Origin of the sequence: Corallococcus sp. CA054B, from assembly GCF_003611625.1 — a bacterium.
GTDB lineage: Bacteria > Myxococcota > Myxococcia > Myxococcales > Myxococcaceae > Corallococcus > Corallococcus coralloides.
The window spans coordinates 1-50,958 of the sequence record NZ_RAVY01000045.1; the positions used below are offsets into that span (position 1 = coordinate 1).

The window sequence follows — 50,958 nt, forward strand, 5'->3', positions numbered from 1 at the left end:
CCCCCACGCCGATCGCCGCCAGCCACAGCCCCTGCCCCACCACCAGCCACAGCACCTGCCGGTCCGTCGCGCCCAGCGCCATGCGGATGCCCAGCTCGCGCGTGCGCTGGCTCACCGTGTACGCCAGCACGCCGTACAGCCCCACGCCCGCCAGCGTCAGCGCGAGCACCGCCATGGCCGTGAGCAGGCCGCCCATCACCCGCGTGCGGCCCAGGCTCTCCTCCACCACGGCCTCCAGGTCGCGCACCTGGACGAGCGGCAGGTCTGGATCCACCGCGCGGAGCTGTTCGCGCAGCGCGGGCAGCAGCGCCTGCGCGTCCCGGGTGGCGCGCACGGCGATGACCATGAACAGGCCCTCGAATTGCCCCATGGGCAGGTACACCTCCGCGCGAGGCTCCTCCGCGAGGCTCGCGTGGTGCACGTCGCCCACCACGCCCACCACCTCCCGGAACGGCTCGCCGTCGAGCGTCAGCCGCGCGCGCTGCCCCAGCGCGGAGCCCTTCGACAGGAAGCGCCGCGCGAAGGTCTCGTTGACCACCATCACCGGCGCCGCGCCCGCGCCGTCCGCGGCGCTCACGTCGCGGCCCTCCTTCAGCGGAATGCGCAGCGTGGCGAAGTAGCCGTCGCTCACCGCGCGGAAGTTCACGGGCTCGCGCGCCTGGGCCTCGTGCTCCGACTCACCGGGCAGCACCACCCCGCTGAAGCCGTTGCGGTTCCACAGCGGCAGCGTGCTGGCCAGTCCCGCCGCCTGCACCGACGGCAACGCCCGCACCCGCGCCAGCAGCTCCGCGCTCACCTGCCGCCTGCGGATGTCATCCCGCCCGTAGGCCTCGCGGGGAAAGGACAGGTCCATCGCGCTGACGCCGCGCGGGTCGAAGCCCGGCGCCACGGTGTGCAGCGCATGGAGCGTGCGCAGCATCAGCCCCGCGCCCACCAGCGGCACGAGCGCCAGCGCGACCTGCGCCACCACCAGCACGGCCCGCGCCCGCATGGGCCCGGTCGCGCCCTTCCCTCCGCGCAGCCCCCCGAGCGCCCCCTTCGCCTCCGCGCGGGAGGCGCGCAGCGCGGGCACCAGGCCGAAGAGGACGCTGGTCGTCAGGGACAGGCCCGCCGCGATGGCGAGCACGTGCGGCTCCAGCCGGAGCTCCTCCGGAGACACGACCTCCGCGGGGACGAACACGCGCAGGAGGTCCATCCCCCACATCGCCAGCAGCAGGCCCACCGCGCCGCCCATCAGGGCCAGCACCGCACTCTCCACCAGGAACTGCCGCACCAGCCGTCCCCGGTCCGCGCCCAGCGCCGCGCGCACCGCCACCTCGCGCTCGCGGGCACTGGCGCGCGCGAGCAGCAGGTTCGCCACGTTGGCGCACGCCACGCACAGCACCAGCGCCATCACTCCGGCCAGCAGCCACAGCTGTTCGCGCGAGGTCTCCACCACCTGCTCATGCAGCGGCACCAGCCGCACCCCGGGCACCGCTTCATTTCCGCCCAGCGTCGCGGCCCAGACGCGCGAGTGCTCCTCCAGCTCCGCGCGGGCGCGCTCCAGCGGGACACCCGGCCGCAACCGGCCCACGCCACGCAGGTAGAGTTCTTCCGAGGCCTGATTCGAGCGCGCGGGAGGCAGGGGCTTCCACAGGTCCACGCCCGGCCAGAAGCGGAACGACGCGGGCAGCACGCCCTGGACGACGTGGGGTGCGCCATCCAGCGTGAGCGTCTGGCCCACCACGTCCGCGCGTCCACCGAAGTGGTTCCGCCAGAAGGCGTGGGACACGAGCACGGCCTGGTCGCGCCCGGGCCCCTGGGACTCCGGTCCGAAGTCCTGCCCACGCTCGGGCCGCACGCCCAGCAGTGCCAGCAGGCCCGGGGTCGCGAGCCCCGCGCGCACCCGCCGCGCCGCGCCCGGGCCGGTCAGCGTCTGGTCCATGGAGGTGACGCCCTCGATGGCCTGGAACGCGCCCGGGCGCTCGCGCCACGCCTGGAGGTACGAGTGCGCCACACCGCCCCGCTCACGCTGCGGCGTGGATTGGTAGAGGCGCAGCAGCTCCTGGGGTTCGGGGTACGGCAGGGGCTTGAGCAGCACCTGGTACACGAGGCTGAAGACCGCGGTGGTGGCCCCGATGGCGAGCGCGAGCGTGGCCACCACGACGGAGGTGAACACGGGCTCGCGGCGCATCCGGCGCAGCGACAGGCGGACGTCTTGGAGGAGCTGGGACATGGTGTCGGTCCGGGGCGGGCTGCAACTCTAGCGCCACGGCAGCGCAGCGGCGCCGAGGCCCCAGGGGACGGACGCGCGGTGTCCGCTCATGGCACGTGGCGTCCCGCAAGCGGACAGCGACCTTCTTTTCGGAAGGCAGGCGCGGGCACGGGCGATATGGATTGCCCATGCGAAATGCACTGATGGCGGCATCGTTCCTGGCCCTCGCGGGCTGTTCCCACTCGACGCCCACGGCTCCGGCGGCCTCCACCCAGGCGCAGGCGGCGGCCGTGTCCGCGCAGGCGCTGGTGGACGCGCCGGACCGCACGGAGGCGGATCGCAAGCTGGACGCGGGCCGGCACCCGGCCGCCCTGCTGGAGTTCGTGGGCGTGAAGCCCGGCATGCACGTGGCGGAGCTGATGACGGGTGGCGGCTACACCACGGAGCTGCTGGCGCGCGCGGTGGGGCCCGAGGGCAAGGTGTACGGCGAGAACCCCCAGGTCGTGCTGGAGAAGTTCGCGGCGAAGCCGTGGCAGGAGCGGCTGGCGCGGCCGGTGAACCAGAACGTGGTGCGCCTGGACCGCGAGCTGGACGCGCCCTTCCCGCCCGAGATGAACGGCACGCTTGACGCGGTGGTGAGCCACATCATCTACCACGACGCGGGATGGCTGGGCGTGGACCGGGCGAAGATGAACGCGGCGGTGTTCCAGGCGCTCAAGCCGGGCGGCGTGTACGTCATCCTCGACTCCAGCGCGAAGCCGGGCACGGGCATCACGGAAGGCCAGACGCTGCACCGCATCGACGAGCAGCTGGTACGCGACGAGGTGCAGGCCGCGGGCTTCCAGTTCCAGGAGGAGCGCAACACCTGGCGCAACCCGGAGGACACGCGCGACTGGAACTCCAGCCCGGGAGCCGCGGGTGAGCGCCGGGGCACGAGCGACCGGTTCGCGCTGAAGTTCGTCAAGCCTTAGGACGGGGACACGCTCATGGCCGTGCGAAAGTTCAAGGCGAAGCTCGAAGTGGCCAACGACGTGGGGGGCCGCTTCGTGCGCTGTCCGTTCGACAGCAAGGAGGCCTACGGCGAGGCACGGCCCCCGGTGGTGGGCACCGTGAACGGGCAGCCCTTCCGGAGCCGGTTGATGGTGTACGGAGGCATCACCTACCTGGGCTTCACCAAGGAGGTGCGCGAGGCCGCGGGCATCGAGGACGGCGCGATGCTGAGCATCACGCTGGAGCGGGACACGGCACCTCGGGAGATCGAGGTGCCGGAGGACCTCCAGCGCGCGCTGGACGCGGAGCCCGCGCTGCGGGACGTGTTCACGAACCTGGCGTTCACGCACCGCAAGGAGTTCGTGAAGGCGCTCACCGAAGCGAAGAAGGAGGAGACCCGAGCGCGTCGCTTGGCCCAGACGCTGGAGAAACTGCGCGCCAAGGCTGTGTCAGACTAGTAGTCATAAAAAACCAAACGGCCCCACGAGAGAACCATGCCAACATTCGGCGAAAAGCCTCGTCCAAGAGCCCTACTTCTTGGATTAACTAACGAGGAAAACCAAACTGCAGCCAAGCTTCTTCCTACTTGTCGCACAATCAACGCACTCGAAGAGGTTGAGCAACACGAGTGGGATCTCCTGATTACACGACACGAATTCTTCGCCAAAAGCCATCTATTCATTATCTCAATTGGATGCACCGACCTCGGTTACGTCCAGCATCCAATCAACGAAACGGCAGCGATTCACACTGGAACATTCGGCGTTACCACCCACTCAAGATCGACAGAGTTCATCATACCTGACCATCTACCCAGAGAGCTTTCGCTCCTGATTCAACGCAATCTCCTGCCTGGGCTTCAGAGCGAAACTCAACACAAAGTGATTGGAACCAGACTTTCATTCAATGGACGTCCTCTCAAGGGCGTCCCCCTTGACGAACTGTTGTTCACTCCGTTCATTTCCTCAACTAAGAATGAGGCGCTGGCCGGAAAGTTCACCAGACAAGGCGTCGAAGCCGAAGTCTGGTGTCTACCGCCTACCAAGCTCGATCTGAGTGCATGGATCTCGGTTGCCCTGAAGGAATGGCACAAATCAAACCCGCGAAGATTTCCAACAACTCCAGGCTGGGAGCATGACGAACAGTGGATGAATTCCCAGGAAAAACTGCTACATGAACAAATCGAAACAATCTCAAGGGAGAGGGAAGTTGCCTTGAGAAATTTCGCTACTGAAGAACAAATCCTGCGCACACAACTCAACGAGGAGCGACAAAAAGCCGATGCTGGCGAGCGTCGTCTACTTACCGCTCAGGACGAAGAGCTTGTAGCTGCAGTGAAAGACGCCTTCGCCGAGTTTGGGTTCGACACCCAAAACATGGATGAAGTCTTCCCTTCGAACGATCGGCGCGAAGACCTGAGAATCTCCCTTCCCGGCACTCCCAAATGGATCGCGATTTGCGAAGTCAAGGGCTACTTCAAGGGCGCCAAAATAAGCGACCTCCTCAAAATAAGTAGATTTCAAAAGCGATTCATCATGGAGACAGGCGCTCCGCCGAATCAATCGCTGTACATAGTTAATCACTACCTCCAAGATCCTCCATCCACTCGGGGCGCCCCACTCAGCAATAATGCCGAGGAGATCAAGGCCTTTGCAGAAGATGACGGTGTCGTTATTTCGACGGCTGACATCTATCAGCTTCTGACTGAGTTCAGATCCAATCAAATAACCAAGGAACAAATTCGCTCAATGATTCAGCAGGCGCGGGGCGTATTTTCCCTCAAATCTAGCATTAACAGCCTCTAACAAATGTCAGGACAGAGGCGCCGCAGGAGCATGACGCAGCAGCCAAGGACGAGGAATCCGAAGTGGACGTCGTCCCTGCGTTCATCGCGGACTCGAAGCCTGCGGAGCTGGTTCTTCCAAGCCAGCGTGCGCTCCACGACCCAGCGATAACGTCCAAGCCGCTCCTTGGACTCGACGCCCGGGCGCGCAATGCGAGCGGCGATGCCACGTAGGCGGAGCCCACGTCGGTTCTTCCTGGAGGCGTAGGCCTTGTCGCCGCGGAGCTTCCCAGGCCGCAGGCGCCGCCGGCCCGAGGGCATCCGCACCGCGGGCACGGAGTCGACGAGCGGGAGGAGTTCGTGCGTAACCGTCCGGCCAATGACGTGTCGGGGGGCTTGAAGACAGGCCCCGGCCGTGCTCGGCGGGAACTGATGCAGCGGCAAGCGGCCTGATTACGACCAACCTGGTGTCTCATCAATCCGGTGCGGTACAGATCCCCGCCACGGCCCATCACCTCTCGCAGCCCGAGGCTCAGGCGTCTTCGTCACCCGAACCAAAAGCCTGACCTCTCACCGCCGTGAGCAGCAGGTCGTACTTGCCGCCCAGGAACGTGCGGAAGCCGTGCTGGTGCAGGTAGCGGCGGTAGAAGGACAGGTCCTTCACCAGCAACGACAGGTCCGGCTCGCGCAGGTTGCGCACGCGCGCGCCGTAGACAACCTCTCCGTCACGGAAACGTGAGTTGGGGAAGCCCAGTACCAGCGAGGCCTTGGGCTCCAGGTGCTCCTGCACCAGCTTGCGCAAGAGCGCCCGGTCATCCACGCCCGGGCTCTGCAACGTGCCCACCGACACCACCACGTCGAAGCGGCCCAGGTCGGCGGGCAGCGCGTTCAGGTCCGCCTGCACGAACGCATGGCGAGGATCCGGAAACGCAGCCCGAGCCTCCGCCAACGCGCTCGCGCTGTGGTCCACGCCGACGAAGCGGATGCCCTCCATCTCCGCGAACGCGACCAGCTCATCGCCCCGGTTGACGCCCAGGTCCAGGAGCCTCGCGCCCGTGGGCAACACCAGTCGCCCCACCGCCTCCAGCCAGGGCAGCAGGAAGCCCGCGTCCTCGAACTTCCGCACGCGCGCGAAGTCGGACGCGGCGCCATAACGCTCCTGCGGCGCCTCCGTCCGCGCCCCACCGCCCGCGTGCCACGAAGCCTCCGACCCCAGCGGCTCGAACGTGAGCCGCACGTGCGTCGCGTCCACTCCGCGAGGCGTGCGCAGACGGCACGACAGCCCTTCCGCCAGGTCGCACCAGCTCCGCAACGGCCGGTGCACGAGCCCCCCCTCCACGCGCTCCCCGGGATAGCGCCCGTGCCCCAGGTCCGGATCCGGCACGTCGATGGAAACGGGCCCGGACGGCAGCAACGTCTCCAGGTGGCGCAGGACGGCGATCAACGGCTCGGCGTGGAAGCGGCGAGGGCTTTCGGCGGGATGCGACGACATGCGCCGCACCCTACCCCGCGCGGCTCAGTGGGACTCCACCCCGATCTTTCTGAACGCGCGCAGTGGAGCGGTCAAGTGACGGAAGGCGACGCGGCGGCCCGCCGCGCCTGGACCTGCTCCCACACGAACGCGATGACCAGGAACCCACCGCCCACCGCGCACACGCCCCGCCAGCCCGCGTGGTCCCACGAGATGGCGGAGAGCGCGGAACCGCAGGCGCCGCCCACGAAGTAGAACATCTTGTAGAGCGTGTTGAGGCGCGTCTGCGCCGTGGGGTGCAGGCGGTATAGCTCCGTCTGGTTGGACACCGTGGCGGCCTGCGCCCCCAGGTCCAGCAGCACCACGCCCGCGATGAGCCCGGCCCACAGCGTGCCGAAGACGGCGAACACCCCGAAGGCCGCCAGCATCGTGACGATGCTGGCCCGGACGATCCGCCGCGCGCCAATGCGCTGCGCGTGCCGGCCCGTGACGTTCGCGGCGAGCGCCCCCACCGTCCCGATGAGCCCGAACATGCCCGCCGTGCCCGGCCCCTGGTGGTACGCGTCGCTGCTCAGGAAGAACGCCAGCGACGCCCAGAACGCGGAGAGCGCGGCGTACATCAGGGCGCCCGTGAGCGCGATGGCCCGCAGTCCCGGCACGTCCCGCAGCAGCGTCCACAGCGACTGCAGGAGGCGCGGGTACGTCAGCCGCGTGGAGGACTCGTAGCGAGGCAGTCCCAGCCGCAGCGTCATCGCCAGCCCCACCATCGTCGCACCGGCCGCGAAGTACACCCCGCGCCAGCCCAGATGCGTGGCCACGAAGCCGCTGAGCGTGCGGGAGATGAGCACGCCCACCAGCGCGGCGCTGAGCACCACGCCCAGGTTCCTCCCTCGCTCCTCGGGCGAGCTGAGCGCCGCGACGAAGGGGATGAGGATCTGCACCAGCACGGACGTCAGGCCAATGGCCACGCAGGCGACCAGGAACAGGGGGAACGTGGGCGCCAGGCCCGCCGCGAAGAGCGCCGCTGCCGCGAGCCCCAGCATGGTCACCAGCAGGCCGCGCTTCTCCAGCACGTCACCCAGCGGCGTCAGGAGCACCAGTCCGGCCACGTAGCCCAGCTGCGACATCATCGGCACGGAGCCCACGGCGGAGGCGGACAGGCCGAAGGTCTGCGCGATGACGCCCAGCAGCGGCTGGCTGTAATAGACGTTGCCCACCGCGAGCACCGTCGCCGTCGTCATCGTCCACAGCAGCCGGCGATCCATGGGAGCGGCCTGGGGCACGGTGGCGGGGAGCACGGCGGAGGAGGTCTCCATGCGGCATGCCTAGCGCTCCCCCACCCATACTTCCAATATATCCTGGGTCTGGAATCCAGACCTGGAGCATATGGACCATGGAGCTGCGCCACCTGAGGTACTTCGTCGCGGTCGCGGAGGAGCTCAGCTTCACCCGCGCCGCGAAGCGGCTGCACATCGCCCAGCCGCCGCTCAGTCAGCAGATCCGCAAGTTCGAAACGGAGCTGGGCGGAGCCCTCTTCGAGCGCGAAGCCCGCGCGGTGCGCCTCACGAAGCTGGGACGCGAGCTGCTGCCGGAAGCGCACCAACTCCTGGAGCGCGCGAAGCGGTTCCAGGAGCACGCGGCACGGCAGGCCCGGGGCGAACAGGACGTGCTGGTGCTGGGCCTCATCTCGTCGTTCGCGACGCCCCGGTTCGCGGCGATGCTCCGGGCCTTCCAGAAGAAGATGCCGGGCATCCACATCGAGCTGAGCAACCACCCGTCCGCGTGGCAGCTGGACGCACTGGAGCGGGGCACGCTGGACGTGGGCATCCTGCGTCCTCGCGAGCGGATGCCTCCGGATGTCGTCTCGCACTTCATCCGGCGGGAACCCTTCCGGCTGGCGGTGCCGTCGCGGCATCCGTTCGCGAAGCGCAAGGCGGTGGCGTGGAAGGACCTGCGCGATGAGCCGCTCGTCCTGGTGGAGCCCGGCGTCGCGCCGCCGGACTACTACGCGGGGTTCTTCGACCGGCTCCGCGACGCGGGGGTCGAACCGGCGGTGCGCCAGTACGCGCAGAACGTCGCGACGAAGATCTGGTTCGTCTCCGCGGGCTTCGGCATCGCGCCCATGCCGCACACGCCCGACACGGAGCACCACTCCGGCGTGGCCTTCATCGACCTGCCGGGGGACGCGCCGGTGACGAACACCGTCATCGCCTGGCGCAAGGCCGGAAGATCCCCGGCCCTGCTCCGGTTCGTCGAGTTCGCGCGCGAGTCCTTTGCCGCGCACTGAAGCCCTACGACGGCTCGCCGCCCACTGCCCGCCGGATGCCCATCAGCTTGTCGGGGTTGCGCGTGATGTAGAGGGCGACGATGCGGCCGTCCTCGATGCCGAGCGCCGTGGTCTGCAGCGTTCCATCCGCCTCCAGCGTGACGAACGCGGGCAGGCCGTCGATGGTGCCCTCGTACACGAGCTGAGACGAGTTCACGCCCGTGCGCCGGACGAACGCCTCGAGCATGCGCACGATCTTCGCCTGGCCATAGATGGGATTGAGCACCGCCTTCGCCTTGCCGCCGCCATCGGAGTACAGGATGACGTCCTGGGCCAGCAGTGCCTGGAGCGCGTGCGTGTCACCGCTCCGGGACGCGGCATGGAACGCCGAGGCCAGCTCGTGGCCCTTCGCCTCCGTCACGGGGAAGCGGGGCCGGGCCTCCTGCACGTGGGCCCGCGCCCGGCTGGCGAGCTGGCGGCACGCCGCGGGATCGCGGTCGATGGCCTTCGCCACCTGCTCGAAGTCCATGCCGAACACGTCGTGCAGGAGGAACGCGGCGCGCTCCAGGGGGGACAGGCGCTCCAGGGCCATCATCAAGGTCAGCGTCAAGTCGTCGCCCTCCACTGTCTCGATGATGGGCTCTGGAAGCCAGGTCCCCACGTACTCCTCGCGCCGCACGCGCGCGGACTTCAGGACGTCCAGGCACAGCCGGGTCACCGTGCGGACGAGCACGGCCTCGGCGTCCCGCACGGCGTCGCGGTCGGTCTGGTGCCAACGGAGATACGCCTCCTGCACCACGTCCTCCGCCTCCGCGACGATGCCCAGCATCCGGTACGCGATGCGGAGCAGCCGGGGGCGGAGCGGGTCGAAGACGTCCGCGGGGTTCGGCTCAGGCGGCTTCACTGCGAGCGGTCACCGGGTGGATGGACCGGAAGCCGATGGCGAACCGGTTCCAGGAGTTGATGACACCAATCAGGAGGGTCAGCTTCACGATCTCCTCTTCGGTGAAGTGCGGCTTGAGCGCAGCGTAGTCCTCATCCGGGGCGTGCGTCTGGGAAACCAGCGTCAGGGCCTCCGTCCAGCCCAGGGCCGCGCGCTCGCGCTCGGTGTACAGCGGCGACTCGCGCCAGCCGTCCAGCAGGTAGATGCGCTCCTCGCTCATCCCCTGGGCACGGGCGTCGCGGGTGTGCATGTGGATGCAGAACGCGCAGCCATTGAGCTGCGAGGAGCGGATCTTCACCAACTCGCGGAGGCTCGGCTCCAGCCCCAGGGCCTCCACCTTCTTGCTGAACTCGAGCATGAGGTTGACGGCGTCCGGGGCGACAGCGAAGGCATTCATCCGGGTCTTCATGTGTAGGTCCTCATTCTTGGGGGCGAAGTGCCCTTCCATCCCCAGGACGACGCAGCGGGTGCCGCGTGTGACATGGCCATTTTAAAGGCCTAAGAAGGGCCCAGGAGGCGCCCCCGGATGAAGACCGTGACCGATGTGGAGACGCTCGAACGCCTGTACGGGGTCCCCGGGATGTCGTCCGTGCTCAAGGAGGTGGACCACCTCCACCCGGCATACCGGCCCTTCATTGAACGCTCGCCGTTCATGGTCCTCGCCACGTCCGGCCCTGGAGGGCTGGATGCCTCGCCGCGAGGAGACCCCGCCGGGTTCGTGGTCATCGAGGACGCGCACACGCTGCTGCTGCCCGACCGCCGCGGCAACAACCGCATGGACTCGCTGCGGAACATCCTGGCGGATCCGCGCGTCGCGCTGCTGTTCTTCGTCCCGGGCGTGAACGAAACCCTGCGCGTCAACGGCCGGGCGAGCATCGTCATCGAGCCGTCCATGCTCGAGCGCTTCACCTTCGAGGGAAAGCAGCCCCGCTCCGTGCTGCGCATCGCAGTGGAGACGGTCTACTTCCAGTGCAGCCGCGCGTTGATCCGCTCCGGGCTCTGGGACCCTGCCCGGCAAGTCGCCCGCGCCGAGTTCCCAAGCCCCGGCTCCATCCTCGAGGCGCTGAGTCCAGAGAACTTCGACGGCGGAGAGTACGACCGCGAGCTGCCAGCCCGGGTGAAGACGACGCTGTACTGAGCCTCAGGAGCCCGCGTCGAACACCGTGGCCTTGCGCACGCGGACGCGGAGCGTCTGACCTGCGCGAACGCCCTCCAGCGCCGGTCCGATGACGCGCAGGAACGCATCTCCCACGGGGAAGCGGTACTCCGCCGCGTGCCCCAGGAACAGGCGAGCGGACAGCACCAGCGGCGTCCCGGTCTCCCCCAGCTCCAGGTCCTCCGGACGCACCACCAGCGTCCCCTGTCCGGGCTTGGCATCCACGGGCAGGTCGAACGCGGTCTCCGTCCCCGCGCAGTGGAAGGCACCCGCGCGCACCTCGCCCCGCAGCACGTTCGCGCCCCCGACGAAGCCCGCGACGAACGGCGTCGCCGGTTCCCGGTACAGCCGCTCCGGCGTGTCCACCTGTTCGATGACGCCCCGGTTCATCACGGCGATGCGATCCGACAGGGCCAGGGCCTCGCCCTGATCATGTGTGACGAACACCAGCGTCGTGCCCAGCCGGGCCCGCAGCGCGGCGATCTCCGCGCGCAGCTCCTCGCGCAGGGCGGCGTCCAGGTTTGAAAGGGGTTCGTCCAACAGCAGCACGCGAGGCCCCGCCACCAGCGCCCGCGCGAGCGCCACGCGCTGCAACTGTCCACCGGACAGCTCATGCGGCATCCGCGCCGCGTAGGCCTCAAGCCGTACCCAGCGCAGGGCTTCGCGCACGCGTGAAGCCATCTCGTGGCGAGGCACCTTCCGGAGCGCCAGCGGATAGGCGACGTTCGCTTCGACGCTGCGATGCGGCCAGATGGCGTAGCTCTGGAACACCATGCCCAGGCCGCGCTTCTCGGGAGGAACACGCACGCCGGGCCCGGCGACCACTTCATCCCCCAGGCGAATGACGCCCGCGTCCGGGTGCTCCAGCCCCGCGAGCATCCGCAGCGTGGTCGTCTTCCCACAGCCGGAAGGGCCCAGCAGGGACACCAGCTCGCCTTGCCCCACTTGAAGGCTCAAGCCACGCACCACGGGCGTCCCGCCATAAGCCTTGACCAGGCCCTCCAGGACGATGGCCGCCATCACCGCACCTCCGGTACGCGACGCCGGGCCCACACCAGCACGGCCTGTCCCGCGACCACCAGCGCCACGAACGCGCAAGCGAGCACGGCCGCGGCGGCCGGGTCCGCATAGCTCTGCAACTCGAACAACAGCGTGCCCAGCACCTCGGAGCCCGCGGGTACCAGCAGCACGGACAAGGTGATCTCCGTGGCGCAGGCGAGGAACGCGAGCACGAACGCCACCGTGAGCGCGGGCCGGAGCAGCGGCAGCGTCGCGTCCACGAACGCCCGCACAGGCCCTGCACCGCCGACGCGAGCTGCCTCCGCGAGCGAAGGGTCCACCTGGGCCAGGGCCTCGGCGCTGTTGCGTTCGCCGAGCGCCAGGTACTTCCCCACGTAGCCCACGAGCATCAGCCACGGTGTATGCGCCAGGGCCAGCACGAACGCGAAGCGGTCCAGCACCACCAGCCGCCAGTCCCGAGAGAACGCCACCAGCAGCGCGAGCGCCAGCACCGTGCCCGGAACCGCGAAGGGCCACACCGCCATGGCCTCCACGCCCGCGCCGCCGCGACGGAAGGCCCGCCGAAGGAGCGCCGCCGAAAGACCCAGGCTGACCACGAGCAGCCCCGCCCCCGCCGCGAGCAACACACTGCGCCCCGTGGCCCGGAGTGTGCGCGCATCCCCAAGCACCCCGGACCAGTGCGACAGCGTCAACGTGTCCCAGGTCAGTGCCGCGCCGAAGCTGCGTTGCAGCGAAGTGAGCAGGATGGCCGCAAGGGGCAGCACCACCAGCACCCCGCCCACGAGGCCCACACCGGCCAGAGCGACAGTCCGCCACGCCCCCAACGCAAGGACGCGAGGAGACACGCCCTTGCCCGCGCTCAACCGCACCCGTCCGCTTCGGCCCAGCATCCAGGTCAGTCCCAGCGCCAGCGGCGTCACCAGCAGGAGGAACGACGCGAGCACCGACGCCCGTGGCAATCCCTCCTCGCTGCCCAGCAGCACCAGCTCATAGATACGGGTGGTGAGCACACGGGTGGGCGGCGACGCCGACACGCCCAGCAGGTACGGCACGCCGAAGGACGACGCGGCCATGAGAAACACCATCACCGCGCCAGACAACAGCGCGGGCATCACCAGGGGAACGGTGGTGTTCAGCACGGCGCGAAGCGGCGAAGCGCCACAGACGCGAGCCGCTTCCTCCAGAGCCGGGTCCACGCGCCGAAGCGCCGCGGCCCCGGCGAGCAGCACCAGCGGCAGGCCCGAAAGCCCCTCCACGAACGCGATGCCCGCCGCGCCATAAAGGTCGAACACGTCCGCGCCCAGCATGCGGTTCAGATAGCCAGCACGAGGGCTCGCGAGCGACAGCCACCCCATGCCCCAGATGAACGCGGGGATGGCGGAAGGCAGCGTGAACAGCACGGTGAACGCGCCACGCAGGGGCAGGTCCGTGCGGAACAGGAGCAAGGCCAGCGGAGCGCCCAGGCACAGCGCCCACGCCGTCGCGCCCAGCGAGATGCCCAGTGTGTTCAACAGCGCCCCGGACTCCGCCGAGAGCACCGAACCCAATCCCCCCGTCGCCGCCCCCACGCCCCGAACCAGGAGCGCCACGACCGGAACCACCGCGAAGAGCAGCAGCGGCACGAGCCACAAGGCCAACGCAACCCACCGGCCCCTCATCGCGAGCCCCCATCAAGGCTCACGCGCTGGCGCTGCGCCGGCCCCTCGGGCAGGCCGTCAATCCAACCGGATGAGAAAGAAAGAAGCTCGACGAAGCGCCCCGGTGGCGGAGCACCCCAAAAACCTGTCCGACAATCGGACAAGTCGGCACCACCACACGAACCCGTCCGACTGTCGGACAAGCCAGGCCCACCGCTCGGGCCGGTCCGGCTGTCCGACAAGTTGGGGCCACCGCCCGAACCGGTCTGACTGTCGGACAAGCCAGGCCCACCGCTCGGGCCTGTCCGACTGTCCGACAGGTTTTGGCCACAGCTGCGGGTCCCCTGAGCGGACAGGCTCCCACTGCCGCGTCTTATTGGACCGGACTCATCGCAGGCAGCGGCCGGACACCGGGCACCACTCGAACCTGTCCGACAGTCCGACAAGCCTGCACCACCGTGCAAACCGGTCCGACAGTCCGGCAAGCCGGAACCCCCGTGCAAACCGGTTCGACTGTCCGACAGGCTGGATCCACCGCGCGAACCTGTCCGACTGTCCGACAGGTTGGAGCCACCGTGCGAGCGAGTCCGACTGTCCGACAGGTTTGAGCCACCGTGTGAACGGGGCCGACTGTCCGACAGGTTGGAGCCACCGTGTGAACGGGGCCGACTGTCCGACAGGTTGGAGCCACCATGTGAACGGGTCCGACTGTCGGACAGGTTTGGACTGCCGCAGCGGTTCCCCTGGGCTGATGGGCTCCCGCGGATGATTCGCATGGGACGGGTCGCGTCCCCCACCAGGGCTGGGGACCCGTCGTGCCATCCGCGCCACAGAAACCTGTCCGACTGTCGGACAGGTTTTGCTCGTGCCGCTCCGGCGGAGGCCCACTCCCTTCCGCCTCGGAGGTGTTCCTGGCTCATCGCGCGAAGGCCTTGCTGAAGGCTTCCTTGATGTCACCGCCGTGCAGCAACCCCTGCTCCAGCAGCTCCGGCGTCCATACCTGCGCGCGACTCAGCAAGCCGTCCACGCCGGGCTCGCCACGCGGGCCGCTCAGGCGCGGGTCCACCGCGTGCATGTCGCCCTTCTCCACGATGATGCGCTGGCCCTCGGGCGACAGCAGCACGTCCATCAGCGCCTTCGCCGCCACCGGATTGCGTGTCGACGCGAACAGCCCCACCGGTCCCGGGATGACCACCGCGCCGTCCTCCGGCCAGATGACCTCGATGGGGCTGCCCTTCGCCTTCGCCGCCAGCGCGTTCTCCAGCAGCAGCACGCCCGCGTCCACCTCGCCGCTCTCCACCTTCTGGAGCACCGCCGCGTTGCCACCCGCCACAACCGCGCCCTTTTCGCGCAGCCCCGCGAAGTACGCATCCCCACGCCGCGCGTGCAGGAACACCGCCCACGTGAACGCGGTGCCCGACGTGAGGGGATCCCCGATGGCCACCCTTCCCTTCCAGCTTCCATCCACCAACGCCGCGAATGACTTCGGCGCCTCGCCCGCGCCTACGCGGTGCACCAGCACCATCGTGGACAGCCGCACCGCCGCGTACCTCGCGTCCAGGTCCAGCAGCGTTCGCGGAATGCGCAGCGCGTTCACGGACGCGTAGCGCAGGAACGCGCCCTCCCGCGCCAGCCGCTCGTAGAGGAACGGATCCGACGTCATCAGCACGTCCGCTCGCACCGCGCCCGCGGCCCGCTCCGCCTCCAGCCGGCTGGCCACCTTCTCACTGCCGGCCTGGTACCAGTGCACCTGCACGCCGGGCAGCCGCTCCTTGAGCAAGGGCTCCAGCGCATCCAGCACGTGCCGGTACATCGACGTGTAGACCCACACCTCGCCGGACGGGGTCTCAGCCTGCGCCACGGCGGCGCCTCCCGACGGCGCGGCGGATTCAATGCGGCACGCGGCCAGGAGGATCAGCGCGAGGAGCGTTCCCACGCGCCGCACAAGGAGGGGGATGCGCATGCGGGTGTCGATTATGCGGCACACGCCCGCCCTGCACACCTGGTCCGCAGCGGTGGCTCCTGCACATTCAGCCCTCGCGCCCGTTGTCCCGGGCGTCAGCCGGTCCCAACGTCGGCCTCCCAGACGCCACCTGCCCTCTGGAAGGACGCCCGCGAATGACCCGGAAGGAATTCCTCGCCGCGACGCTGTCGCTGATGGTTGCCCCTCCCGTGCTCGGGGCTTCGCCCAGGAAGGCGAAGAACGCGCCCGCCGTGCCCCGCCGCAAGCTGGGCCGCACCGGCCAGGAGGTGTCGTGCATCGGCCTCGGGGGCTTCCACATCGGCAAGCAGAAGGAGGAGTCGGAGAGCATCGCGCTCATCCGCGGTGCGTTGGACCAGGGCATCAACTTCCTGGACAACTGCTGGGACTACAACGACGGCAAGAGCGAGGAGCGCATGGGCAAGGCGCTGCGCGACGGCTACCGCGCCAAGGCCTTCCTGATGACGAAGATCGACGGCCGCGACAAGAAGACCGCCGCGAAGCAGATCGACGAATCCCTCCAGCGCCTCCAGACGGATCACCTGGACCTGCTCCAGCTCCACGAAGTCATCCGCGACACTGACCCCGACCGCGCCTTCGCCGAAGGAGGCGCCATCGAGGCGATGAAGGACGCGCAGAAGGCCGGCAAGGCGCGCTTCCTGGGCTTCACCGGCCACAAGTCACCGGACATCCACCTGAAGATGCTGGAGACAGCGAAGCAGCACGGCTTCCGCTTCGACACCGTGCAGCTGCCCCTCAACGTGATGGACGCCCACTTCAACAGCTTCGAGAAGCGCGTGCTGCCCGTGCTCGTGAAGGAGGGCATCGGCGTGCTCGCCATGAAGTCCATGGGCGACCCGTTCATCCTCGACAGCAAGACCGTCACCGCGCCCGAGTGCCTCCGCTACAACCTGTCGCTGCCCGTGAGTGTCGTCATCACCGGCATCGACTCGCAGGAGCGACTGCAGCAGGCGCTGACCGCCGCGCGCACCTTCAAGCCCCTGACCGAAAAGGACGTCCAGGCCCTGCTCGCCAGGACGAAGGACGCGGCCCAGGACGGCGCCTACGAGAAGTACAAGACGAGCCACCACTTCGACGGAACCGTCCAGAATCCCCAGTGGCTCGGCTGAGGTGTTTCATGACTTCCTGGCAAGACATGTCAAAACCGGCAAATATGAATGCCCTCCCTACCCCGGAGCATTCATGCACCGCCCCTTTCGCGCAGGCCTTGTCGCCGCAGGACTCCTGACCACCCTCTCCGGCTGTTCTCCCGAGCCGGAAGCCACCGCCCCGGTGGAGGCGGAAGGCTACGGCCAGACGCAGCAGGGCGAGCGCGCGTACGACCCGGGCGCGGGGTGGTCACTGTCATGGCAGGACGACTTCACGGGCACGGCGCTGAACACGGGCGCGTGGAACGTGCTGACGAGCAACTGGGACCCGGTGACCAACAACTGCAACTTCGGCACGGGTGAGCTGGAGTTCCCGCGCGCGCAGAACGTGGCGGTGGCCAACGGCAAGCTGATCATCTCGGCGGAGCGCACGGCGGACAACCCCACGGACTCGCGCTGCCCGGGGCAGTACCGGTCGTTCTATTCCGGCCGCATCCACACCAAGGGCAAGGTGGAGGGGCGCTACGGGAAGATCGTCGCGAGCATCAAGGTTCCGCCGGGCTACGGCATGTGGCCGGCGTTCTGGACGCTGGGCTCGAACATCCAGAGCGCGGGCTGGCCCGCGGCGGGGGAGATCGACATCCTGGAGTGGAAGTCCACGGAGCCCACGTGGATGAAGTCCGCGACGCACTGGCACAACGGCGGCAACGCGGATTGGGGCACGGGCGCGACCCGCGGCGTGGACCTGTCGCAGGACTTCCACACGTATGAAGTGGAGTGGACCGCGAACACCATGGTGTTCCGCCTGGACAAGGACTTCGTGTCCACGTTGACGTTCAACCACAACGAGTCGGAGTTCCAGCAGAACCACTACCTCATCCTGAACCTGGCGCTGGGAGGCGTCTGGTACGGGAACCCGGCGCCGGCCTCCATCGATTTGGCCTGGGGCGCGAAGAAGACGATGGAGGTGGAGTGGGTGCGCTGGTACCAGCCGGGCGGCTCGCAGTCGCTGGGGCTCACCAACGCCGGGTTCGAGCAGGGCATGACGGGCTGGAACACCTGGAGCCCGAACGGCACGGCGGCGGCGGCGTTCTCGGAGACGTACAACGGCGGGCACTCGGGCAGCTTCCACCTGACGCACTGGACGTCCGCGGCGCCGTACGAGGCGTGGACGTACCAGACGAAGTCGGGCTTGGCGTCCGGCAACTACAAGCTGCGCGCATGGTTCCGCAAGGGAGGCACGTTCGACTTCGCGCGATTCCAGGTGAAGAACTGCGGCACCTGCGCGCCGGCCATCACCAACCTGGGCACCTATGGCAACTACACGCTGCTGGAGACGCCCGCCATCAACGTCACCAACGGCTACCTGGAGTTCGGCCTGCACAGCAAGTCGCCGGCCCACAACGGATCCAACTTCATCCACATGGATGACGTGGAGCTGATCAAGCTGTAGGCAACGCCTGTCTTCACGCGCGCGCCGGAGCAGGCACCGGCGCGCGCGGTGACACTCCGACTACGGCACGAGCACGAAGTCGTCCACGTACAGCGTGCCCTGATCCGACCCCGACTCGTCCATCACGTAGAAGTCATCCACCGTGCCGGACGTCGCGCCCAGGGCGCTGAGCGGAATGGAGACCTTCTGCCAGGTCCCCGCCGCGATGGGGTGCCCCAGCGCCGTCTCCAGGCTGATGCTGCCCAGCGGCGTGCCGCCGTTGTAGAGCGCCAGCCGCACCTGCTGCCCGCCCGTCGTGCCTCCGTGCACCCAGAGGTCGATGGACTGGTACTGCGACAGGTCCAGCCCCGTGTGGTGGAACATCAGCGCCTCCCAGTAGTCCGGCTCGAAGCTGACCGCCGTGGAGCCGGAGTGCACCGTGACGGACTGGTCCAGGTCGTGCGTCGCCCAGCTCCAGTCCTGGAAGCCGCTGCCCATCGCGTCGTCGTAGACGACCGTGCCCACGGACGGCAGCGCCTCCGTGAGGCCGTCCGTCAGCGCGAGCCCCTCCTCCACCGTCACCGTGCGGATGCCCGTGGACTGCACGTAGTTGAGGATGTTCGTGAAGTTCGTCGTCCGGTACTGCGTCTCGCGCGTGGGCGTGCCGCTGGTGAACTCGTGGAAGAGGATGATGAGCCAGCTCTTCTCCGCGATGGCCTGGTTGATCCACCCCTTCACCTGCGCCACCGTCACCGCGCTCGACACGTCGTTGGCGCGCAGCTCGTAGATGACCGTGTCCTTGTAGTTGCGGCCCGCGTTGATGGTGCGGTGGCTGGCGTACTCCGCCTTCAGCGCCGTCATCACCGTCGCGTTGTACGCGCCGTAGGGTGACGCGAAGTTCTTGCCGCACGTCGCCCCCACGTTCGTCTCCAGCCACGCGCGCGAGTCATGCAGCTCCGACGTCAGCTGCACGGGCGTCAGCGTGGGCAGGTCCGCGTGCGTGCGCGTGTGGCTGGCGATTTCATTGCCCTCCGCCTTGAGCGTCTGCACCTGCGCGAGGCTCATGTAGCCGCCCCACCCCTGCGCCACCGCGTCGGTGACCAGGTAGTACGTCGCGGGGATGTTCCGCGACTTCAGCGCCGGCCGTGCCAGCGTGTACTGCGTACTCCAGCCGTCATCCAACGTGATGGAGATCATCCCTTCCGCGAACGGCGACGCGGCAAGGGCCGGGGAAGTGCAAAGCAGTGCCGCGGCGCAGAGCGCGCGGGACGTCCAATTCATCCAGGTCATGTCCGGGTATCCCCTCTGTGAGGAGTTCCCAGGATAAGCGAAACCCAGACATCGCTTCCCGGACACCCGTCCGTGACGTGCGTGCTAGAAGTCGGCCCGCCCATGAGTCTCTTCCGCCTCCCCTCCCTGCTGTGCGTGGTGCTCGCGCTCGCGGCGGGCTGCCAGCGTCCCGCGTCCCCCGCTCCGGAAGCCCAGGCGCGGCGGATCGTCTCGCTGTCGCCCTCCGTCACGGAGACGCTGTTCGCCCTGGGCGCGGGCGCGGAGATCGTGGGTGTGTCCGACTACACCGCCCTGCCCCAGGGCACGCCCGCCCTGCCCAGGGTGGGCACCACGTTCGCGCCGAACTTCGAGGCCATCGCGAAGCTCAAGCCCACGCTGCTCGTGGATCAACAGGTGAAGCAGGCCCCCGCGGAGTCGCTCTCCGCGCTCGCGCCGTTGAAGGTGCTGCCCTGGACTTCGCTCGCGGAAGTCGTGGAGAGCGTGAAGGAGCTGGGCCGGCTGAGCGGCCGCGAGCCGCAGGCCACCGCGCTCGCGGAGAAGCTGAACCAGACGCTGTCGCGCCCCGCGCCGAAGGATGCTCCCCGCGTGCTGCTGGTCCTGGGCGACACGGCGGGCACGCTGTCGGAGGTCTGGTACATGAAGCGCGCGTCGCTGCACGGCGCGGCGCTGGAGGCGGCGGGGGCTCGCAACGCCGTCGCGGAGGACGTCACGGGGCCTCCCAACCTGTCGCTGGAGGGCGTCATCGCGCTGGATCCGGACGCGGTGCTGGTGCTGATCAGCGTGCCGTCCCTGGATGCCGCGAAGCAGGCGAAGCTGCTGGCCCCGTGGAAGCAGCTCACCGGCCTGCGCGCGGCGCGGGAGGACCGGGTGCGGCTGGTCATCGGGCCCGACGTGCAGTCCACCGGGCCCGCCATCCTCGACGTCGTCGAGCGGCTCCGCGCCGCCCTGGGCACCCTGCCCTCCGCGCGATGACTGCCGGGCTGACGCTGGACGCGGTGACGGTGCGCGCGCGGGGTCGGACGCTGCTGGACAGCGTGTCCCTGCGCGTGGCCCCCGGAGACTTCGTGGCCATCGTCGGGCCCAACGGCGCGGGCAAGTCCACGCTCCTGCGCGTGGCGCTGGGCCTGCTGCGTCCGGATGCTGGGCATGTGTTCGTGGACGGGCAGGACGTGTCGAAACTTGCCCCCAGGGAGCGCGCGGCGCGGCTCGCGTGGCTGCCCCAGCGGCTGGAGACGGCGGAGCCCATCACCGCGCTGGAGCAGGTCATCTCCGCCCGCTACCGCTTCCCTGAATCCCGCCGGGCCTCCGAGACGGCCGCGCACCTGGCGCTGGCGGAAGCAGGCGCCCAGTCCTTCGCCCTGCGCCCCATCACGGAGCTGTCCGGCGGCGAGCGGCAGCGCGTGGCGGTCGCGGGGCTGCTCGCGCAGGAGACTCCGCTGGTGCTGCTGGACGAGCCCGCCAACTTCCTGGACCCCGCGCAGCAGCTGGAGCTGTACGCGCGCATGGGCCACCTCTGGCGCGCGGGACGCGGCATCCTCTGCGTCACCCACGACGTCAACGTGCTCTCGCACACCCACGCGCCGGGCACGCGCGCTCCCCGCGTCGTGGGCCTGTCCCAGGGCCGCGTGGCCTTCGAGAGGAACCTGGACGCCCCCGACCTGGGCGAACAGCTGGGCGAGCTGTTCGGCGTGCGCATGCATGGGACGTTCGTGGAGGGCCACCGCGTCTTCGTGGGCCTGCCCCGGAGCGGAGGTGCTCCGTGAAGGTGAAGGCCTGGATCCTCGTGGCGGTCTGCGTGGCCGCGTGCGCGGTGGCGCCGTTCATCGGGCCAGGGCTCTCCCCGGACTCGGCGGACTTCGTCTTCTGGCAGCTGCGCGTGCCCCGCACGCTGATGGCCATGCTGGTGGGCGGCACGCTGTCGCTGGTGGGCGCGGTGTACCAGTCCCTCTTCGCGAACCCGCTCGCCGCGCCCAGCACCGTGGGAACCACCGCGGGGGCGACCCTGGGCGCGCTGGTGGCCATCATCCTGGGGGCGCGGCTGGCATCGGGCTGGCTGCCGCTCATCACCGCCGCGGCCTTCATGGGGGCGCTTGGCGTCAGCCTGGTGGTGGCCGCCATCGCCGCGGGCCGCCGCGTGCGGATGAACGACGTGGTGCTCGCCGGCATCGCCTGCTCCATGGCGGCGAGCGCCATCGCCACCGGCCTGCAGTTCACCGCGGACTCCGCCGAGCTGATGGCCGCCATGCGCTGGTCGCTCGGCCACCTGCCGCAGGTGGGCTACTCGGGCGTGCGGCTGCTCACCCCGTTCGCGGCCGTCACCGTCGTGGGGCTGCTCGCCCTCACCCGCGCGCTGGAGGTCTTCATCGCCGGCGAGGAGCACGCCGAGTCCCAGGGCGTCCCCGTCCGCCGCGTGCGCACGGTGGCCATCGGCCTGGGGGCGCTGGGCGTCGCCGCCTGCGTCGCGTGGTGCGGCCCCATCGCCTTCGTGGAGCTCATCGTCCCGCACCTGGTGCGCCGGACGCTCGGTGTGAGTCGCCGGGTGCTGCTGCCCGGGTCCGTGGTGGTGGGGGCCGCGTTCCTCGCGTTGTGCGATGCGTCGGCGCGGGTGATCCTCCCCGGGCGTGAATTACCCGTGGGAGTGGTGACGGCCGCCCTGGGCGCGCCCCTGCTCGTCTCCCTGCTCGCGCGCGCACGCTCCTGAAGCGCCCTGCCGGCCCGGGCCTTCAGGACAAGGGGTACACGAGGCGAGTTCGGGTATATTCCGCGCCGCGTGGGGCGCCCGGCTGGGACGTGCCCCCTGGAACTTCACGAAAGGCTTTGGGCATGAAGCGGCTGGGTAGCGTGGGTTTGATGCTGGGTGTGCTGACCCTGGGCGGTTCCTTCGGTTGCGCCGATGAGAAGGAAGAGAAGGCCAAGGAGCACCGGGTCAAGGGCACCAACTTCCTCGCCGACAAGAACTACGCGGAGGCGGTGAAGGAGTACGAGGAGTCGCTGAAGATCGACCCGAACCAGGAGAAGGTCTGGGAGAAGAAGGCCTTCGCGCACATGCAGGCGGGCCAGACGGAAGAGGCCGCGCAGGCCGCGCTGAAGCTGCTGGACTACGCGAAGACGCCCGCTGAGAAGGCCGACGTCTACCGCAATGTCGCGGCGATGTACGCGAAGAGCGGCCCGCTGGACAAGGCGAAGCAGTATTTCGAGGAGTGCCTGAAGATCAACCCGAAGGACACCGACGCGCTCGGCTGGATCGCGGAGGTGCACTCGCAGCGCGGTGGCGCCCGCTCCATGTCCGCGCCCGCGGTCCCCGCGGAGCTGGAGCTCGCGCTGAAGACGTATGATCAGGTCATCGCCATCAACCCGGACCTGCCCAACCCGTACCTGAACAAGCGCGTCGTGATGTTCAAGTACATCGAGCACGAGAAGGCGCTGCAGCAGGCCGCGGAGCAGGAGGCCATCGAGGCCGCCACGCCGCCCAAGCCGGAGAAGGGCAAGAAGGCCGTGGTGGATCCGCAGGCCGCGGAGCGCGTCGCCGCCGCCAAGGCCAGCGCCGCCGCTCACGCCAAGCGCGTCGAGGAGCTGACGGCCCAGGCCAACGAGGCGACCAAGCAGTTCGGCGAGGCGACCAAGCGAGCCAAGGCCGCGCAGGCCTCCGGCGCCACCAAGTAGTCCGGGTGGAGGGGACGGGGCCTAACGCCGGCCTCGTCCTCCCCCGAAGAGGGCCAACAGCACGCCGCCCACCAGCGCCGCGCCGCCGCCCGCGACGTAGAGCGTGGTCTGCTCGGTGTTGCGGCCGGTGATGAGCTCCGTGGCGCGCTCCGTGAGCGAGTCCCGCGCCTTGAGCCCGGTGAACAGCAGCACTCCGCCCGCCACCGCGAGCATCAACCCCACGATTCGCACAGCACCCACACGGCCTCCTTGAGTGGAACGGCGGCGCGGCCGGAAGGTCCGGCCCCGCGTTCAGCGCTTGCGCTTGCCCGGGGCGCCGCGCCCCGGCTTCTTGCCCGCGCCCTTCGAGCCGCCGGCCTTCTTCGGCGCGGACTTCTTCGAGGGCTTCGCCTTCGCGCTCGCGCCAGAGGCCGCCTTGCGGACCTTCTTGGGCGCGCCCGCGCGGCCCGGAGCCGCCCCCGTGGGGAGCTGACCCCGCTGAGCGGCCAGCGCGCGGATCCGGTCGAAGCCCGGGTGCGGTGAAGCGGCCGGAGCGGAGTCGTCGGAGTCGAAGGCGGGCGGCGTGAAGGCCTCGCGAGAGGGCTTCGCGCGGGAAGGAGCCGCGTCGCCGGAGCGCTCCGCGTCCCAGGCCTCACGGGAGCGCTTCGCGTCGCGCACGGCCTCGTCACCGGGGCGGTCCGCGCCGGGCTCGCTGCCCTCATCGGTCGCGGGGAGCGAGGGACGGATGACCTTGCGCTTGCCCTTGGCCGGGGTGGCGGGCGCCGCCTTGGGCGCGGGGGCCTCTTCCGTGCGGGAACGCAGAAAGCGGGAGCCAGCCCGAGCGGGCGCGGCCTCTTCCCGGCGCCCTTCCCGGCTGAACCGTCCTCGCGGACGCGGCGCTGCCGGCGCTTCTCCCAGGACCTCGTCGCCGTACCCGGAGACCGTCGCGGCCTCCACCGTGGCGGCGTCCTCGGCCGTGGGCGGCTCCCACGCCTTCTTCACGCCGAACGGCGTCTCCTCCACCTCCGCGAGCGACCGCCACTGCTCCGCGTCCGCGGCCTCGTCCCCCGCGGGCTTGCGCCACGGCGTGCGGCCCGTCTTCGCGGCCTCGCGCTCGCTGCGTCCGGGCCTGCCACCCTTGTGACGGCCCGGCGCCTCGTTCACGTACTCGCGGCGGCGCGGTGGCGGACGTGCGCCGCCGGTCCGCTGAAGCGGGGCCTCGTCCTCGAACTGGAGCGCCTCGAAGTCGATCTTCCGCGCCGTCGTGTTCGCGGACAGCAGCCGCACGCGCAGCTTCTGCCCCACGCGCACGCGCCGGCCATTCGGATACACGAGCGAGTGCGTGCGCTTGTCCAGCTTGGAGCCCGGCCCCAGCGACTCGCCCTTCACCAGGCCCTCGACGTGGACCTCATCCAGCTCCACGAAGAAGCCGAACTCGGCGATGCCCGCCACGGTCGCGTCGAACTCCTCGCCCACGCGGTCCTTCATCATCAGGGCCGCGTAGAACGCCACCACCTCGCGCTCCACCGTCATGGCCGCGCGCTCGCGCTCCGAGCACTGCTGCGCCATGCCCTCCAGCCGCTCCTCCTCGCGGTCCAGCTGCGCGTCCGAGGGCTTCTTGCCCTTGCGCGCCCACACCGCCTTCAGGACGCGGTGCACCAGCAGGTCGGGATAGCGCCGGATGGGCGACGTGAAGTGCAGGTAGTTCTCCGCCGCCAGGCCGTAGTGGCCCACGCGCGTCGCCGTGTACACGGCCTGCATCATGGAGCGCAGCAGCAGCTGGTTCAGCGCCCGCTGCTCCGGGTGTCCCTCCAGCTGCGTGATGAACGCGTCCAGCTCCTTGGACGAAACGCCGTCCTCCACGTCGAGCTGGAAGCCGTACGCCTCCGCGAGCACCGCGAACGCCGCCAGCTTCTGCGGATCCGGCTCGCCGTGGAACCGGTACACCGTGGGCAGGCCCTCGTCCTGGAAGTACGTGGCCACCGCCTCGTTGGCGGCCAGCATGCACTCCTCGATGAGCCGGTGGCTGTCCTTGCGCTCGCGCTTCTCCATGCGCTGCGGCACGCCGTCCTCGCCCAGCACCACCTTGTGCTCCGGCACGTCGAAGTCGATGGCGCCTCGCGCCTTGCGCATGCCCATCAGCGCGCGCGCCAGCGCCATCAGCTGCTCGAACTGGGGCTTGAGGAAGTTGCGGTGCGGCACGTCCTTGCCGTCCAGGACGTCCTGCACCTCGTTGTACGTGCAGCGCGCCACGCTGCGCATCACCGCCGGGTACAGCTCGTGCGTGCGCCGCTGGCCGTGGCGGTCGAACGTCATGTCCGCCACCATGCACAGCCGGTCCTCGTCCGGGCGCAGCGAACAGATGCCGTTGGACAGCCGCTCCGGCAGCATGGGCAGCACGCGGTCCGGCAGGTACACCGACGTCGCGCGGTTGAGCGCCTCCGCGTCCAGCGCGCTGCGCTCCTTCACGTAGTGCGACACGTCCGCGATGGCCACCACCAGCCGCCAACCTCCGGCCTGGGGCTCCGCGTACACGGCGTCGTCGAAGTCGCGCGCGTCCTCACCGTCGATGGTGATGAGCGGCATCTTGCGCAGGTCGCGGCGGTTGCCCTCCGTGGCTTCCGCCTCCGTGACCTTCACCGCGAACGCGTCCGCCTCGTCCATCACCTCCGGCGGGAACTCGTCGTTGAAGCCATGCGCGAACGCGGACCCCAGCACCTCCGCGCTCGGGTCGCCCGGCCGGCCCAGGGAGCCGGCCACTTCACCGAACAGCCCCTGCCCGGGCTCCAGCAGGTCCGCGCCCACGCCCAGCCGGACCTTCACCAGGTCGCCGTCGCGCGCCATCTGCGTCGGCGGCACGCGAATGGGCCCCGGCAGGCTCGTGTCCGTGGTCATCACCAGCGAGTGCCGGCCCTGCGCCACGTACGTGCCCACCGCCAGCTCACGCCGCCGGTTGATGACCCGCACCAGCCGGCCCTCGAAGCGGCCCGGCCGCCCCGCCACCTCCGCGAGGACGCGGTCGTTGTCGAGCGCCCGCTGCGCCTCGCCGGGCGGCAGGAAGATGTTCTCCCCCTCGCCCGACACCGGGTGCACGAAGCCGAAGCCGTCCCGGTGCATGTGGAGGATGCCCTCCACCGCGGGCTGCCCGGACTCTTCGAAACGGTCGTCCCGGGAGCCGCGCTGCAGCGAGCGCCGGAAGTCGCCGCCGCCACGGAAGCCTGGACGCTCCTCGCGGAAGCCGCCCCGGCGCTCCTCCCGCCCACTGCCCGGCGCGGGGCCCCGCTTCTTGAAGGGCGGCGCGGCCGCGTCCCGGCGGGATTCGAAGCCGGACTCGGGCGCCCGGGGCACGCGGGGGCCTTCCAGGCGGAAGCGCTTGCCGTCCTTGACGATGGCGCCCGCGCGCACCAGCTCACGCAGGGCGCGCTTGAGGTCGGTCTGCTGGCCGGGATTCAGCCCCGCGACGCGAAGGAGCTCCTTCACGCCCAGGGGGTGGTCGGCTTCGGCGAGCAGCTGTCGGATGTGGTCTTGGGAGAGGCTCACGGTGGGGATGCGGCAAGGCCGCTGAGGGAACGGGTAAGCCCGAAGGGTGCGGGCGGGAACCCCCCGGCCCCCATTCGCCCTCCCTGGCAGACCTTGCGGTCCAGGGAGGGCCCGTGCGCCCAAGCCGTCAGGGCTTGACGGTGACGTTGATCTTGAAGGAGCGCTCCACCACGCCCGGCGTGAACGCCTTGGCGAGGAAGAACTCCACTTCGAAGTTGCCGGGGTTGCGCGGCGTGAAGAAGAACTCGCGGGTGGCAGGGCTGCCGTTGGGGCCCGGCTCGAAGTTGGCTTCGCGCAGACCCACGCGCTTGGCCAGCGTCGGCTCGATGGCCCAGGTGGCGCCGGGCTGCTCCGGCAGGCGCACCGTGAGGCCGTGGTTGAGCTTCACGTCCACGGACGTGGGCACCTCGCCCTCGATGTGCACCAGCTCCATCTCGTCGCGCGACACCGAGCGCGCCTCGGAGGGACGCGGCTCCACCATCTCCGCGGTGATGCGGCCACCCCAGCCGGACGTCTTGTCCACCACGCCCGTCACCTGGAGCGTCTGCCCCACGTGCTTGCGCAGGCTCTTCACCGCCGCCTTGCCCTCGATGGCGAAGGACACCTGCTGGCGCGTGCCGCCGTTGGACACGACGAGCACGAAGTCCTCGCCCATCATCTCCAGGTTGCCCCGGATGCTGGCGAAGCCCTTGATGCCGGCGCCCATGCCCGCGGCGACGGCCATGGAGACCTCGCCGGGCGACAGGTAGCGCAGCTTCGGCTCTGAATCCGAGGCAGGCGGCGCGACCTCTTCCACTTCCGGCTTCTTGGCGGAGTACTTGCGCACCTCCACCACGCCGCTGTGGTTGGTCGTCTTCTTGATGAGGCCGCTCACGGAGACCTTGTGGTCCACGTAGGCCGGCAGCACTTCCTGATCCGGTCCCTGCAACAGGAACGTCAGCTCGCGCTTGTCGCGGCCCACGACGACCAGGTGGGGCATCTCGCCGCTGAGGACGAGCCGGCCCTTGAGGCTGCCCTCGCCCATCACGCCGCGGCCCTCGCCGGCGGTGAGCAGCTGCTCCATCTCACGCTTCGTGAGCGGCTCGCCCACGGGCGGGAGCTTCGTCGCGCGCGGGCGCGGCTTCTCCACGGGAGGACCGGCGGGGACGGCCAACGGGGTCTTGCCCCCCGCCTTCCCGGCACCCTTCTTCCCGGCGGGGGCAGCAGGCGCGGCCTTCGCGGCGGGCGCGGCCTTGCCGGCCTTCGCGGGAGGCGTCGTGGGAGCAGGGGGAGCGGCCTTGGCCGCCGCCTTCTTGGCGGCCGCGGGGGCCTTCTCCACCTTCTCCGCCACCGCCTTCTTCGCCGCCGCGACCTTTCCCTTCGCCCCTTCAGCCACCGCCTTGACGACCTTCGTCGCGGCCGTCGCCACCTTCTTCGAGGCGTTCCTGATCAGATCCAGGCGGGCCGCGTTGTCCTTCTTCGCGGCAGGCTTCGCACCGGCTTTTGCAGCGGGAGTCGGCTTCTTCGCCCCGGACTTGGGCTTGGCCATCGACGCTGTCTCCTTGGAAATTTCCCGTGTGCTATCAACGGGTTGGCGGGACGCCCCTGCTGTTGGACGCGAGCCTCGCGATCACGGTTGCTTGTAACGATGATCAGCTGGGCTGTCAAACTAACACTTGATTTTCCCACGGACTTTGGGTGGGAAAACAGCATGAGTGACGCCCCCGCATTGCTGCCGGTGGAGGAGGCCCGAGCGCGGATCCTCGGGCTGTGCACGCCGCTGGCCACCGAGTGGGTGCCCGGGGATGACGCCCTGGGCCGCGCGCTGGCCGAGGACGTCCCCGCCCGCCGCACCCTGCCCCCCTGGGACAACTCCGCCATGGACGGCTACGCGGTCCAGGCCCGGGACCTGGCGGGCCCCCTGCCCGCGCGCCTCACGGTGGGCGAGACGGTGTTCGCCGGCAGACGCCCCACCCGGGACGTCGTCCCCGGCACCTGCGCGCGGATCATGACCGGGGCGCCCCTGCCCCCGGGCGCGGACGCGGTGGTGATGCGCGAGCGCACCCGCCCCGTCCCCGGCGAACCGGACGCCGTGGAGGTTCTGGAGGCCGTGGGGCCGGGGAACTTCATCCGCCCCCGGGGCGAGGACGCGAAGGAAGGCGACGTCCTGCTGCGGCGCGGCACGCCCCTGGGCATCCCGGAGCTGGGGCTCCTGTGGGCGCAGGGCCAGGGCACGGTGCCGGTGCCCCGCCGGCCGCGCGTGGCGGTGCTGTCCACCGGGGACGAGCTGTGCCGCGTGGACGAGCCCCCCGGCGACGGCATCGTGGACATCAACGCCCCCGCCCTGGCCCTGGCGGTGCGGCGCGCGGGCGGCGTGCCCACGCTCCTGGGCATCGCCCGGGACACGCGTGAGGCCGTCCAGGAGGCCCTGGCGCGCACGGAAGGCTTCGACGTGGTGCTCACCAGCGCGGGCGTCTCCGTGGGCGACCACGACTTCGTGAAGGACGCCCTGGAGGCCCTGGGCGTGGAGCAGCGCTTCTGGCGCGTGGCCATCAAGCCCGGCAAGCCGCTGGTGGTGGGCCAGCGGGGCTCCACCCTCTTCATGGGCCTGCCCGGCAATCCCACATCGTCCCTGGTGACCTTCGAGCTCTTCGTGCGCCCCGCCCTGCGCCGGCTCCTGGGGCACGCGGACGTGGAGCCGCCCCGCGTCGCCGGCCGCCTGGAAGGCAAGCTCTCCAAGGCCCCGGGGCTTGCCCACTTTGTGCGCGTCACGGCCACCTGGCGGGCGGGCGAGCTGTGGGCGAAACCCCTGGGGACTCAGACGTCAGGGGCCCTGCGTTCAGCTGCGGCAGCCACACATCTGCTTCACTTCCCCCGAGAAATCAGCAGTTTGACTGATGGCTCCCATGTGGAGCTGCTCCCCCTCTCGTGGGTCGCTTGAGCAACGCAGTCCACGTCCGCCGCATCCAAACAGGCGGGTTTCACCACACCCATCGGGGTGTCACCTTGACTTGCATCCAGGGGGGCGAGAAGTAACGGCCCCTCTCTGGGAGACGACCTACCATGTCCGACACGCGCTCACCCCAGGTCCTGCCGACCCGAAAGCCGACCCAGCACCTGGAGCGGTACTCGGAGGCGGACGTGCCCACGGCCCGCGGGGTGCTGAAGACCATCGTCTTCCGCGACAAGCGGAACGGGAAGGAGCACGTGGCGCTGGTGGTGGGCGACCCGAAGGGGCTGGAGGGGGTGCCGGTGCGCATCCACTCCGAGTGCCTCACGAGCGAAGTCTTCGGCAGCCTCAAGTGCGACTGCCGCGAGCAGCTGGACCGGGCGCTCGACTTCGTGTCCCAGAACGGGCTGGGCGTGGTGCTCTACCTGCGCCAGGAGGGCCGGGGCATCGGCCTGGGCAACAAGATCAAGGCCTACGCCCTGCAGTCCAAGGGGCTGGACACCTACGAGGCCAACCGCCAGCTGGGGTTCGCGGATGACTTGCGCTCCTACGACATCGCTGCGGAAATGCTGCGGTCGCTGGACGTGCGGTCGGTGGACCTGATCACCAACAACCCGCTGAAGATCGCCGGGCTGGTGGAGGAAGGCGTGGCGGTTCGGCGCCGAATCCCTTCCCGGACCGAGCACAATCCGCATAACGTCGACTATTTGAAGACGAAGCGCGAGCGTACGGGGCACCTGATTGAGCTCTTCGCGGAGGACGACGACACCGAAGCCAAGGCCGGCTGAGCGCCCGGCCCGGCGGAGCACCGCGCGCTTCGAGGTGCGCTTCTGGGGGGTGCGCGGTTCCATCCCCGCTCCAGGCCCGGCGACGAAGCGCTACGGCGGCAACACGCCGTGCGTGGAGGTCCGCTGCGGCGACGAGCTGCTCATCTTCGACCTGGGCTCGGGAGCGCGAGGCCTGGGGGACGCGCTGGTGGCGACGCGCAAGCCCGTCAAGGCGTCCATCTTCATCTCGCACTACCACTACGACCACCTGCAGGGCCTGCCGTTCTTCTCGCCGATGTTCTCTCCGGCGAACGACGTGACGCTGTACGGGTCGCCTCGGGACGGCAAGTCGCTCAAGCAGATATTGGCCGGGCAGATGGTGCACCCCTACTTCCCGGTGACGGCGGAGGACGTGTTCCGCACGCGCCTGGCGTACCGGGACGTGGTGGTGGGCGAGGACATCCCGGTGGGCAAGGCCGTCGTGCGCACGCTGGAGCTGAACCACCCGGGCGGCAACGTGGGCTACCGGGTGGACTTCGGCGGGCGCTCGCTGGTGTACGCGACGGACGTGGAGCACGGCACCGACCTGGACGCGAAGCTGTTCGACTTCGCGCGGGGCGCGGACGCGCTCATCTACGACTCCATGTACACGGAGGACGAGTACCGCGGCCGCACGGGCCCTGCCCGCACGGGCTGGGGCCACTCCACCTGGGAGGCAGCGGTGCGCGCGGCGGACGCCAGCGAGGTGAAGCAGCTGGTGCTCTTCCACCACGATCCGGGCCGCGACGACGCGGGCATGGACAAGCTGCTGCGCGAGGTGCGCAAGCACCGCAAGGCCACCATCGCCGCCAAGGAGGCGATGGTCATCCAGCTGTAGTGGCTGTCACGGCCTGGGCGCTTTGAGCGCCCGGGTCACCGTCTCGCGCAGGCCCCGGAAGGGCAGCCGCGCGAGCGCGGTGGGCACGTCCACCCACTCGAAGGCGTCGTGCTCCGGGCCCAGGCGCACCTGGGTGTCCGGCGCTGCGTGCACCGCGAAGCCGTGCTCCTCCACCAGCCTCGGAGGCAGCGCGTCCCCCAGCGCGAACGCGTGGCGGTAGGCCAGGTCCACCACGGGGAGCTGGAGGCCCGTCTCTTCGGCCACCTCGCGGCGGGCGGCCTCCACGGGGGATTCGCCCGGCTCCAGGCGCCCCGTCACCGTCTGCCAGAAGCCCCCGCGCTCCGGCGTCCGGCGCAGCAGCAGCACGCGCGCTTCGGGCCCTCGGCCGTGCATCACGGCGACGCTCACCGTGCGCAGGTCCACCGCGCCGTCCACGCGCTGGGCGTCGAACACCTGCGTGAACTCGCGCGCGAGCACCTCCTCCACGTCCGGGACGGACACGGGGTGGCCCAGCTCGCGCTGCATGGACGTGACGCCCGCTTCGCGGATGCCGCACGGGACGATGAGCTGGAAGTGCTCCAGGTTCGTGTTCACGTTGAGCGCGAAGCCGTGCGTGGTGAGCCAGCGCGACAGGTGCACGCCAATGGCGCCAATCTTCCGCGCGTCCGGCGAACCTTCCTGCCCCAGCCACACGCCCGGCCACTTGGGGATGGCGCCGGCGGTGAGGCCGAAGGCCGCGAGCGTCTGGATGAGGCCGCGCTCCACGTCGCGCACGTAGCGGCGCACGTCGCGGCGCTCGGGCGGCAGCAGGAGGATGGGGTAGCCCACCACCTGTCCGGGGCCGTGGTAGGTGACGTCGCCGCCGCGGTTGGTGTCGAACACCTCCACGCCCTCTTCCGAGAGGCGCGCGTCCGTGGCGGTGATGTTCTCGCGCTTCGCGGCGCGGCCCAGCGTGAGGACGGGCGGGTGCTCCAAGAGCAGCAGCGCGTCTCCAATGCGCTCCTGAAGGCGGGCCTCGCCGAACAGGTGCATCAGCTTCAGTCCGTCCTCGTACTCCACCCGGCCCAGGCGGAAGACGGTGAGCGTGTTCATGGTGATCCCTTTCGCCCCCCTCGTGGGTTGTGGGATGGCGCGGCGGGCGTCTGGGCTGCTTCCAGGCTCCAGCTGCCCGCGTAGACGCGTGACAGCAGCGCCTGGAGCTCATGCCCCGCGCGTGGAGAGCGGACCGCTTCGGCGGCGAACGCCCCCAGGACTTCTTCGGACAACGTCACTGCCGGCTGGCGCAGGGACAGGGTGCGGCGGGCCACTTCGACCAGCTCCGGCACCGTGGGACGGCGCACCGGGAGCAGCACCTGCACTCGCTCCAGGAGCGACACCGGCACGGTGCCCTGCACGGCTTCGATCATGCCCGCGGTGGTGGGAACGGGCAGGCTGCCACCCTCCCCTCGCACCCACAGGCCCAGCGACGACACGGCGCCGCGCGCGCTCATCACCACCGCGCGCGCCGGGCGGTTCGCGAGGAACGCGGTCAGCGTGGACTGGGCCCGGGGCTCCAGGCGGTCCACGTCCTCCACGAGGAGCGGCTCCGTGCCCGGCGTGGACTCCAGCGCGTCGACAGACGTAATCACGCCCTGGCCGCGCCGCTGGAGCGACTGGAAGAAGAGGCTCTTGCCGCAGCCCTCCGGCCCCACGAGCAGCAGGCACCGAGCGCCCGCCTGGAGCGTGCGCTCCAGCAGGGTCTTCACCTCGTCGTGGCCCACCATCTCCACGACTCCGGCGCGCGGCTCCTCCACCACGGGCACGGGCTTGCGCACGGAGGACAGAGCGACGACGTCGCCCAGCAGGCCCTGGGATTCGCCCAGGCAGCCCTTGCAGATGAACGCGCCCGCCGGGCCCGCCACCAGGTCGCCCACCTCGCCCCGGGGCCGGCAGCAGAACGAGCACCATGCGTCCAGGGCCGGGTCCGCGCGGGTGGGCCCCCGCTCGATGATGCGCTTCTCGCGCCGGCGGCCTCGCGCGGGTTCGGCGTGCACGGGCGAGGTGTCCTCGTCCGGCGGCCGCAAGAGTCCTCCTGGGACGACGGTGTCCTCGACACCCGAGGCGCGCAGCAGACCGGTCGCGGGGTCGAGTTCGTCCTCTTCCGGAGGCAGGAGCATTCCGCCCGGGACGACGACGTCGTCGTCATCCGGCGCCCCCCGCGAGTCATCTTCCGAGGCGAACGCGGGCGACTGACGCTCACCGCCGGAAGCGGGCGTCTCCTCCGCACTCGGACCTCCGGCATCAATACCGGCGGTTCCCTCGGAAACGGTGGCCTTGCTCGGGACCTGGCTCGCGGAGGCGGTCCCGTCAGGCGGGGTGATGGCCTCGGCTGGGGACGGCGCACCGATGGCGGCGATCCTTCCGGCGAGCTTGGGCAGGCCGGGCTCGGTGGGCAGCGCCGCGCCACCGGTCACGGTGGGGTCCTCCAGCGTGTGCACCACGGCGTCCACCTTGTCGTTGAACGCGTTGGAGACGGCGTCGCCCCAGCTCACCGTGCGGTAGGCCGCCGCGTCCTTGTTGCCCGTCATCGCCGCGGTGAAGGCCGGGCTGACGTCCGGGTCGCGGGCCTTCAACTGGCGCGCCTGCCGCAACAGCTGCGAGGCGCGCGAGGTGTGCCCGGACTTCTGGTACAGCGCGGCGGCCTGCTCCAGGCACTCCGCTGCTCGCGCGCGGTCTCCCTGGAGCTCGGCGGTCTGCGCGGCGCGGATCAACTCACGGGGATTGTCGGCCATCGCGGATGCCCGCCTTCAACGTTGCTGTTCCGGAAGTTCCCCCGCGTCCCGGCCGCCCCCCGGAGCAGGAGCGGTCGGGAGTGCCCCACGACGCGTGTCCTCACGCCATCGCGAGGAACAGCAGGTCCGGCGCTTCCAGGTACTTGATGATCTCGTACACGAAGCTCGCCGCGACATCGCCGTCGATGACGCGGTGGTCGCAGGACAGCGAAAGGTTCATCATGTCCCGGACCACGACCTGGTCGTTCTTCACCGCCGGGCGCTTCTTCAGCTTGTGAACGCCCAGGATGCCCACCTCCGGGTGGTTCAGGATGGGCGTGGCGAACAGGCCGCCGCTCTGCCCCAGCGAAGTAATCGTGAAGGTGCCGCCCGTCAGCTCCTCCATCTTCAGCTTGCGGTCGCGCGCCGCGACGCTCAGGCGGGAGATCTCCTTCGCCAGCTCGCCCAGCGTGAGCTGGTCCGCGTTGCGCACCACCGCCACCGTGAGGCCGTCCGGCGTGGCCACCGCGATGCCGATGTTGTACTCGCCGCGCACCACCAGCTCCTGCGTCGCCTCGTCGAAGTTCGCGTTGAGGTGCGGGAACTTCTTCATCGCGGCGATGGTCGCCTTCACGATGAACGGCAGGTAGGTCAGCTTCGTGCCGTCCCCGGCCGCCGCCAGCTGGCTGTTGAGCCGCGTGCGCAGCGCGACCAGGTCCGTGGCGTCCACCTCCTCCACGAACGCGAAGTGCGGCATCGTGAACTTCGAGCGCACCATCTTCTCGGCGATCTTCTTGCGCAGGCCGCGCAGCGCGATGCGCTCGTCGCCCTTGCCGGAGGCCACCGGCGGCGCCGCGGGACGCGCGGCCTGGGGCGCGGGGGCCGCGACCTCGTTCTTCTTGGGCGCGCCGTTGCCACCCTCCAGCGCCGCCACCACGTCCGCCTTCGTCACGCGGCCCTGCGGACCGGTGCCGGAGATCTCCGCCAGGTCCAGGCCGTGCTCGCGCGCCATGCGGCGCGTGACGGGCGTGGCCAGCACCTTCGTGGAGGAAGCCGCGGGCGCCGCCGCCTGGGCGGGGCTCGCAGCCGGAGCGCCGTGGGACGCCGGGGCACCATGGGCAGGAGCCTGCGCCGCGGGAGCACCGCCCTCCATCTCCAACGTCACCAGCAGCTGGTGCACCTTCGCCATGTCGCCCTCACGGCCGTGCGTCTTCACGACGCGGCCGGCGTGGGGGCTGGGCACGGTGACAGTGGCCTTGTCCGTCATCACCTCGCAGAGCACCTGGTCTTCCTTCACCAGGTCGCCCTCCTTGACGTGCCACTTGACGAGCTCGCCCTCCGCCACGCCTTCGCCGAGATCCGGGAGCTTGAATTCGAAAGTCGCCATGAGCGGGAGTGTCTCTCTCTGGTTGGGGAAGGGGTGCGTCCGGTCAGCCGAGTCGCTCGACGCGCTCGCGCTCCATCAGGCCCTTCATGAAGAACTCGGCGGCGCGGTAGCTGGAGCGAACCAGCGGCCCGGAAGCCACGTAGAGGAATCCGAAGGACTCCGCCAGCGCCTTGTACGCTTCGAACTGCGCGGGCGTCACGAAGCGCTCCACGCGCAGGTGGTACTGCGACGGCTGCAGGTACTGGCCCAGCGTGAGGACGTCCACGCCGACATCGCGCAGGTCCTTGAACGTGCGCTCCAGCTCCTCGTCCGTCTCGCCCAGGCCCACCATGACGGACGTCTTGGTGTAGACCTTCTCCGGGCGGTTCTTCAGGTACTCCAGCACGCGCAGGGACTGGCGGTACGTCGCGCGGCGGTCGCGCACCGTGGGCGTCAGCCGCTCCACCGTCTCCACGTTGTGCGCCACCACGTGCGGCTTCGCCTGCGCCACCGTGGCCAGGTCCTCTTCCTTCCCCTTGAAGTCGGGGATGAGGACCTCCACGAGCGTGCGCGGGCTCTCCTTGCGCAGCTCCCGGATGGCGGACGCGAAGTGGCCGGCGCCACCGTCCGGACGGTCGTCGCGGTTCACCGACGTGACGACGATGTACTCCAGGTTCATCTCCCGCACCGCCTGCGCCAGATGGATGGGCTCCATCGGGTCCAGCGGCGGGGGCGCCCCCACCTTCACGTGGCAGAAGCGGCAGGCGCGCGTGCACACCTCGCCCATCAGCATCACCGTGGCGGTGCCTCCGCCCCAGCACTCGGCGATGTTCGGGCAGCGGGCCTCCTCGCACACCGTGGACAGCCCCACCCGCTTCACGATGGCCTTCACCCGCTCATAGCCCTCGCCATGAGGCAGGCGCACCTTCAACCACTCGGGTTTACGGGTGCTTTCAGAGACCTGTGGGAGGGGAAACCGGTCGGGAGTCGCCATGGGTCGCGGGCCTTCTAGAGGGTGGGTGAAAGCAGGGTCAAGCGTGAAGCCCTAACGCCTCGCGTTAGCGCGGGCCAACCCCGAGGACAACTTCCGGGAGGTGTAACGCGGTGGACAGGGCGCGGCCACGCGCGGGGGGCGTGCCCATCCTCCAGCCCATGGCGGCCATCCACCTGGGGACCAGCGGGTACGTCTACAAGCACTGGAAGGGGCTCTTCTACCCGGACGGGCTGCCGGTCCGCCGCTGGCTCCCCTACTACGCGCGCGTGTTCTCCACCGTGGAGCTCAACGCCACGTTCTACCGCCTGCCCACGGAGGCGGCCGTGGACGGCTGGCGGGAGCAGGTGCCGCGCGGATTCCGCTTCGCGTGCAAGGGCAGCCGCTTCCTCACGCACCTGAAGCGCCTCAAGGAGGTCGGCGAGGGCGTGGAGCTCTTCCACTCGCGGGTCTTCCGGCTGGGCGGCCTGCTGGGACCCATCCTGTGGCAGCTGCCGCCGAACATGACGAAGCCGGACCCCGAGCGGCTGGAGCGCTTCCTCGCCCACCTGCCGGGCGGCGTCCAGCACGTCTTCGAGTTCCGGCACGCGGCCTGGTACCACCCGGAGGTGCTCGCGTTGCTGGACGCGTACGGCGCGGCGGTGTGCGAGCACGACCTCGTGGACGTGCCGGTGCCCCGCCCCACCGGCGGCTTCCGCTACCTGCGCTTCCATGGCGCGCAGGGGCGCTACGAGGGCCGCTATGGACGCCGCGCGCTCCGGCGGGTGGCGCAAGGGCTCGAGGCCTGGCGCGACTCGGGCCGGACGGCGTGGGTGTTCTTCAACAACGACCTGAAGGGCCACGCGCTGCTGGACGCGTTCGACCTAGCGGACCTGCTGGGTGAACCGCTGCACCGGCCGGAGCCGTCCGCCGCGACGTAGACAGCGGCGCCCGGCCCTCCCCATGAGGGCCGGACGCCGCCGGGACCGCGTGCCGGGGGATCACTGACCGAGCACCTGCACCTCGATGCGCCGGTTCTGCACGCGGCCCTCGGGAGTGTCGTTGGAGGCGATGGGATTCGCGTCACCCTCGCCGCTGACTTCAATGCGGTCCTGCGGGATGCCTCGGCGCACGAGCGCCCGGCGCACGCTCTCCGCGCGGCTCTCCGACAGCTGTCGGTTGGCGTTCGCGTCGCCGGTGGAGTCGGTGAAGCCGTTGATGCGCACGCGCGCGTCGGGCTTCTCCTCCATCAGCGTGCCCAGCTCGCCCACCATCTTCTGGCTCTTCGCGGTGAGCTGCGACGAGCCCGTCTTGAACTCCACGCCCTCCAGCACGAAGCCCTGCTCCGCGCTCGGGCCGTTGAAGGCCTCACGCAGGCTGTTGGGGTCGCTCGCGCGCATCTTCTCCTGGCCCGAGCCGCCCGTGCCCGCCTCCTCCGGCTTCTGGGTGTCCGCCGCGCCCGCGGTCTCCTTCTCCACGTCGCCGCCGGAGCCGCCCGTGCCCGCGTCAGCCGCCATGTTGGCGCTCTCGTTCGGCTGCGTGCCAGAGCCGCCCGTGCCCTCGTTCTCCACCGTGCCGGCGCCGCCCGTGGCGGGCGGGGTCTGCGTGGGCTGGGGGGTCTGCGCGACGCGCTCCTGCGGGGCAGGTGTCGTGGTGCGGGTCACCTGCGGCGCCCGGCGCTCGTCCCGGCGGCCACGCAGGGCGCCCCACGCGAGCACGACCAGGGCGAGCAGGGCCAGCGGGACCGCCCAGCCGGCGATGCTCTTCTTCTTCTTCTCCGGCGGGCGGTTGTAGGTCGTCCGGGGCGTCGTCTCGCGCACGGTGTGGGCCTCGCGCACGGGCGCTGTCTCACGGACCTGCGTCACGGTCTCGCGGTGGGGTTCGATGACCTCCGCGACGGCGTGGCGCGCACCTCCGAAGCCCAGGATGCCGCCGAGTCCCGCGGGCAGCGCGGCGGCGATGTTGTTGCGCTGGCCGTTGAGCAGCTGCATCAGCCCGGAGGAACCCATGCGCTGGTCGCGCACCTGCTTGCCCAGGACGCCCATCAGCATGGGTGCGGCCAGGGACAACAGCCGCGTCGCCGAGCCGGCGTTGCGCATCCCGCCGAAGCGCGTGAGCCCTTCGGTGACGCCGCCCAGCTTGTTGCCGAAGATGCCGCTCAGCATCCCCTTCCCGCTCTCCTCTTCGTCGAGGAGCCCCTCGCCGACGCCACCGGCGCGTGGGGCCGCGTCCGGTCCGGTGTAGCCGCCCTCGTTGAGCTTCGTCAGCAGGCGGTGGGCACCGGCCTCGTTCCCGCCCTGATCCACGACGCCCGCGGCCACGGCGGCGATGGCGCCCGGCAGCGCCTTGGTGGTGGCCTGCGGATCCTCGCCGAGCGAACCGCTGATCTTCTGGAGCAATCCCTTCTGCATGAATTGTGAGCCGACTGCTTCGATCAGATTGAACGCCATGTCATGCCTCCCGGTTGGGTTCCGCACCGGGATGGCCGGTGCGCGAAGCCACCTCCCCACTGGACCGCGCGGGGCTGAGGGCTCTGGTGCAATCGATACGGAGCACGGCGGTTGCTGATAAGCCCCTGCGGAGAGGCCGGGGGAGAGCCCCTGGAGGGCCGCCACCTTCGCGGACGACTGCGAACGGGAGGCCATCGCGGCCCTCGCGTTCACTTGCCCCGAGGCTTCTCCAGGAGGGCGCGCGGGAAGTAGTGCGCGAGCAACTGCTCCGCGGTCCAGCCCTGGCGTGCGAGCAGGGCCGCGCCGGCCTGACAGAGGCCGACGCCGTGGCCGTGACCCTGTCCTTCGAGGAGTGCCTGGTCACCGCCAAGCGTCATCGAGAACCGCGCGCTGCGGATCCGATCCCAACCCGCACGTGCTCCGAGCGCGCGGAAGAACGCGTCACCGCTGCCATCGCGCCCCGAAGCGCGGTCCACGACGCGCACCACCGCGCCGCTGGAGTCCCGGTCCAGCAACAGATCCTCCGCCTGGGCAGGACCGCCGACGGCGACCGACGCGGCGGCCGTCACCAGCGCGCGAGGCACGACGGCGCGCCACGGAGACGCGGGACAGCGATCAGGCACGGCGGCGGCGCCGGTGAGGTCCGGGGCACCGAACACGGCCACGGGCTCGGCGGTATGTCCGCCGCAGCTTGCGTGGAATGGAGCGAGGGCCACGGCGCCGCCGGGAAGGCGAAGCACGATGCCCTCCGTGGAGCGGGTGGCATCGCGGGCGCGGCGCAGGTGGCGGGCGAAGCCCTCACCGCGAAGGACCTGACAGTGGGTGAGATCGCAGGCCCGGGCCTCGTCGTGCCGCCTACCGGAAGCGAGCACGTAGCTGCGCGCGGTGATGGCCTGGGCACGGAGCGCCTCGAAAGGGGTGTCGACCTCGGTCTCGCTCGCGGTGACGGCGGCGACGTAGGTCTCCAGCGCGAAGGTGGCGACGACGATCAGCTCACCGTCCTTGGCCTCCAGCGAAAGCGCGGCCTCATAGCGCCGGTCCAGGCCACGGCTCCGGACATGCCAGCGGCCAGCGTCGAGCCGCAGGGCATGAGGCTGGGGCCGGCCATCAACCACGAGCGTACTTCCCGACGCCACGGCCTCTAGCGAGCGCGGACCGTCCAGCCGCAACCGCGAGGGGCGGTGCTTGGAGAGGATGCGAACGTCGACCTGCGTATCGGCCGAGGGCCGGCGCGCACGGGCTGGTGAGCTGGCCGGTGGCGACGACCGCGCGGGCCGTGAAGTGGAGCGGACATGCGTATCAGCTGCTGTGTTCAGCGCGCCCCGCCCAGGCGCGGTGTCATCCAACGAGCGCGTGCTCTCGGCGCCAGGCACAGTACCCGCCAACAGCGCGGCGATGAGCACGGCCACACCCGCCGCGTTCATCGGACCCGGAACCGCGTCACCGCCAGCGGCTCGGAGCCACCGGGCGCCCAGAGCTCCAACCGGCGCTCTCCCGCCACCGCTGGCAGCCGTGTCACGAAGGGCGGACGCAGTTCGATGCGGCGGCCGTCGTCCGTGCGCAGCTCCAGCAGCTTCGCGCCCTGCGGCGCCATCACCCGCACGGGCACGGCCTGCGCGCTTTCGGGCAGCTCGGGCTCCACCAGGAACTCGTCCCCGTTCGCCGGGAGAATGAATCCCGGCTGCATCCCCGGCCCGCCCTCGGCGCTCACCGACGTGGAGGCCAGTCCTTCCGCCTGTGCCCACGCGAGATACGCCGGGCCCACGTCCAGCGAGCCGTCGCCCCGGTGCATGGTGCACGTGTGGCGCGGCGCCGTGCCCGGCAGGTAGACCTCCTTCATCGCCGCGGGACAGTTCGGGCCCGCGCGCTCACCGGACAGCGGGCAGATCTCCGCGGCCTCGAAGTGGCTCCGGTCCACCAACGGCGCGGCGCGCAGGCCCCTCATCGCAAGCGCCATCACCCGCGCGAACACCGGGCCCGCGCCCGTGATGCCGGACACCCCGCGCATCGGCGTGCCGTCGAAGTTGCCCACCCAGACCGCCACCGTGCGCTCGCGCGTGAAGCCCGCCGCCCAGTTGTCCACGTGCGCCCGGCTCGTCCCCGTCTTCGCCGCCACCCGGAACGGCAGCCGCAACGCATTGTCCAGACCGAAGGCCGGTGCTCGCGCGGCCTCGTCCGCCAGCACGTCCGTGAGCAACTCCACCGGCCGCGCCGCCAGGAAGCGGTGCTCCTCCAACTCCTGCGGAATCCTCAGCGGCCTGCCGTCCGGCCCGAACGCCGCACGCACCTCCCTCAACGGCCCCACCACCCCACCCCGCGCCAGCCCGCGGTACGCCCGCGCCAGCTCGCGCAGCGTCACGTCGCCGTTGCCCAGCACGATGCCCACGCCGTAGTGCGACGCGCTCTCCTTGAGGCTCTGGAAGCCCGCCTCGCGCAGCACGCGCAGCACCTGCTCCGGCCCCAGCGCGTCCGCCACCCGCACGGCCGGGATGTTGTAGCTGGATGCCAGCGCCGCCCGCAGCCGCACCGGGCCGTGCGCGCGCCGGTCGTAGTTCTTCGGCACGTACGCGCCACCCGGCGTCGCCAGGTGCACCTCCACGTCCGCGAGCACGCTCGACGGCGTGAAGCCCTTGCTCAGCGCCAGCCCGTACGCGAACGGCTTGAGCGCCGACCCCGGCTGCCGCAGCGAACGCACGCCGTCGTTCTGCCCACCCTTCTCCTCGTCCAGGAAGTCCGAGGACCCCACGTACGCGAGCACCTCGCCCGACGCATTGTCGATGACGATGGCCGCCGCCTCGCCCACGCGCCGGTGCGCCAGGCCGCGCAGCTCCTCCGTGATGGCCTTCTCCACCGCCGCCTGGAGCGCCGGGTCGATGGTCGTCTCGATGCGCGACGCGCGGTCCAACCCCAGCTCCGGCAGCCGCTGGAGCAGCGCCGTCGTCAGGTGCGGCACCTCGAACACGCGCTCCGGGGGCACCAGGTCCAGCGGCGTCTCCTCCGCCAGCCGCGCCTCCTCCTGCGTCAGGAAGCCCTCCTCCACCATGCGCGACAGCACGTCGCGCATCCCGGCCCTGGCCATCTCCGGCCGCCGGTACGGATCCCTCCGCGCGGGCGACCGGGCCATCCCCGCGAGCAGCGCCGCCTGTCCCGCCGACAGCCGCTCCGCCGGCCGCCCGAAGTACCGCCGCGCCGCCGCCTCCACGCCGAACGTGGAGTTCCCCAGCGGCACGCGGTCCAGGTACTCCAGCAGCACCTGCTCCTTGGACAGGTGCGCCGTCAGCCGCAGCGCCCACAGCGCCTCGCCGGCCTTGCCCCACCACGAGCGCTCCCGGGGCACCAGCCTGCGCGCCAGTTGCTGCGGAATCGTGGACGCACCGGACACGATGCGCCCGGCGGACACGTTGTCTCGCGCCGCCCGGGCCACCGCCACCACGTCCACGCCCGGATGCCACGTGAAGCGTTGATCCTCCGCGGCGATGAACGCCTGCCGCACCTTCGGAGGAATGCGTCCCTCCGGAAGGCCCACACTGCGTCCGTCCTCGCGGGAGAGCACCTCGCGCAGGGCCTGGCCCGTGCGGTCGGTGAGCACCAGCGAGGACAGCGCCTCGCGGGACAACAACGTCCCCGGCAGGGGCCACGCGATGAAGCCCGCGCAGCCCACCACCAGGAGCGCCGCCAATACCGCCACGGCGCGCGCTGCCCCGCGAAGCGTGAGGCGCTTCATCACTTCGAAGCGACCTCGTCCGGCATCAGCACCGGGAAGCGTCCACCCTCGGAGCGGCCGAACACCTCCGGCGCGTACATCTCCTCCGCGTGCGCGGGCTTGAGCAGGAAGTCCCCCGGCGTCGTGGCCCGGGCGACGAAGGTCGCCACGTGCACGCCGGGAGGCAGCTCGTCGGCGAAGAACACCACGCGGTCATCCCGCATCTCCGTGTGGTTGAACGGCGACCAGAAGCGGGTCGCCCAGAGGTTCTGGGGTTCGTCCGTCTCCGACAGGTCCTCCTCGCTCTCGTACTCGTAGCCCTCGCCGGGGCCCTCCTCCTGGCCGGAGCCCGCCGGGCCCGGCAGGCTCGCCGTGCTGGCCAGCGACGTGTCCACCGGCTCCAGGCCCGCGGGCAGCGGCACGTCCACCGCCACGAAGTTGCGCCGCATGGGCGTGGCCACGCGCACGCGCACGCGCACCAGCTCGCCCGCGCGCGCCGCCTTCGCTTGTCCGCCGCCCGTGTACGGCTCGAACCAGCGCTGGACGATGATGCCCCGGTCCAGGGGGTCCACCGGCAGCTGCGCCGGCGCGTAGCGCAGGAGCGCCCCGTAGTAGAGGTTGCCCGTGCCGTTCACCCCGAAGGTGAGCGGCTGCGCCTTGTCCGCCGGGCCCAGCTTCTCCACCGGCACCTGCACCGTCTTCACGCCCATGTCGCGGCCCTTGAAGTCGGCGGAGGCGATCACCTGCCCGCCCAGCTTCACCACCGCCTCGAAGGACGGCACGGCCGTCTCCTTGCGGCGCACCACCTCCGACAGGGCCATCAGCGTGAAGGCCGCCTCCTGCGTGTTGCGGAAGCGCCCGTCACCCTCGCGCGCGGACGCCAGGTAGCGCCCCATCTTCGACACGTAGGGGTGGTCCGGCTGCACGTCCACCAGCGTCTGGAGCACCAGCGCCGTGGTGCGCGTGTCGGAGGACCAGAGCGGCGCGTACGTCTTCGGATCCGTCTCCTGGAAGTGCACGCCCGCCGCGGTCTCCTGGGCCGTGTTGAGCAGCTCCTGGAGCATCTTCTGGCCCTGCGCGCGGTTGCCCTTCCCCACGAAGATGGCGTCCGTCAGCATCGCCCGCGCGAAGAGCGGCAGCTTCTGCCGCTGCTCGAACAGCTCGTTGTAGTACGACGGCCGCGGCGCCCCCATGCGCGCCAGCGTGTAGAGCGCGAAGGCCCGCGTCTCCAGCCCCAGCGAGCTGCAGCCATAGGCGCACTGCGTGCACACGCCCGCCGCCACCTTGTCCGCCAGGAACTTCTTCGCCTTGTCGAGCACGGCCGCGTCCACCGGGTAGCCCACCTCCTTCGCGCGCGCCAACGCCAGCGTCGCGTACGCGGACGCATACGGCGACGAGCACTCGCTGGAGGCCCAGAAGCGGAAGCCGCCGTCGTGGTTCTGGAGCGCTTGAATCTTGCGCACCGTCGCCGTCACCACCGCGTCCGGATCCAGCGTGCCCTGCGTCTTCAGCGCGTCATCGCTGATGAAGCCGCGCACGAACGCCTGCTTCTGCTCCTCCGAGCCGCCGGTCCACGCCACGCCGAACTTGCCGGACAGCTCGCGCAGCGCGACGAACGGCACCAGCCGCGACGACATCTGCTCCAGGCAGCCGTAGGGGTAGTCCACCAGCTGGTTCATCGACTCGTCGAACCCGCCCATCACCGTGGAGGACATCGTCAGCGAGAGGCCGCCCATCCCGGGACGCACGCCGCCCGGCGGCGTGAGCCCCTCCACGCGCTCGTTCGTGGTGTCGCCGTAGACCGCCACCGCCTCCATGCCCACCGGCAGCTGCACGGGGATCTTCTGCTCCACCGCGTCCGTCTCACCGCCACCGGCGACGGCGAAGCGCAGCACCGCGGTGCCCGGCTGCTCGGCCACGAAGGAGAAGCGCACCTCCCGGGCCTTGCCGTCCAGCTGCACCGTCTTCTCCGAGGGCCCCTCCACGCGCACGCCCGTGAGCTGCGCGGTGACCTTGGCCTCCTTGATGGCCGGGTTGGTGGTGTGGATGACCACGCCCGCTTCCGCCTTGTCACCCACGCGCACCAGCCGGGGCAGCGCCGGCAGCGCCAGCAGCGGCTTGGCCACCTGCACCTTGCTCTCGCCCACGCCGAAGCGGTCCGCGTCCGTCACGGCCACCGCCATGATGCGGAAGGTGGTCAGGTTGTCCGGCAGCGTGAACTCCACCTTCGCCTGGCCCTGGTCGTCCGTCTCCACCGACTGGAACACCGCCGTCGTCTTGAAGTTGGACCGGATGCCGGAGCCCGTCGTGTCGGAGCCGCCGGAGCCGCCCGGCCGCGAGCCCTTCTCGCCGTACAGCTTGCGCAGCACCAGGTGGATGAGCGGCTCGCCGATGCGCACCGACAGGCCGCGCTCCTGGAACATCGCGTCCAGCGGATCCGGCGTCTTGTAGCCCGTCAGCCGCAGCACGCCCTCGTCCACGGCCCAGAGCGTGACCTCGGACTTCGTGCCCTTGCCCGCCGCGTCCTTCACCGCGACATCCACCGTCACCTTGTCGCGCGGGCGCTTCTCCGGCGCGTCCGGCGTCAGCGCCACCGACAGGCGCTTGGCCTTCTTCTCCACCCGCAGCTGGGTGTAGCCCACGCGCACCGCGGGGCGGCCCGGGTCGTCTCCGGACTCGATGCCCTTGGCCGCCTCCACGCGGCCGCGCACCAGCACCACGCCCACGAAGACGTTGGGGATGGCGCCCTCACCCAGCGGGACGTCCAGCGCGGTGGCGCTGCCCTTGAGCTTCACGCGGCGCACGCTGAGCACGCCCTCGCGCTCCACCGTGAGGATGGCGTCCGCCTGCGGGTACGGGCTCTTCACCAGCACCTTCGCGGTGTCACCCACGTCGTACAGCTGCTTGTCCGCCACCAGGTCGATGCGGTCCGTGTCGTTGCGCTGCCAGGACACCCAGCCGGAGCCGGTGACGTAGAGCGAGTCGCGCGTCGTCGCCTTGCGGCCCTTCGCGTCCGTGGCCACCGCCTCCATCACGTAGAGGCCGGGCTCCGCGGGGGTGAACTTGCACGGCTGCGGCGTCGCCGCGCTCTTCACATTGCACTTCGCCGCTTCCGTCTCCACCGGCTCCGTGACGGTGAACCACTGACCGCCGTCGCCCTTCTTGCGGATGGACTTCCACTCGCGGCGCTTGATGTTCACGTCCACCGCGACGCCCTCCTGGCGCTTGCCCTCGGGAGACACCGCCACCAGCTCCAGGCCCACCTCCTTGCCGGCCTCCGCGAAGCCGGTGGAGAGCGTGCGCAGGCCCGCGTAGACGTCCGCCGGGTGCACGATGATGAGGTTGCGGTTGGCGACGCGCTGGCGGTTGACGTCCTCCACCTCCGCCTCCAGCGTGTACTCCCACGTCTTGCCGCCGGGCGCGTCCGCGTTGCCCACCGCCAGCGCCAGCTGGCCCTGCGCGTCCGTGCGCCCGTCACCGGAGCCGAATGATTCAGCGCTGTGCTCCGGCTGGTCGTCGTCCCACCACCAGGTGTTGACGCCGAAGGTGAAGGCTTCATTGCCCGGGGGCGTGAAGAAGGAGCTCACGCGCTGCACGTTCCAGCGCACCTGCGCGTCGCCCATGGCGCCGCCGAACAGGTAGCGCGCGTCCACGCGGGCGGTGAGCGGATCGCCGGCCGCGACGTCCTTCTTCGGCACCGCCACGTCCACGCGGAACTGCGGCGCGCGGTACTCCTCCACGCGGAAGGTGCCGCCGTAGCTCAGCGTCTCACCGCCGACCTTCAGCTTCGCGGCCACGTCGTAGTAGCCGAGCGGCATGTCCTTGCCCAGCTTGAGGTCCGCGCGGAAGGTGCCGTACTTCGTGACGGTGGCCTCCGTCTGGAAGACCTTCTCGCCGCGCGAGCTGGTCACCGTCACCTGCGCCTTGGTGTTCGCGGCCGGCGACTTGAGCACGCCCAGGCGGCGGTAGCGCGCCACGCCCTTGAGCATCACGTCGTCACCGGGGCGGTAGATGCCGCGGTCGGCGAACACGAAGCCCAGGCTGTCCGCGACGCGGCCCTCCCACGCGCTCTGCAGCGAGAACGCGCCGGGCGACATGCCGCCCTCCCACGTGGACAGCGTCACGCCGATGTCCGTGTCCTTCACCGCGGACACCATGGCCCACGGCGTGTCCCAGGAGGACTCGTTCTTGGGCTTGAGCAGCTCCGACAGGCCCGGCACCTTCGCCAGGCCGTTGGCGTCCGTCGTGCCCGTCCAATGCTCCGTGCCCTGCTTGTCCCAGAGCGTCAGCTGCGCGTCCGGCACCGGGGCGCCCGTCGCCAGCGACGTCACCCACACCACGCCGGAGGCCGCGCCCAGCTTCGCGTGCACCGCCAGGTCCGTCACCTGGCCAATCACGCGGCGCGGGTACTTCTGCTTGAGCGACGGCGCCTCGAGCCGCGCGAGGAACAGGCCCGTCTTCGCCCCGTTGAACGCCGGGCGCAGGTCGAGCGGCGTGGTGCGCTCCACGTTGCGCGCGGACTTCGTGTCCAACGTCGTCCGGTAGGGCTCCGAGGACGGCCACTCGTTGGTGTCGATGAGCTGCGCGAGCTGCGCGGGGGACAGCGACCACACCTCCGCCTGCACCTCCGGGACGTTGGTCGTCACCATGGGGATGGAGCCGTCACCGGACGCCTCCACCAGCGCCTCGCGCGAGCCGGAGTCGAAGGACGGCTCCACGTCCGACAGCTTCACCTGGCCCTGGAAGGCGGGGCCCGTCTGGCCGAAGAGGTCCTTGTACCCTTCCGCGACCTTGATCTTGTACGTGGTGCCGGGGCGGTAGCGGCCGGGCAGCGACACGTAGGGGTGCTTCACCTCCGAGCCCGCCCACGGCAGCTGCGTCTGCACGCGCTCCCAGTCGATCTCCGCCTTCGGCTCCAGCGTCACCTTGCCCTTGAGCGAGGCGGCGTCCAGCTCGTTGGACGTGAAGAGGATGAGCGGGCCGTAGGAGCACTGCTCCTCGCCCCAGGTGAACACGCATGCGCCCGCGGACTCCACCTTGAGCGCGCCGTAGGTGGCGTAGGGGTGGCTCACCGCCTCGCCCATGGGCAGCGGGCCGTCCGTGCCCGTCAGATCACCGTCCACCACCAGGGTGAACTGCGTCCCCGACGGCAGCTTCTGCGCGGGCTTGAGCTCGTAGCGCACGCGCCGGTCCTGGGAGCGACGCTCCGGGCCGCTGCCCACCTGCACTTCCTTCTGTTCCGCGAGCGGCGACGTCTTCACCAGCGTGAGCGGCACGGGCGCGCCGGTCGCGGGCTCCAGGCGCGCGTGCTTCGCCAGGTCCTTCACGGCCTGGTTGAAGGTCAGCGTGAAGACCTGCTCCGGCTGCAGCCAGCGGAACTCCGGCTCCGGCTGCGTGGACTGGAGCGAGGGGCGCGGCGTCTCGAACTGGAAGGTGTACGGCTGCGCCAGCGCGGTGCCGTCCATGGCCTTGAGGCCCGCGGGCACCGTCACCGTGTACTGCGTGCTCAGCTTGACGGGCGCGCTCGGCACGAACTCCACGCTCGCGGAGCCCAGCCAGCGCCACTCTCCTTGCAGCGCGGGGGTGATGGTCGCAGGGGCCGCCAGGCCGCGCTCCGCGGCGACCGAGCCCAGGGCGATCATCGGCTTGGTGAAGGTGATGGTCGGCCGGGCGCTGCCGTAGACCTGCCCCGTCGGCCGCGCGGCCGCGATGGAGAGCGGGCCCTGCGACGCGGCGTCCTCGGCGTCGATCTTCAGCGCGGGAGGCTCGGGCAGCGGCTCGACGGCGAGGCCAGGGGACTTCGAGGGCGGAGTCGGCGCGGTGCCGGTCTCCGAGGGGCCGCCCTTCGAGTCCTTGTCGCCGCATGAACACGCGGTGGCGACGACGAGGCAGAGGGCCAGCAGAGAAAGTCTGCGCATGGTGGGGCTCACGAAGTTTCCAGGGCGGGCACTCGTGAATGTCCCCCTGAAAAATGACGCGAGCACCGTACCACGGGGCACCCCGCCCCGCTGTCACTCCCGCGTCATCCGCGGAGGCGTGGATCCGCGCCTCGGATTCCGAGCGCTTGAGAGTCGCGGCCCGGGACCGGAATGCGTCCGTAACGCGGCCGGACATCCATCACCGGAGGGCCGTCCGCGAGCACGGAGGTGGGGGCGAAGGCCCGCGCGACGGACACGACGCAGCCGCCCAGCAGCTTGCGCAGGTGGGACTTCGGACGGCGATGGGGTGACGCCATGGGTGCCTCCGGCCGGATGGGGAGACACCAAGGTGGAAGGGGCGCGGCGGCCGGGCCATCGCACCGGTGCGCAGCGCCCCTTCGTTCAGCGGACAGTGGCGGGCCTTCAGCCGCCGCCGAGCAGCGTGGCGCCCGCGCCGAGCCCCAGCAGGAAGGCCATGATGACGAGCAGCATCACCCAGCGCACGGCGACGCCGGTGGCGCGCGGAGCCTGCTGACCGACGGTGGCGCGCGTGGGCGCGGATTCGTCCGGCACGAGGATGCGGACCTGGATGGCGGCGGTGCGCAGCACTTCGTCCACGTCGGTGAGGAACTTCTCGTACTCCTCCGGGGCCAGCTCCAGCGGCGTGCCGTGCTGGAACTCGTAGCGCCTGGCCACGGCCTCGTGGTTGCGCAGCGAGGCCTGTCCCTTGGCCACGTCCACCCAGCCCGCGACGAGCGCGGGGGCGCTCCCCTTGCGATCCACGAGCGAGATGGCCTGACGGGCCTGCTTGCCGCCCGCGGTGCTGGGGCCTTCGGGTTCGTCCACGCGGAGGATGCGGTGCGGGGAGCGGCCGTAGATCTTGTGCTGGAGCTCGGCCTTGAGGCGCTCCGCGAGCAGCGCGGAGTGGGTGGCGAACATCGTGCGCAGCTCGGGCGTCGCTTCGGACTGGCTCGCCGCCTGCGCGGACGGGAGTGGAGCGAAGATCATCGGCTCTGGCCGGCTGGCCTTGCGAGGAGGCTCGGAAGAGCTTCCGTCCAGTTCGGCGCCACGGCCCGCGCGGATGAGTTCCGGCAGCTCGAAGCCCTCCTCCTGCTTCGCGCCGTCACGGCCCAGGCGGGCGATCTCCGGCAGTCCCTGCCCCTCCTCGCGCGCACCTCCACGAGCGGAGCCCGCTCCCCGGGGAGGGCGGGCGATCTCCGGAAGGCCCTGCCCTTCCTCGCGAGCACCACCGCGACTCGGGCGGACGATCTCCGGAAGGTCCTGCCCCTCTTCGCGAGTCACCGCGCGACCGGGACGCACGGCCTCTGGAGCGCCCTGCCCGTTCTCGCGGGCGCCTCCACGCGGTGGGCGACCACCCTCTCCCGAGCGCCCCTGCCGGCCCCCCTCGCCCTCACGTGACGGACGTGCGGTGGTCGCCGGAGCAGCAAACGCAGCGTCGGCCTCCTCCTCCCACGCGCCCTGGCCTGGAGGCGGCGGGGGCGACAACCCATCCACGCGGGTCTCCGGGACCAGGTCATCGTCGGGAACGGGAGGCGGCGTCATCCGCGTCTCCAGGCCCGTGAACTCAGGGACGCGCGGGGCCGCGCTCGTGGTGGGCGCGGTCCGCGTCTGGTTGCCCCAGGACTTCCGGCCGGGAGTCGCCGCGGAGGAACGGGCTGCCTCCGCGGCGTCACGCTGCACCGCGGGCGGCACCTGGGTCTGCTCGGTGCGGATCTCGTCCGTCTCGTCCAGGTCGTCGTCCAACGGCGCGACCCGGGTCTCGTCGATCCGATCCGGCTCGTCGTTCCTGCGGTGCCCCTTGGCCATGTGCGCGACCTCTCGCGTCAGACCATAGCGCTTCGCCCGGCCGCCGGGGATGGGGCGTGCAGGGTCAGTATTTCGGCCAGTCCGGGCAGACAATCTCGATGGAGCCGCCAAGCCATGACGCATAGGCGGCCTCATCCGCGACCGTGTACGGCTTCCCATACGTCCGCTCGAAGTACTCCGCCCAGTGCGGCTGCGAGCCATCCAGGTCCGTGAACCCGTACTCGCGCGCCAGGGTCCACGACGCGACCACGCGCCCCGCCCTGCGGTGGACGTCCGGATCCGCCGCGAGCGCCGCCACCCCGCGGCCCACATACGACGGCGTCTCCGAAGCGATGAAGTCCGGGACGTTCTTCACCGCGTCGCGCCAGTTCGCCTCCTTCACCCCGAAGCCATCCAGCATCTCCTCCGAGCGCAGGAACCCCGGCGTCACCGCCAGCGCCGTGATGTTCGTGCGGCGCAGATCCCGCGACATCGCGAAGGCCAGCCGGATGACCGCCATCTTCGTCACGTCGTACGAGACGCCGCCCCGGTAGCCGAACGAGTCCCCATCCGTCACCTCCACGATGAGCCCCCGGTCGCGCTCCAGCATCAACGGCACCGCGTAGCGGCTGGTGACGACGTGCGTGTACACGGCACGGTCGAACATCAGCCGAGCCTTCGCCGGAGACTGCTTCCAGAACGGCAGCCCCAACTCGTGCAGCGTCTCCCCGCCCCAGATGTCGTTGACCAGCACGTCCAGCTTCCCGGCCTCCGAGCGGATGCGCTGACAGAGCGCCTCCACCTCCTCCTCCACGGTGTGGTCCACCCGCACCGCGATGCCCTTCCCGCCCAGCGCCGTCACCTGCTCCGCCGTCTCTTCAATCGTCTCCGGCCGCGAGGCTCCGCTCGCAAGCCCACCCCGTACGCTGCGCCCGGTGCAGTACACCGTGGCCCCCGCCGCCCCCAGC

The 50,958-nt window shown here is 70.5% G+C and carries 38 protein-coding genes and 1 pseudogene; 15 read left to right on the top strand and 24 right to left on the bottom strand.

Going from position 1 to position 50,958, the window contains the following annotated elements:
• Nucleotides 1-2,215 (bottom strand): ABC transporter permease (locus D7V80_RS13995; protein WP_147447098.1); only part of this gene is annotated, 2,215 nt, incomplete at its 3' end.
• Nucleotides 2,216-2,382: 167 nt separating this feature from the next.
• Between D7V80_RS13995 and D7V80_RS14000 the strand changes: the two genes are divergently transcribed.
• The 3 genes from D7V80_RS14000 to D7V80_RS41420 are packed head-to-tail and all read left to right on the top strand — an operon-like array spanning nucleotide 2,383 to nucleotide 4,989.
• Complete coding sequence (locus D7V80_RS14000; RefSeq protein WP_120588632.1) at nucleotides 2,383-3,165, top strand: class I SAM-dependent methyltransferase; 783 nt, start codon at nucleotides 2,383-2,385, stop codon at nucleotides 3,163-3,165.
• A gap of 15 nt (nucleotides 3,166-3,180) precedes the next feature.
• On the top strand, nucleotides 3,181-3,642 hold the full coding sequence (locus D7V80_RS14005) for a YdeI/OmpD-associated family protein (protein WP_120588633.1): 462 nt from the start codon (nucleotides 3,181-3,183) through the stop codon (nucleotides 3,640-3,642).
• A 36-nt stretch (nucleotides 3,643-3,678) separates the two neighbouring features.
• Nucleotides 3,679-4,989, top strand: coding sequence for a hypothetical protein (locus D7V80_RS41420; protein WP_147447099.1), 1,311 nt, complete (start codon nucleotides 3,679-3,681; stop codon nucleotides 4,987-4,989).
• On the opposite strand, the pseudogene D7V80_RS14010 reads toward D7V80_RS41420, so the two are convergent.
• From D7V80_RS14010 to D7V80_RS14020, 3 genes and pseudogenes are all read right to left on the bottom strand, one after another.
• Nucleotides 4,986-5,315: pseudogene (locus tag D7V80_RS14010) on the bottom strand (transposase); the annotation flags it as partial. The gene D7V80_RS41420 and the pseudogene D7V80_RS14010 overlap by 4 nt on opposite strands.
• 184 nt (nucleotides 5,316-5,499) lie before the next feature.
• Nucleotides 5,500-6,459, bottom strand: a complete 960-nt coding sequence (locus D7V80_RS14015) for a bifunctional 2-polyprenyl-6-hydroxyphenol methylase/3-demethylubiquinol 3-O-methyltransferase UbiG (RefSeq protein ID WP_120588635.1) — start codon at nucleotides 6,457-6,459, stop codon at nucleotides 5,500-5,502.
• A gap of 71 nt (nucleotides 6,460-6,530) precedes the next feature.
• On the bottom strand, nucleotides 6,531-7,754 hold the full coding sequence (locus D7V80_RS14020; RefSeq protein ID WP_120588636.1) for an MFS transporter: 1,224 nt from the start codon (nucleotides 7,752-7,754) through the stop codon (nucleotides 6,531-6,533).
• A gap of 77 nt (nucleotides 7,755-7,831) precedes the next feature.
• On the opposite strand from D7V80_RS14020, the gene D7V80_RS14025 reads away from it, so the two are divergent.
• Nucleotides 7,832-8,725: a LysR family transcriptional regulator gene (locus D7V80_RS14025; protein ID WP_158616626.1), complete on the top strand. Its 894-nt coding sequence runs from the start codon at nucleotides 7,832-7,834 to the stop codon at nucleotides 8,723-8,725.
• A gap of 4 nt (nucleotides 8,726-8,729) precedes the next feature.
• Here D7V80_RS14025 and D7V80_RS14030 read toward each other — a convergent pair whose 3' ends face one another.
• Entirely contained in the window at nucleotides 8,730-9,608 is an 879-nt protein-coding gene (locus tag D7V80_RS14030; RefSeq protein ID WP_120588638.1) for a sigma-70 family RNA polymerase sigma factor, read from the bottom strand.
• Nucleotides 9,595-10,056: a carboxymuconolactone decarboxylase family protein gene (locus tag D7V80_RS14035; protein ID WP_120588639.1), complete on the bottom strand. Its 462-nt coding sequence runs from the start codon at nucleotides 10,054-10,056 to the stop codon at nucleotides 9,595-9,597. The genes D7V80_RS14030 and D7V80_RS14035 overlap by 14 nt, the downstream gene beginning before the upstream one ends.
• A 117-nt stretch (nucleotides 10,057-10,173) precedes the next feature.
• On the opposite strand from D7V80_RS14035, the gene D7V80_RS14040 reads away from it, so the two are divergent.
• Nucleotides 10,174-10,785, top strand: a complete 612-nt coding sequence (locus D7V80_RS14040; RefSeq protein WP_120588640.1) for a pyridoxamine 5'-phosphate oxidase family protein — start codon at nucleotides 10,174-10,176, stop codon at nucleotides 10,783-10,785.
• Between the two features lie 3 nt (nucleotides 10,786-10,788).
• On the opposite strand, the gene D7V80_RS14045 is transcribed toward D7V80_RS14040, so the two are convergent.
• The 3 genes from D7V80_RS14045 to D7V80_RS14055 form a co-directional block, all read right to left on the bottom strand.
• Nucleotides 10,789-11,823: an ABC transporter ATP-binding protein gene (locus D7V80_RS14045; RefSeq protein WP_199738617.1), complete on the bottom strand. Its 1,035-nt coding sequence runs from the start codon at nucleotides 11,821-11,823 to the stop codon at nucleotides 10,789-10,791.
• Nucleotides 11,823-13,481 carry an iron ABC transporter permease gene (locus tag D7V80_RS14050; RefSeq protein WP_120588642.1) on the bottom strand — a complete coding sequence of 553 codons (1,659 nt, stop codon included), beginning with the start codon at nucleotides 13,479-13,481 and terminating at the stop codon, nucleotides 11,823-11,825. The genes D7V80_RS14045 and D7V80_RS14050 overlap by 1 nt, the downstream gene beginning before the upstream one ends.
• Nucleotides 13,482-14,376: 895 nt before the next feature.
• Nucleotides 14,377-15,423, bottom strand: coding sequence for an ABC transporter substrate-binding protein (locus D7V80_RS14055; RefSeq protein WP_120588643.1), 1,047 nt, complete (start codon nucleotides 15,421-15,423; stop codon nucleotides 14,377-14,379).
• A gap of 155 nt (nucleotides 15,424-15,578) precedes the next feature.
• Between D7V80_RS14055 and D7V80_RS14060 the strand changes: the two genes are divergently transcribed.
• Nucleotides 15,579-16,571, top strand: a complete 993-nt coding sequence (locus D7V80_RS14060) for an aldo/keto reductase (RefSeq protein ID WP_120588644.1) — start codon at nucleotides 15,579-15,581, stop codon at nucleotides 16,569-16,571.
• A gap of 73 nt (nucleotides 16,572-16,644) precedes the next feature.
• Nucleotides 16,645-18,003, top strand: coding sequence for a family 16 glycosylhydrolase (locus tag D7V80_RS14065; protein ID WP_120588645.1), 1,359 nt, complete (start codon nucleotides 16,645-16,647; stop codon nucleotides 18,001-18,003).
• A 60-nt stretch (nucleotides 18,004-18,063) separates the two neighbouring features.
• On the opposite strand, the gene D7V80_RS14070 is transcribed toward D7V80_RS14065, so the two are convergent.
• Nucleotides 18,064-19,272, bottom strand: a complete 1,209-nt coding sequence (locus D7V80_RS14070; protein ID WP_120588646.1) for a polysaccharide deacetylase family protein — start codon at nucleotides 19,270-19,272, stop codon at nucleotides 18,064-18,066.
• A gap of 102 nt (nucleotides 19,273-19,374) precedes the next feature.
• Here D7V80_RS14070 and D7V80_RS14075 point away from each other — a divergent pair, with 102 nt between their 5' ends.
• From D7V80_RS14075 to D7V80_RS14090, 4 genes are all read left to right on the top strand, one after another.
• Nucleotides 19,375-20,244, top strand: coding sequence for an ABC transporter substrate-binding protein (locus D7V80_RS14075; RefSeq protein ID WP_233585334.1), 870 nt, complete (start codon nucleotides 19,375-19,377; stop codon nucleotides 20,242-20,244).
• Complete coding sequence (locus D7V80_RS14080; protein WP_120588648.1) at nucleotides 20,241-21,035, top strand: ABC transporter ATP-binding protein; 795 nt, start codon at nucleotides 20,241-20,243, stop codon at nucleotides 21,033-21,035. The genes D7V80_RS14075 and D7V80_RS14080 overlap by 4 nt, the downstream gene beginning before the upstream one ends.
• A complete protein-coding gene (locus D7V80_RS14085; RefSeq protein ID WP_120588649.1) occupies nucleotides 21,032-21,973 on the top strand; it encodes an iron ABC transporter permease in 942 nt (313 codons plus the stop codon). The genes D7V80_RS14080 and D7V80_RS14085 overlap by 4 nt, the downstream gene beginning before the upstream one ends.
• A gap of 122 nt (nucleotides 21,974-22,095) precedes the next feature.
• The gene (locus D7V80_RS14090) at nucleotides 22,096-22,935 is read left to right on the top strand and encodes a tetratricopeptide repeat protein (RefSeq protein WP_120588650.1); all 840 of its coding nucleotides are present in this window, start codon (nucleotides 22,096-22,098) and stop codon (nucleotides 22,933-22,935) included.
• 21 nt (nucleotides 22,936-22,956) lie between these two features.
• Here the strand turns inward: D7V80_RS14090 and D7V80_RS14095 are convergent, their stop codons facing one another.
• The 3 genes from D7V80_RS14095 to D7V80_RS14105 form a co-directional block, all read right to left on the bottom strand.
• Nucleotides 22,957-23,175, bottom strand: a complete 219-nt coding sequence (locus D7V80_RS14095) for a DUF3185 family protein (protein WP_014396547.1) — start codon at nucleotides 23,173-23,175, stop codon at nucleotides 22,957-22,959.
• A gap of 51 nt (nucleotides 23,176-23,226) precedes the next feature.
• On the bottom strand, nucleotides 23,227-26,454 hold the full coding sequence (gene rnr, locus D7V80_RS14100; RefSeq protein WP_120588651.1) for a ribonuclease R: 3,228 nt from the start codon (nucleotides 26,452-26,454) through the stop codon (nucleotides 23,227-23,229).
• A gap of 127 nt (nucleotides 26,455-26,581) precedes the next feature.
• Complete coding sequence (locus D7V80_RS14105) at nucleotides 26,582-27,982, bottom strand: protease inhibitor I42 family protein (protein ID WP_120588652.1); 1,401 nt, start codon at nucleotides 27,980-27,982, stop codon at nucleotides 26,582-26,584.
• A 162-nt stretch (nucleotides 27,983-28,144) separates the two neighbouring features.
• Here D7V80_RS14105 and glp point away from each other — a divergent pair, with 162 nt between their 5' ends.
• From glp to D7V80_RS14120, 3 genes are all read left to right on the top strand, one after another.
• On the top strand, nucleotides 28,145-29,374 hold the full coding sequence (gene glp, locus D7V80_RS14110) for a gephyrin-like molybdotransferase Glp (protein WP_120588653.1): 1,230 nt from the start codon (nucleotides 28,145-28,147) through the stop codon (nucleotides 29,372-29,374).
• Nucleotides 29,375-29,496: 122 nt separating this feature from the next.
• Nucleotides 29,497-30,171, top strand: a complete 675-nt coding sequence (gene ribA, locus D7V80_RS14115; protein WP_120588654.1) for a GTP cyclohydrolase II — start codon at nucleotides 29,497-29,499, stop codon at nucleotides 30,169-30,171.
• A gap of 34 nt (nucleotides 30,172-30,205) precedes the next feature.
• Nucleotides 30,206-31,027: an MBL fold metallo-hydrolase gene (locus tag D7V80_RS14120; protein WP_120588655.1), complete on the top strand. Its 822-nt coding sequence runs from the start codon at nucleotides 30,206-30,208 to the stop codon at nucleotides 31,025-31,027.
• 6 nt (nucleotides 31,028-31,033) lie between these two features.
• Here the strand turns inward: D7V80_RS14120 and lipB are convergent, their stop codons facing one another.
• The 4 genes from lipB to lipA form a co-directional block, all read right to left on the bottom strand.
• Nucleotides 31,034-32,119 carry a lipoyl(octanoyl) transferase LipB gene (gene lipB / locus D7V80_RS14125; protein WP_120588656.1) on the bottom strand — a complete coding sequence of 362 codons (1,086 nt, stop codon included), beginning with the start codon at nucleotides 32,117-32,119 and terminating at the stop codon, nucleotides 31,034-31,036.
• Nucleotides 32,116-33,798 (bottom strand): ClpX C4-type zinc finger protein, encoded by a 1,683-nt coding sequence (locus D7V80_RS14130; protein ID WP_120588657.1) that lies wholly within the window; start codon nucleotides 33,796-33,798, stop codon nucleotides 32,116-32,118. The genes lipB and D7V80_RS14130 overlap by 4 nt, the downstream gene beginning before the upstream one ends.
• Before the next feature lie 100 nt (nucleotides 33,799-33,898).
• Entirely contained in the window at nucleotides 33,899-35,164 is a 1,266-nt protein-coding gene (locus D7V80_RS14135; RefSeq protein WP_120588658.1) for a dihydrolipoamide acetyltransferase family protein, read from the bottom strand.
• Nucleotides 35,165-35,207: 43 nt separating this feature from the next.
• Nucleotides 35,208-36,137, bottom strand: coding sequence for a lipoyl synthase (gene lipA / locus D7V80_RS14140; RefSeq protein WP_014396538.1), 930 nt, complete (start codon nucleotides 36,135-36,137; stop codon nucleotides 35,208-35,210).
• 140 nt (nucleotides 36,138-36,277) lie between these two features.
• Here lipA and D7V80_RS14145 point away from each other — a divergent pair, with 140 nt between their 5' ends.
• Entirely contained in the window at nucleotides 36,278-37,054 is a 777-nt protein-coding gene (locus D7V80_RS14145) for a DUF72 domain-containing protein (RefSeq protein WP_233585336.1), read from the top strand.
• A gap of 60 nt (nucleotides 37,055-37,114) precedes the next feature.
• On the opposite strand, the gene D7V80_RS14150 is transcribed toward D7V80_RS14145, so the two are convergent.
• From D7V80_RS14150 to D7V80_RS14180, 7 genes are all read right to left on the bottom strand, one after another.
• Entirely contained in the window at nucleotides 37,115-38,563 is a 1,449-nt protein-coding gene (locus tag D7V80_RS14150) for an OmpA family protein (protein ID WP_158616627.1), read from the bottom strand.
• A gap of 209 nt (nucleotides 38,564-38,772) precedes the next feature.
• The gene (locus D7V80_RS14155; RefSeq protein WP_158616628.1) at nucleotides 38,773-39,699 is read right to left on the bottom strand and encodes a SpoIID/LytB domain-containing protein; all 927 of its coding nucleotides are present in this window, start codon (nucleotides 39,697-39,699) and stop codon (nucleotides 38,773-38,775) included.
• A 284-nt stretch (nucleotides 39,700-39,983) separates the two neighbouring features.
• A complete protein-coding gene (pbpC, locus tag D7V80_RS14160; RefSeq protein WP_120588661.1) occupies nucleotides 39,984-42,287 on the bottom strand; it encodes a penicillin-binding protein 1C in 2,304 nt (767 codons plus the stop codon).
• Nucleotides 42,287-48,184, bottom strand: a complete 5,898-nt coding sequence (locus tag D7V80_RS14165) for an Ig-like domain-containing alpha-2-macroglobulin family protein (protein WP_120588662.1) — start codon at nucleotides 48,182-48,184, stop codon at nucleotides 42,287-42,289. Before D7V80_RS14165 ends, pbpC begins: the two co-directional genes overlap by 1 nt.
• Before the next feature lie 104 nt (nucleotides 48,185-48,288).
• A complete protein-coding gene (locus tag D7V80_RS14170) occupies nucleotides 48,289-48,501 on the bottom strand; it encodes a hypothetical protein (RefSeq protein WP_120588663.1) in 213 nt (70 codons plus the stop codon).
• A gap of 106 nt (nucleotides 48,502-48,607) precedes the next feature.
• Nucleotides 48,608-50,011, bottom strand: a complete 1,404-nt coding sequence (locus D7V80_RS14175) for a hypothetical protein (protein ID WP_120588664.1) — start codon at nucleotides 50,009-50,011, stop codon at nucleotides 48,608-48,610.
• Nucleotides 50,012-50,075: 64 nt separating this feature from the next.
• Nucleotides 50,076-50,958 (bottom strand): SDR family oxidoreductase (locus D7V80_RS14180; protein WP_120588666.1); only part of this gene is annotated, 883 nt, incomplete at its 5' end.

Excerpts from the sequence above, each read along its gene's own strand:
- D7V80_RS14090 (WP_120588650.1), top strand. The coding sequence starts at position 22,096 with ATGAAGCGGCTGGGTAGCGTGGGTTTGATGCTGGGTGTGCTGACCCTG.
- D7V80_RS14050 (WP_120588642.1), bottom strand. The coding sequence starts at position 13,481 with ATGAGGGGCCGGTGGGTTGCGTTGGCCTTGTGGCTCGTGCCGCTGCTG.
- D7V80_RS14105 (WP_120588652.1), bottom strand. The coding sequence starts at position 27,982 with ATGGCCAAGCCCAAGTCCGGGGCGAAGAAGCCGACTCCCGCTGCAAAA.
- ribA (WP_120588654.1), top strand. The coding sequence starts at position 29,497 with ATGTCCGACACGCGCTCACCCCAGGTCCTGCCGACCCGAAAGCCGACC.
- D7V80_RS14150 (WP_158616627.1), bottom strand. The coding sequence starts at position 38,563 with ATGGCGTTCAATCTGATCGAAGCAGTCGGCTCACAATTCATGCAGAAG.
- D7V80_RS14175 (WP_120588664.1), bottom strand. The coding sequence starts at position 50,011 with ATGGCCAAGGGGCACCGCAGGAACGACGAGCCGGATCGGATCGACGAG.
- D7V80_RS14170 (WP_120588663.1), bottom strand. The coding sequence starts at position 48,501 with ATGGCGTCACCCCATCGCCGTCCGAAGTCCCACCTGCGCAAGCTGCTG.
- D7V80_RS14035 (WP_120588639.1), bottom strand. The coding sequence starts at position 10,056 with ATGAAGACCCGGATGAATGCCTTCGCTGTCGCCCCGGACGCCGTCAAC.
- D7V80_RS14075 (WP_233585334.1), top strand. The coding sequence starts at position 19,375 with ATGAGTCTCTTCCGCCTCCCCTCCCTGCTGTGCGTGGTGCTCGCGCTC.
- D7V80_RS14060 (WP_120588644.1), top strand. The coding sequence starts at position 15,579 with ATGACCCGGAAGGAATTCCTCGCCGCGACGCTGTCGCTGATGGTTGCC.
- D7V80_RS14040 (WP_120588640.1), top strand. The coding sequence starts at position 10,174 with ATGAAGACCGTGACCGATGTGGAGACGCTCGAACGCCTGTACGGGGTC.
- lipB (WP_120588656.1), bottom strand. The coding sequence starts at position 32,119 with ATGAACACGCTCACCGTCTTCCGCCTGGGCCGGGTGGAGTACGAGGAC.
- D7V80_RS14015 (WP_120588635.1), bottom strand. The coding sequence starts at position 6,459 with ATGTCGTCGCATCCCGCCGAAAGCCCTCGCCGCTTCCACGCCGAGCCG.
- D7V80_RS14080 (WP_120588648.1), top strand. The coding sequence starts at position 20,241 with ATGACTGCCGGGCTGACGCTGGACGCGGTGACGGTGCGCGCGCGGGGT.
- D7V80_RS14070 (WP_120588646.1), bottom strand. The coding sequence starts at position 19,272 with ATGACCTGGATGAATTGGACGTCCCGCGCGCTCTGCGCCGCGGCACTG.
- D7V80_RS14130 (WP_120588657.1), bottom strand. The coding sequence starts at position 33,798 with ATGGCCGACAATCCCCGTGAGTTGATCCGCGCCGCGCAGACCGCCGAG.
- D7V80_RS14165 (WP_120588662.1), bottom strand. The coding sequence starts at position 48,184 with ATGCGCAGACTTTCTCTGCTGGCCCTCTGCCTCGTCGTCGCCACCGCG.
- D7V80_RS14135 (WP_120588658.1), bottom strand. The coding sequence starts at position 35,164 with ATGGCGACTTTCGAATTCAAGCTCCCGGATCTCGGCGAAGGCGTGGCG.
- D7V80_RS14055 (WP_120588643.1), bottom strand. The coding sequence starts at position 15,423 with ATGCGCATCCCCCTCCTTGTGCGGCGCGTGGGAACGCTCCTCGCGCTG.
- pbpC (WP_120588661.1), bottom strand. The coding sequence starts at position 42,287 with ATGAAGCGCCTCACGCTTCGCGGGGCAGCGCGCGCCGTGGCGGTATTG.
- D7V80_RS41420 (WP_147447099.1), top strand. The coding sequence starts at position 3,679 with ATGCCAACATTCGGCGAAAAGCCTCGTCCAAGAGCCCTACTTCTTGGA.
- lipA (WP_014396538.1), bottom strand. The coding sequence starts at position 36,137 with ATGGCGACTCCCGACCGGTTTCCCCTCCCACAGGTCTCTGAAAGCACC.
- D7V80_RS14005 (WP_120588633.1), top strand. The coding sequence starts at position 3,181 with ATGGCCGTGCGAAAGTTCAAGGCGAAGCTCGAAGTGGCCAACGACGTG.
- D7V80_RS14000 (WP_120588632.1), top strand. The coding sequence starts at position 2,383 with ATGCGAAATGCACTGATGGCGGCATCGTTCCTGGCCCTCGCGGGCTGT.
- D7V80_RS14025 (WP_158616626.1), top strand. The coding sequence starts at position 7,832 with ATGGAGCTGCGCCACCTGAGGTACTTCGTCGCGGTCGCGGAGGAGCTC.
- D7V80_RS14020 (WP_120588636.1), bottom strand. The coding sequence starts at position 7,754 with ATGGAGACCTCCTCCGCCGTGCTCCCCGCCACCGTGCCCCAGGCCGCT.
- D7V80_RS14065 (WP_120588645.1), top strand. The coding sequence starts at position 16,645 with ATGCACCGCCCCTTTCGCGCAGGCCTTGTCGCCGCAGGACTCCTGACC.
- glp (WP_120588653.1), top strand. The coding sequence starts at position 28,145 with ATGAGTGACGCCCCCGCATTGCTGCCGGTGGAGGAGGCCCGAGCGCGG.
- D7V80_RS14045 (WP_199738617.1), bottom strand. The coding sequence starts at position 11,823 with ATGGCGGCCATCGTCCTGGAGGGCCTGGTCAAGGCTTATGGCGGGACG.